The organism is Pseudomonas sp. AO-1 (genome assembly GCF_019775695.1).
Lineage (GTDB): Bacteria > Pseudomonadota > Gammaproteobacteria > Pseudomonadales > Pseudomonadaceae > Aquipseudomonas > Aquipseudomonas parakoreensis.
Genome location: NZ_CP079947.1, coordinates 968,079 through 1,024,717, shown reverse-complemented (window position 1 = coordinate 1,024,717; position 56,639 = coordinate 968,079). Strand labels below are relative to the sequence as shown.

General features: G+C 59.8%; 54 protein-coding genes and 1 pseudogene (2 of these 55 cut by a window edge). 28 read left to right on the top strand and 27 right to left on the bottom strand.

Going from position 1 to position 56,639, the window contains the following annotated elements; genetic code table 11:
• On the bottom strand, positions 1-309 hold the 5' portion of the coding sequence (locus KVQ82_RS04770; protein WP_003185742.1) for a DUF1820 family protein. The gene continues 21 nt to the left of window position 1, outside the view; the window shows 309 of its 330 coding nt (coding positions 1-309); its start codon is at positions 307-309; its stop codon lies off the left edge, out of view.
• Between the two features lie 133 nt (positions 310-442).
• Between KVQ82_RS04770 and miaB the strand changes: the two genes are divergently transcribed.
• The 5 genes from miaB to lnt all read left to right on the top strand — a co-directional run bounded on the left by miaB (position 443) and on the right by lnt (position 6,145).
• Positions 443-1,771 carry a tRNA (N6-isopentenyl adenosine(37)-C2)-methylthiotransferase MiaB gene (gene miaB / locus KVQ82_RS04765; protein ID WP_007960557.1) on the top strand — a complete coding sequence of 443 codons (1,329 nt, stop codon included), beginning with the start codon at positions 443-445 and terminating at the stop codon, positions 1,769-1,771.
• Between the two features lie 243 nt (positions 1,772-2,014).
• Positions 2,015-3,013: a PhoH family protein gene (locus tag KVQ82_RS04760; RefSeq protein WP_041065034.1), complete on the top strand. Its 999-nt coding sequence runs from the start codon at positions 2,015-2,017 to the stop codon at positions 3,011-3,013.
• Positions 3,006-3,500: an rRNA maturation RNase YbeY gene (ybeY, locus tag KVQ82_RS04755; RefSeq protein WP_041065031.1), complete on the top strand. Its 495-nt coding sequence runs from the start codon at positions 3,006-3,008 to the stop codon at positions 3,498-3,500. Before KVQ82_RS04760 ends, ybeY begins: the two co-directional genes overlap by 8 nt.
• Before the next feature lie 5 nt (positions 3,501-3,505).
• On the top strand, positions 3,506-4,345 hold the full coding sequence (locus KVQ82_RS04750; RefSeq protein ID WP_003228526.1) for an HlyC/CorC family transporter: 840 nt from the start codon (positions 3,506-3,508) through the stop codon (positions 4,343-4,345).
• 276 nt (positions 4,346-4,621) lie between these two features.
• Positions 4,622-6,145: an apolipoprotein N-acyltransferase gene (lnt, locus tag KVQ82_RS04745; RefSeq protein WP_222019358.1), complete on the top strand. Its 1,524-nt coding sequence runs from the start codon at positions 4,622-4,624 to the stop codon at positions 6,143-6,145.
• A 172-nt stretch (positions 6,146-6,317) separates the two neighbouring features.
• Here the strand turns inward: lnt and KVQ82_RS04740 are convergent, their stop codons facing one another.
• Together KVQ82_RS04740 and KVQ82_RS04735 are read right to left on the bottom strand one after the other, a co-directional pair.
• On the bottom strand, positions 6,318-7,079 hold the full coding sequence (locus KVQ82_RS04740; protein WP_086793050.1) for a YdcF family protein: 762 nt from the start codon (positions 7,077-7,079) through the stop codon (positions 6,318-6,320).
• Positions 7,080-7,184: 105 nt separating this feature from the next.
• The gene (locus KVQ82_RS04735; RefSeq protein WP_041065025.1) at positions 7,185-7,508 is read right to left on the bottom strand and encodes a hypothetical protein; all 324 of its coding nucleotides are present in this window, start codon (positions 7,506-7,508) and stop codon (positions 7,185-7,187) included.
• A 256-nt stretch (positions 7,509-7,764) separates the two neighbouring features.
• Between KVQ82_RS04735 and leuS the strand changes: the two genes are divergently transcribed.
• The 5 genes from leuS (at position 7,765) to KVQ82_RS04710 (ending at position 13,873) form a co-directional block, all read left to right on the top strand.
• On the top strand, positions 7,765-10,371 hold the full coding sequence (gene leuS, locus KVQ82_RS04730; RefSeq protein ID WP_041065022.1) for a leucine--tRNA ligase: 2,607 nt from the start codon (positions 7,765-7,767) through the stop codon (positions 10,369-10,371).
• Positions 10,372-10,459: 88 nt separating this feature from the next.
• On the top strand, positions 10,460-11,065 hold the full coding sequence (lptE, locus tag KVQ82_RS04725) for an LPS assembly lipoprotein LptE (protein ID WP_222018214.1): 606 nt from the start codon (positions 10,460-10,462) through the stop codon (positions 11,063-11,065).
• Between the two features lie 39 nt (positions 11,066-11,104).
• Positions 11,105-12,142, top strand: coding sequence for a DNA polymerase III subunit delta (gene holA, locus KVQ82_RS04720; RefSeq protein ID WP_222018212.1), 1,038 nt, complete (start codon positions 11,105-11,107; stop codon positions 12,140-12,142).
• A 182-nt stretch (positions 12,143-12,324) separates the two neighbouring features.
• Positions 12,325-12,489: an alternative ribosome rescue factor ArfA gene (gene arfA / locus KVQ82_RS04715; RefSeq protein ID WP_222018210.1), complete on the top strand. Its 165-nt coding sequence runs from the start codon at positions 12,325-12,327 to the stop codon at positions 12,487-12,489.
• Positions 12,490-12,550: 61 nt separating this feature from the next.
• On the top strand, positions 12,551-13,873 hold the full coding sequence (locus KVQ82_RS04710) for a lytic murein transglycosylase (protein ID WP_222018209.1): 1,323 nt from the start codon (positions 12,551-12,553) through the stop codon (positions 13,871-13,873).
• 102 nt (positions 13,874-13,975) lie between these two features.
• On the opposite strand, the gene KVQ82_RS04705 is transcribed toward KVQ82_RS04710, so the two are convergent.
• The 13 genes from KVQ82_RS04705 to KVQ82_RS04645 all read right to left on the bottom strand — a co-directional run bounded on the left by KVQ82_RS04705 (position 13,976) and on the right by KVQ82_RS04645 (position 26,637).
• Entirely contained in the window at positions 13,976-14,923 is a 948-nt protein-coding gene (locus KVQ82_RS04705; protein ID WP_222018207.1) for an LD-carboxypeptidase, read from the bottom strand.
• Between the two features lie 251 nt (positions 14,924-15,174).
• Positions 15,175-16,173, bottom strand: a complete 999-nt coding sequence (gene lipA, locus KVQ82_RS04700; protein ID WP_160768663.1) for a lipoyl synthase — start codon at positions 16,171-16,173, stop codon at positions 15,175-15,177.
• Positions 16,174-16,198: 25 nt separating this feature from the next.
• A complete protein-coding gene (lipB, locus tag KVQ82_RS04695) occupies positions 16,199-16,846 on the bottom strand; it encodes a lipoyl(octanoyl) transferase LipB (RefSeq protein ID WP_222018206.1) in 648 nt (215 codons plus the stop codon).
• A complete protein-coding gene (locus tag KVQ82_RS04690) occupies positions 16,846-17,121 on the bottom strand; it encodes a DUF493 domain-containing protein (protein WP_027612895.1) in 276 nt (91 codons plus the stop codon). Before KVQ82_RS04690 ends, lipB begins: the two co-directional genes overlap by 1 nt.
• Positions 17,122-17,206: 85 nt before the next feature.
• Positions 17,207-18,364 (bottom strand): D-alanyl-D-alanine carboxypeptidase family protein, encoded by a 1,158-nt coding sequence (locus KVQ82_RS04685; RefSeq protein ID WP_003228546.1) that lies wholly within the window; start codon positions 18,362-18,364, stop codon positions 17,207-17,209.
• Positions 18,365-18,551: 187 nt separating this feature from the next.
• Complete coding sequence (locus KVQ82_RS04680) at positions 18,552-19,562, bottom strand: septal ring lytic transglycosylase RlpA family protein (RefSeq protein WP_041065003.1); 1,011 nt, start codon at positions 19,560-19,562, stop codon at positions 18,552-18,554.
• A complete protein-coding gene (gene mltB, locus KVQ82_RS04675) occupies positions 19,562-20,572 on the bottom strand; it encodes a lytic murein transglycosylase B (protein ID WP_222018204.1) in 1,011 nt (336 codons plus the stop codon). Before mltB ends, KVQ82_RS04680 begins: the two co-directional genes overlap by 1 nt.
• A 17-nt stretch (positions 20,573-20,589) precedes the next feature.
• Positions 20,590-21,693 (bottom strand): rod shape-determining protein RodA, encoded by a 1,104-nt coding sequence (rodA, locus tag KVQ82_RS04670; protein WP_047296919.1) that lies wholly within the window; start codon positions 21,691-21,693, stop codon positions 20,590-20,592.
• Between the two features lie 31 nt (positions 21,694-21,724).
• Positions 21,725-23,620, bottom strand: a complete 1,896-nt coding sequence (gene mrdA, locus KVQ82_RS04665; RefSeq protein WP_041064994.1) for a penicillin-binding protein 2 — start codon at positions 23,618-23,620, stop codon at positions 21,725-21,727.
• Between the two features lie 10 nt (positions 23,621-23,630).
• Entirely contained in the window at positions 23,631-24,098 is a 468-nt protein-coding gene (gene rlmH, locus KVQ82_RS04660; protein ID WP_003185785.1) for a 23S rRNA (pseudouridine(1915)-N(3))-methyltransferase RlmH, read from the bottom strand.
• Positions 24,099-24,107: 9 nt separating this feature from the next.
• A complete protein-coding gene (gene rsfS / locus KVQ82_RS04655; RefSeq protein WP_007960601.1) occupies positions 24,108-24,602 on the bottom strand; it encodes a ribosome silencing factor in 495 nt (164 codons plus the stop codon).
• A 72-nt stretch (positions 24,603-24,674) separates the two neighbouring features.
• Positions 24,675-25,397, bottom strand: coding sequence for a nicotinate-nucleotide adenylyltransferase (gene nadD, locus KVQ82_RS04650; protein ID WP_260688033.1), 723 nt, complete (start codon positions 25,395-25,397; stop codon positions 24,675-24,677).
• On the bottom strand, positions 25,366-26,637 hold the full coding sequence (locus tag KVQ82_RS04645; protein WP_222018202.1) for a glutamate-5-semialdehyde dehydrogenase: 1,272 nt from the start codon (positions 26,635-26,637) through the stop codon (positions 25,366-25,368). The genes nadD and KVQ82_RS04645 overlap by 32 nt, the downstream gene beginning before the upstream one ends.
• A gap of 177 nt (positions 26,638-26,814) precedes the next feature.
• Here KVQ82_RS04645 and KVQ82_RS04640 point away from each other — a divergent pair, with 177 nt between their 5' ends.
• The gene (locus KVQ82_RS04640; protein WP_222018200.1) at positions 26,815-27,510 is read left to right on the top strand and encodes a DNA-3-methyladenine glycosylase; all 696 of its coding nucleotides are present in this window, start codon (positions 26,815-26,817) and stop codon (positions 27,508-27,510) included.
• Between the two features lie 114 nt (positions 27,511-27,624).
• Positions 27,625-28,941 (top strand): bifunctional DedA family/phosphatase PAP2 family protein, encoded by a 1,317-nt coding sequence (locus KVQ82_RS04635; RefSeq protein ID WP_222018199.1) that lies wholly within the window; start codon positions 27,625-27,627, stop codon positions 28,939-28,941.
• Positions 28,942-29,060: 119 nt separating this feature from the next.
• On the opposite strand, the gene KVQ82_RS04630 is transcribed toward KVQ82_RS04635, so the two are convergent.
• From KVQ82_RS04630 to KVQ82_RS04620, 3 genes are read right to left on the bottom strand one after another with little or no spacing between them, the layout of a single operon-like run.
• Positions 29,061-29,651, bottom strand: coding sequence for an LON peptidase substrate-binding domain-containing protein (locus KVQ82_RS04630; RefSeq protein WP_007960613.1), 591 nt, complete (start codon positions 29,649-29,651; stop codon positions 29,061-29,063).
• Between the two features lie 10 nt (positions 29,652-29,661).
• Positions 29,662-30,378, bottom strand: a complete 717-nt coding sequence (locus KVQ82_RS04625; RefSeq protein ID WP_007960614.1) for an LrgB family protein — start codon at positions 30,376-30,378, stop codon at positions 29,662-29,664.
• Complete coding sequence (locus KVQ82_RS04620; protein WP_007960615.1) at positions 30,378-30,740, bottom strand: CidA/LrgA family protein; 363 nt, start codon at positions 30,738-30,740, stop codon at positions 30,378-30,380. The genes KVQ82_RS04625 and KVQ82_RS04620 overlap by 1 nt, the downstream gene beginning before the upstream one ends.
• Positions 30,741-30,920: 180 nt before the next feature.
• Here KVQ82_RS04620 and KVQ82_RS04615 point away from each other — a divergent pair, with 180 nt between their 5' ends.
• The 3 genes from KVQ82_RS04615 to KVQ82_RS04605 all read left to right on the top strand — a co-directional run bounded on the left by KVQ82_RS04615 (position 30,921) and on the right by KVQ82_RS04605 (position 33,883).
• Positions 30,921-31,376 (top strand): MaoC family dehydratase, encoded by a 456-nt coding sequence (locus KVQ82_RS04615; protein WP_003228575.1) that lies wholly within the window; start codon positions 30,921-30,923, stop codon positions 31,374-31,376.
• 110 nt (positions 31,377-31,486) lie between these two features.
• The gene (locus KVQ82_RS04610) at positions 31,487-33,214 is read left to right on the top strand and encodes a C13 family peptidase (protein ID WP_222018197.1); all 1,728 of its coding nucleotides are present in this window, start codon (positions 31,487-31,489) and stop codon (positions 33,212-33,214) included.
• Positions 33,215-33,241: 27 nt separating this feature from the next.
• Complete coding sequence (locus KVQ82_RS04605) at positions 33,242-33,883, top strand: oxidoreductase (protein ID WP_095139170.1); 642 nt, start codon at positions 33,242-33,244, stop codon at positions 33,881-33,883.
• Between the two features lie 134 nt (positions 33,884-34,017).
• Here KVQ82_RS04605 and KVQ82_RS04600 read toward each other — a convergent pair whose 3' ends face one another.
• The 4 genes from KVQ82_RS04600 to KVQ82_RS04585 all read right to left on the bottom strand — a co-directional run bounded on the left by KVQ82_RS04600 (position 34,018) and on the right by KVQ82_RS04585 (position 38,379).
• The gene (locus KVQ82_RS04600; protein WP_007968135.1) at positions 34,018-34,302 is read right to left on the bottom strand and encodes a YceK/YidQ family lipoprotein; all 285 of its coding nucleotides are present in this window, start codon (positions 34,300-34,302) and stop codon (positions 34,018-34,020) included.
• The gene (gene ubiX, locus KVQ82_RS04595; protein ID WP_007968137.1) at positions 34,295-34,942 is read right to left on the bottom strand and encodes a flavin prenyltransferase UbiX; all 648 of its coding nucleotides are present in this window, start codon (positions 34,940-34,942) and stop codon (positions 34,295-34,297) included. The genes KVQ82_RS04600 and ubiX overlap by 8 nt, the downstream gene beginning before the upstream one ends.
• Complete coding sequence (gene mpl / locus KVQ82_RS04590) at positions 34,939-36,288, bottom strand: UDP-N-acetylmuramate:L-alanyl-gamma-D-glutamyl-meso-diaminopimelate ligase (protein ID WP_222018195.1); 1,350 nt, start codon at positions 36,286-36,288, stop codon at positions 34,939-34,941. Before mpl ends, ubiX begins: the two co-directional genes overlap by 4 nt.
• A gap of 177 nt (positions 36,289-36,465) precedes the next feature.
• On the bottom strand, positions 36,466-38,379 hold the full coding sequence (locus KVQ82_RS04585; RefSeq protein WP_222018193.1) for a sigma-54-dependent Fis family transcriptional regulator: 1,914 nt from the start codon (positions 38,377-38,379) through the stop codon (positions 36,466-36,468).
• 463 nt (positions 38,380-38,842) lie between these two features.
• Here KVQ82_RS04585 and KVQ82_RS04580 point away from each other — a divergent pair, with 463 nt between their 5' ends.
• The 11 genes from KVQ82_RS04580 to KVQ82_RS04530 all read left to right on the top strand — a co-directional run bounded on the left by KVQ82_RS04580 (position 38,843) and on the right by KVQ82_RS04530 (position 51,171).
• On the top strand, positions 38,843-40,363 hold the full coding sequence (locus KVQ82_RS04580; RefSeq protein WP_047296830.1) for an aldehyde dehydrogenase family protein: 1,521 nt from the start codon (positions 38,843-38,845) through the stop codon (positions 40,361-40,363).
• A 232-nt stretch (positions 40,364-40,595) separates the two neighbouring features.
• Positions 40,596-41,966, top strand: a complete 1,371-nt coding sequence (gene eat / locus KVQ82_RS04575) for an ethanolamine permease (protein ID WP_041064957.1) — start codon at positions 40,596-40,598, stop codon at positions 41,964-41,966.
• Between the two features lie 163 nt (positions 41,967-42,129).
• Positions 42,130-43,524, top strand: a complete 1,395-nt coding sequence (locus KVQ82_RS04570; protein WP_222018191.1) for an ethanolamine ammonia-lyase subunit EutB — start codon at positions 42,130-42,132, stop codon at positions 43,522-43,524.
• 5 nt (positions 43,525-43,529) lie between these two features.
• Positions 43,530-44,354, top strand: coding sequence for an ethanolamine ammonia-lyase subunit EutC (eutC, locus tag KVQ82_RS04565; RefSeq protein ID WP_222018189.1), 825 nt, complete (start codon positions 43,530-43,532; stop codon positions 44,352-44,354).
• A 114-nt stretch (positions 44,355-44,468) separates the two neighbouring features.
• Positions 44,469-44,930: an N-acetyltransferase gene (locus KVQ82_RS04560; RefSeq protein ID WP_007958617.1), complete on the top strand. Its 462-nt coding sequence runs from the start codon at positions 44,469-44,471 to the stop codon at positions 44,928-44,930.
• A gap of 275 nt (positions 44,931-45,205) precedes the next feature.
• Entirely contained in the window at positions 45,206-45,856 is a 651-nt protein-coding gene (locus KVQ82_RS04555; protein ID WP_041064947.1) for a DedA family protein, read from the top strand.
• A 4-nt stretch (positions 45,857-45,860) separates the two neighbouring features.
• Complete coding sequence (locus KVQ82_RS04550; protein ID WP_108183917.1) at positions 45,861-46,673, top strand: zinc-dependent peptidase; 813 nt, start codon at positions 45,861-45,863, stop codon at positions 46,671-46,673.
• 112 nt (positions 46,674-46,785) lie between these two features.
• Complete coding sequence (gene ppa / locus KVQ82_RS04545; RefSeq protein WP_008052339.1) at positions 46,786-47,313, top strand: inorganic diphosphatase; 528 nt, start codon at positions 46,786-46,788, stop codon at positions 47,311-47,313.
• Between the two features lie 223 nt (positions 47,314-47,536).
• Positions 47,537-48,283, top strand: coding sequence for a S24 family peptidase (locus tag KVQ82_RS04540; protein ID WP_108183918.1), 747 nt, complete (start codon positions 47,537-47,539; stop codon positions 48,281-48,283).
• A gap of 500 nt (positions 48,284-48,783) precedes the next feature.
• Positions 48,784-50,025 (top strand): integrase arm-type DNA-binding domain-containing protein, encoded by a 1,242-nt coding sequence (locus tag KVQ82_RS04535; RefSeq protein ID WP_222018187.1) that lies wholly within the window; start codon positions 48,784-48,786, stop codon positions 50,023-50,025.
• 192 nt (positions 50,026-50,217) lie between these two features.
• A complete protein-coding gene (locus KVQ82_RS04530) occupies positions 50,218-51,171 on the top strand; it encodes a hypothetical protein (RefSeq protein WP_222018185.1) in 954 nt (317 codons plus the stop codon).
• A gap of 190 nt (positions 51,172-51,361) precedes the next feature.
• On the opposite strand, the gene KVQ82_RS04525 is transcribed toward KVQ82_RS04530, so the two are convergent.
• The 4 genes and pseudogenes from KVQ82_RS04525 to KVQ82_RS04510 all read right to left on the bottom strand — a co-directional run bounded on the left by KVQ82_RS04525 (position 51,362) and on the right by KVQ82_RS04510 (position 54,602).
• Positions 51,362-52,840: a YfjI family protein gene (locus tag KVQ82_RS04525; RefSeq protein WP_222018184.1), complete on the bottom strand. Its 1,479-nt coding sequence runs from the start codon at positions 52,838-52,840 to the stop codon at positions 51,362-51,364.
• A 12-nt stretch (positions 52,841-52,852) separates the two neighbouring features.
• Positions 52,853-53,056 carry an AlpA family transcriptional regulator gene (locus KVQ82_RS04520; RefSeq protein WP_260688112.1) on the bottom strand — a complete coding sequence of 68 codons (204 nt, stop codon included), beginning with the start codon at positions 53,054-53,056 and terminating at the stop codon, positions 52,853-52,855.
• A 303-nt stretch (positions 53,057-53,359) separates the two neighbouring features.
• Positions 53,360-53,503, bottom strand: a pseudogene (locus KVQ82_RS04515) (helix-turn-helix domain-containing protein); the annotation flags it as partial.
• Positions 53,504-53,909: 406 nt separating this feature from the next.
• A complete protein-coding gene (locus tag KVQ82_RS04510) occupies positions 53,910-54,602 on the bottom strand; it encodes an inovirus-type Gp2 protein (protein WP_222018179.1) in 693 nt (230 codons plus the stop codon).
• A 698-nt stretch (positions 54,603-55,300) separates the two neighbouring features.
• Between KVQ82_RS04510 and KVQ82_RS04505 the strand changes: the two genes are divergently transcribed.
• Together KVQ82_RS04505 and KVQ82_RS04500 are read left to right on the top strand one after the other, a co-directional pair.
• The gene (locus KVQ82_RS04505; RefSeq protein WP_222018177.1) at positions 55,301-55,630 is read left to right on the top strand and encodes a hypothetical protein; all 330 of its coding nucleotides are present in this window, start codon (positions 55,301-55,303) and stop codon (positions 55,628-55,630) included.
• Positions 55,631-55,701: 71 nt separating this feature from the next.
• A protein-coding gene (locus tag KVQ82_RS04500; protein ID WP_222018176.1) for a DUF932 domain-containing protein crosses the window boundary here: on the top strand, positions 55,702-56,639 show its 5' portion. It continues 31 nt past the right edge of the window; 938 of the gene's 969 nt are visible here — the first part of the coding sequence; the start codon lies at positions 55,702-55,704; its stop codon lies beyond the right edge, outside the window.

Genomic DNA, 56,639 nt, shown 5'->3' with positions numbered 1-56,639 from the left:
CGGAAACGGCATCACATTGCCGACCGCACCGCGGGCTTCGCTGATTTTCGGGGTGCCCAGACGTTCCACCTCGTCGATGCGCACGATCGAATGCATCGGCACAAAGCTGCGCACCACGCCTTCGAACTGCGCCTTGAGCTTCTCTTCGCTCGGATCGACCACCACTTGCGTGCGCTCGCCAAAGACGAACTCTTCCACTTCCAGAAAACCCCACAAATCACTTTGATAGATCTGCTTGGCGTACATTTCGAACACCTGGCCCTGGTTGAGGAAAATCACCTTATAGATTGGAGCTTCGCGTTTGGTCATGGCGGGGGGATAACATCGGGGATAAAAATGAGGGCGCAAACTATAGCATAGCCACCGGACGCGCAGCGGTAGGAACCTGAGGGCTTGTTCCCTATAATGCCGGGTTCTTTGAATCACGTGACGACCCTACTCCATGGCCAAGAAGCTTTACATCGAAACCCACGGTTGCCAGATGAACGAGTACGACAGCTCGCGCATGGTCGATCTGCTGGGCGAACATCAGGCCCTGGAAGTCACCGCGCGCGCTGAAGATGCCGACGTGATTCTGCTCAATACCTGCTCGATCCGCGAGCGCGCCCAGGATCGGGTGTACTCGCAGCTCGGCCGCTGGCGCGAACTGAAACTGGCCAACCCGGACATGGTGATCGCCGTCGGCGGTTGCGTGGCCAGCCAGGAAGGCGCGGCGATCCGTGATCGCGCCCCGTACGTCGACGTGGTCTTTGGCCCGCAAACCCTGCACCGCCTACCGGAAATGATCGATGCCGCACGCAGCAGCAAGTTGCCGCAGGTCGACGTCTCGTTCCCGGAAATCGAAAAATTCGACCACCTGCCCGAGCCGCGCATCGACGGCCCGAGCGCCTACGTGTCAGTGATGGAAGGTTGCAGCAAGTACTGCACGTTCTGCGTGGTGCCCTACACCCGTGGCGAAGAAGTCAGCCGGCCGTTCGATGACGTGATCGCCGAGATCATTCACCTCGCGGAAAACGGCGTGCGTGAAGTGACCCTGCTCGGGCAGAACGTCAACGGCTATCGCGGCCTGACCCACGATGGTCGCCTGGCCGATCTGGCCGAGCTGATCCGCGTGGTCGCCGCTGTCGACGGCATCGACCGCATCCGCTACACCACTTCGCACCCGCTGGAGTTCTCCGACAGCCTGATCCAGGCCCACGCCGAAGTGCCGGAACTGGTCAAACACCTGCACTTGCCGGTGCAGTCGGGCTCGGATCGAATTCTGGCCGCAATGAAGCGCAACCACACCGCACTGGAGTACAAGTCCAAGCTGCGCAAATTGCGCGCTGCCGTGCCGGGCATCTGCATCAGTTCGGATTTCATCGTTGGTTTCCCGGGCGAGACCGAAAAAGACTTCGAACAAACCATGAAGCTGATTGCCGATGTCGGCTTCGACTTCTCCTATTCGTTCGTCTACAGCCAGCGTCCGGGCACGCCGGCGGCCGATCTGGCCGATGACACCCCGGAAGAGCTGAAGAAAGAACGCCTGAACGCCTTGCAGCATCGCTTGAATCAGCAAGGGTTCGAGATCAGCCGACAAATGGTCGGTTCGATCCAGCGCATTCTGGTTACTGACTATTCGAAGAAAGACCCGGGCGAGCTGCAAGGGCGCACCGAGAATAATCGTATCGTCAACTTCCGCTGCGATAATCCGACCCTGATCGGCCAGTTCGCCGACGTGCACATCGACGCGGCGCAACCGCACTCGCTGCGCGGCTCGTTGATCCAGTAATAGATATCAGAGGCACAGAGAAACCTGTGGGAGCTGGCTTGCCAGCGATGAGGCCATCAGCCACGACAAATATGTCGCCTGCTGCACCGCTATCGCTGGCAAGTCGGATCGTCGCACCGCAGCTCCCACAGTGGACAGCATTGTTCTTCAAAATGTACTCATCCATTTAAGAGCTTTCGCACCCACGCCACTGGCGTTATCCTTGATTTCATCTTAATTGCCCCAGGGCGGCTAAATACGACCTTGAACGCACCCATAGAACCACATCGTTTTATCCTCGAGCCCTTTGAGGCTCGCCGCTTCGCCAATCTGTGCGGGCAGTTCGACGAGCATCTGCGCTTGATCGAACAGCGCCTGGCCATCGAGATCCGCAACCGCGGAAACCAGTTCGAACTGATCGGCGAACCCAAGCACACCACGTCTGCGGAAAACCTGCTGCGCCGCCTGTACCGCGAAACCAAGGGTACCGAGCTGTCGCCGGACCTGGTGCACCTGTTCCTTCAGGAATCGGCCGTCGTCGAACTGGACAATCACGCTCCCGCTGAAGCCTCCGTCGCCCTGCGCACCAAGAAAGGCATGATTCGCCCCCGTGGCTTGAATCAGCTGCGCTACGTGAAGGAAATCCTCGGCAACGACATCAACTTCGGCATTGGTCCGGCCGGTACCGGCAAGACTTATCTGGCTGTGGCTTGCGCCGTTGATGCCTTGGAGCGCGAGCAGATCCGCCGCATTCTGCTGGTGCGTCCGGCGGTTGAAGCCGGTGAGAAGCTCGGCTTCCTGCCCGGTGACCTGGCGCAAAAGATCGACCCGTACCTGCGCCCGCTCTATGACGCGCTCTACGAGATGCTCGGCTTCGAATACGTGGCCAAGCTGATCGAACGTCAGGTGATCGAAGTCGCGCCACTGGCGTACATGCGCGGTCGTACGCTGAACAACAGCTTCATCATTCTCGACGAAAGCCAGAACACCACCGTCGAGCAGATGAAAATGTTCCTGACCCGGATCGGCTTCGGCTCCACCGCCGTGATCACCGGTGACATCACCCAGGTCGACCTGCCGCGCGGCACCAAGTCCGGCCTGCATCATGTGATCGAAGTACTCAAGGATGTTCCGGGCATCAGCTTCACCCACTTCCAGCCCAAAGACGTCGTGCGCCACCCGTTGGTGCAGCGGATCGTCGAGGCCTACGAGCGCTTCGAGACCCGTGCCGAAGCCGCCAGGGAAACCTCGCGCGATGCTTGAGCTGGATCTGCAAATCGCTACCGAAGCGAGCGCCCCGAGTGAAACCGAGTTCCGCCAATGGTGCGAACTGGCTCTGCGCCAGCGCAGCGCCGACTCGGAAATGACCATTCGCCTGGTCGACGAGGAAGAAGGCCGCGAACTCAATCACACCTGGCGCCACAAGGATTACGCGACCAACGTCCTGTCGTTCCCGGCGGAAGTCCCGGACGAATTCCTCGACATCCCGCTGCTCGGCGATCTGGTGATCTGCGTGGCGGTGGTCGAACGCGAAGCTGCCGAACAAGGCAAGGAACTCAAGGCCCATTGGGCACATCTAGTCATTCACGGCTGCTTGCATCTGCTCGGTTACGACCATATAGATGACGACGAAGCTGAAGAAATGGAAGCACTGGAACGCGAGTTGCTTGCCGAACTGGGCTACCCCGATCCGTACGCGGACGACGAAACCGAAACATCCCCTATCGTTACAACAAAGGATTCAGAGTAATCGCTATGAGCGAAGATCGATCGAGCAACGGGCAGAAGTCATGGCTGGGTAAACTGACCCAGGCTTTTGCCCACGAGCCGAAGAACCGTCAGGAGCTGCTTGAGCTGCTGCGTGATGCACATCAGAACAAACTGCTGGACAGCGAAGCGCTGGCCATCGTCGAAGGCGCCATTCAGGTGGCTGACCTGCAAGTACGCGACATCATGGTCCCGCGTTCGCAGATGATCAGCATCAAGGCGACCCAGACCCCTCGTGAATTCCTTCCGGCCGTGCTCGACTCGGCGCACTCTCGCTACCCGGTCATTGGCGAAAGCCACGACGACGTGATGGGCGTGTTGCTGGCCAAGGACCTGCTGCCGCTGATCCTCAAGGAGAACGGCGACAGCTTCAACATCAAGGACCTGCTGCGCCCGGCCACCTTCGTACCGGAGTCCAAGCGTCTGAACGTGTTGCTGCGTGAATTCCGCGCCAATCACAACCACATGGCTATCGTCATTGACGAATACGGCGGCGTGGCCGGTCTGGTGACGATCGAAGACGTGTTGGAACAGATCGTCGGCGACATCGAAGACGAGCACGACGTCGAAGAAGACAGCTACATCAAGCCGCTGCCCAGCGGTGATTTCCTGATCAAGGCCCTGACGCCGATCGAAAACTTCAACGAGTTCTTCGACAGCGAATTCTCCGACGACGAGTTCGACACCGTCGGCGGTCTGGTGATGAGCGCGTTCGGGCACTTGCCAAAACGCAATGAAATCACTGAAATCGGCGCCTATCGTTTCCGCATCCTGAACGCCGACAGCCGTCGGATTCATTTGCTGCGACTGACGCCAATCGCTCGTTAAATCTAAGGATTGGGGTATGTCATCAGCTATTTCCTGTATCGCGTTGCGCCTGAAAGCGGGCCAGGCAAGGCGCAGTCCGCAGGGAATGGCATTCCCTTTCCAAGGACTGCAACGCAGCATGGCCCGCTTTCAGGCGTAACCCGGAGGGCCGGGCCTGCTGTTACGCAGGGCTGCGTTGCTCGTCGTTCATTTGAAAAACCAAACTTCACTCCTCGCGCCTTGCCCTGCGTAACAGCAGACCCGGCGCGATACAGGAAATAGCTGATGACATACCCCCTGCGCTGGACAACCCGCCCCGGCTGGCCCGGTAACCTGCTGGCCGTGGCGGCCGGTGCAATCACTACCTTCGCCCTGGCCCCGTTCAACATCTGGCCGCTGGCTTTGCTCGCGGTCGGCCTGTTCTACGCCGGCCTGCGTGAGCTGAAACCGCGTCAGGCGCTGGGCCGTGGCTGGTGCTTCGGTTTCGGCCTGTTCGGTGCCGGCACCAGCTGGATCTACTACAGCATCCACCATTTCGGTGGCGCATCGGTGCTGCTGGCCGGGTTCCTGATGTTGCTGTTCACCGCAGCGATCGCCTTTTTCTTCGCCCTGCCCGCCTGGGTCTGGGCGCGCTGGTTGCGCCGCAATGAAGCACCACTGGCCGATGCGCTGGCGTTTGCCGCGCAGTGGGTCGGGCAGGAAGCGTTTCGTGGCTGGTTCCTCACTGGTTTTCCGTGGCTCTACTCCGGCTACAGCCAGCTCGACGGCCCTTTGGCCGGGCTCGCGCCGGTCGGCGGCATGTGGTTGGTGTCGTTCGTTCTGGCGCTGACTGCGGCGCTGATCTACAACGCGCCCCGCTTGTTGCAATCCGGTCGCAAGGGCTTTATCGCGGCCGGCCTGGTGTTGCTGGTCGGGCCATGGGTGGCGGGCATTGCGCTCAAGGGCCACGCCTGGACCAGTCCGTCCGGTCCGGCACTGAGCGTTGCCGCGATTCAGGGCAACGTCGAACAAAGCATGAAGTGGGACCCGGCGCAGCTCAATGCGCAACTGGCGCTGTACCGCGACCTGAGTTTCCGCTCCAAACCGGTGGACCTGCTGATCTGGCCGGAAACCGCGGTGCCGGTGCTCAAGGAGTCCGCCGAGGGCTACCTGAACATGATGGGTAACTTCGCCGCCGAGCGTAAATCGGCGTTGATCACCGGCGTACCGATCCGCGAGACGGTTCGTCACGAAAAACGCTTCTTCAACGGCATTACCGTGGTCGGCGAAGGCGATGGTACCTACCTCAAGCAGAAATTGGTGCCGTTCGGCGAATACGTGCCGTTGCAGGATCTGCTGCGCGGCTTGATCGCGTTCTTTGATTTGCCGATGTCGGACTTCGCTCGCGGTCCGGCGGATCAGCCGCTGCTGCAGGCCAAGGGTTATCAGATTGCGCCATTCATCTGCTACGAAGTGGTGTACCCGGAGTTCGCTGCAGGTCTGTCGGCACGCAGCGACTTGCTGCTGACGATCAGCAACGACACCTGGTTCGGCACCTCGATTGGCCCGTTGCAGCACCTGCAAATGGCGCAGATGCGCGCACTTGAAGCGGGCCGCTGGATGATCCGTGCTACGAACAATGGCGTGACCGGACTGATCAACCCGTTCGGGCAGATCACCGAGCAGATCCCGCAGTTCGAGCAGGGCATTTTGTATGGCGAAGTGGTGCCGATGCACAACCTGACGCCGTACCTGCAATGGCGCTCGTGGCCGCTGATCGTCGTCTGTGTGCTGCTGTTTGGCTGGGCGCTGATGGCAAGCCGGATGTCGAAAACCCTTTAAAAGCGATCCATAAACACTGTGGTGAGGGGATTTATCCCCGATCGATGACGCAGTCATCGCAAATCCATTGCACTCGATTTACCTGAAAGACCGAGATGCAGGTTTTGGGGCGGCTTCGCCACCCATCGGGGATAAATCCCCTCGCCACGGAAGCCCTCTCAAAACAGTGCTATTAGCGGTAAAACAACGAATACCCCACCTGCCCCACCGCCTCATTCAGCAACTGTCCGCTCTGCCAGATCGACTTGAACTCCGGCAGCCAGCCACCAAACGGTCGCGCATTATCGGTCCCGAGAAACCCTACGGGCGCCGGCACCACTTCAAATCCTGCCTGCTGGAAACACCACACGGCGCGCGGCATGTGCCAGGCCTGCGTGACCACCACGACGCGCTTGATGCCTTGTGGCAACAAGATGTCGGCGCTGAATTTGGCATTTTCCCAGGTTGTGCGACTCTCACCTTCCTGCCAGCGCGTGGTCACGCCGAAATCATCGCGCAGTGAATCGGCCATCAGCTTCGCCTCGGTCGGCGGCGTGCCGTAATGCAGGCCACCGCTGGTCAGAATCGGCAGCCCGGAGGCCTTGGCCAGTCGCGCCGCATAGCGCTGACGCTCCAGCCCCACGCCGGTCGGCTGATCCTCACCCCAGGCCAGATCACCGCGCTCGCGCCCGGAACCCAGCACAACAATGGCATCGGCCCGCTGCGCCAGGATTGACCAGGCATCACGGGGCAGCGGCGGCTCACGTTCCAGTGCCTTGGCGCCCCACTGCACGACCACCGGCAGGCTCATCAGCCAGAAACCACCCAGCCCAATGGCAAAACACAGGCCTGCCAGTCGCGGCCGGGAACGGCGCAGCCACCAGGCGATCAGCAACAGCAGCAAGAGAATGCCGGGCGGCAACAGAAGTTGTTTGATGAAGTAACGAAAAGGCATCGGGGCATCTCCAGAGATGCCCGAAGCCTAAGAGTGTTAATGATGCGTTACAACCGATAGGTAGGATCCTGTTGGAAAAGATCCGTTATTTGACCTGCCATGCGTTTACTTGGCCTGTACAGAACGAACCTTGACGGTGTCTCTGCCGGGCGCCTTGTCCTTGAGCCAGATGACCTTGGCTGAATGTGCTGCATCGAGCTGTTTCACTGCCTGCGACAGGTATCCATGCGCTTCACGCTCACTGCGATCCAGATAGGCCTTGACCAGTTTGAACTCGGCGGGGCTCAAGCCACGCAATTCCAGTTCCACGGGGCGCTCGTCGCGCAGCCGGCCAGCGGTTTTGGCAGCGTCGAGCGCCATGCCCAGACGATCCATCAACCGTTCGTACAACTCGGGTTTCGTCACGTTTTTTTGCCGTTGCTCCACCATCCCTCACCTCATTGAAGATAAGACTCACTCCCCAATAAGAGCTTAGCTTCGCTGCACAAACCGGCTGAACGCCGCGACCAACGGCCCTCGCCACGGTTTTCGGGGGCCAGACAGCTGTAATCAGGGTTTCCCTAGGCCAAGCGCGGTCATGTATGCTACGGCGCTTCCTGTCATTCCACTTCCAGCCTGTCCGGAGCATCCCCCGGAGGGCGCGTTGAAGAGGATTAGGCCACCCCTATCCAGTACAAAAGTAGCCATGCACGAACAATATCAGCCCCGTGAAATCGAAGCCGCCGCCCAGTCGTTCTGGGACGAGCAAAAGTCCTTTGAAGTCAGTGAACAGCCAGGCAAGGAAACCTACTACTGCCTGTCGATGTTCCCTTACCCCAGCGGCAAGCTACACATGGGGCACGTGCGCAACTACACCATCGGCGACGTGATCTCCCGCTACCAGCGCATGCAAGGCAAGAACGTTCTGCAACCGATGGGTTGGGACGCCTTCGGCATGCCGGCGGAAAACGCCGCGATGAAGAACAACGTGGCACCCGCCAAGTGGACCTACGAAAACATCGCCTACATGAAATCCCAGCTGCGCAGCCTGGGCCTGGCGGTGGACTGGTCCCGTGAAGTGACCACCTGCAAGCCGGACTACTACCGCTGGGAACAATGGCTGTTCACCCGCCTGTTCGAAAAAGGCGTGATCTACCGCAAGAACGGCACCGTGAACTGGGACCCGGTCGACCAGACCGTGCTGGCCAACGAACAGGTGATCGACGGTCGCGGCTGGCGCTCCGGCGCGCTGATCGAGAAGCGCGAAATCCCGATGTACTACTTCAAGATCACCGCCTACGCGGATGAGCTGCTGGAGAGCCTCGACGAACTGACGGGCTGGCCGGAACAGGTCAAGACCATGCAGCGCAACTGGATCGGCAAATCCCGCGGCATGGAAGTGCAGTTCCCGTACAACGTCGACTCGATCGGCGAAGCAGGCACCCTCAAGGTCTTCACCACCCGTCCGGACACCCTGATGGGCGCGACCTACGTTGCCGTGGCAGCCGAGCACCCGCTGGCCACCCAGGCCGCGCAGAACAATCCTGAGCTGCAAGCGTTCATCGCCGAATGCAAGGGCGGCAGCGTCGCTGAAGCCGACGTCGCCACTCAAGAGAAGAAAGGCCTGCCGACCGGCCTGTTCGTCGAGCACCCGCTGACCGGTGAAAAACTCCCGGTATGGGTCGCCAACTACGTGTTGATGCATTACGGCGACGGCGCCGTGATGGCGGTCCCGGCGCACGACGAGCGCGATTTCGAATTCGCCCACAAGTACAACCTGCCGGTGAAATCGGTGGTGCGCACCAGCTCCGGCGACACCAACCCCGCTCCGTGGCAAGACGCCTACGGCGAGCACGGCACGCTGATCAACTCCGGCGAGTTCGACGGCCTGGACTTCACCGGCGCCTTCGACGCCATGGAAGTCGCCCTGATCAAGAAAAACCTCGGCGCCTCGCGCACCCAGTTCCGCCTGCGCGACTGGGGCATCAGCCGTCAGCGCTACTGGGGCTGCCCGATCCCGATCATCCACTGCGCCACCTGCGGTGACGTGCCGGTGCCGGAAGACCAGTTGCCGGTGGTCCTGCCAGAAGACGTGGTGCCGGACGGCGCCGGTTCGCCACTGGCGCGCATGCCGGAATTCTACGAGTGCAGCTGCCCGAAATGCGGCCAGCCTGCCAAGCGTGAAACCGACACCATGGACACCTTCGTCGAGTCCTCGTGGTACTACGCCCGTTACGCCTCGCCGCACTTTGAAGGTGGCCTGGTGGAAAAATCCGCAGCCGACCACTGGTTGCCGGTGGATCAGTACATCGGCGGTATCGAACACGCCATTCTCCACCTGCTGTACGCACGCTTCTTCCACAAGCTGATGCGTGACGAAGGTCTGGTCAGCTCCAACGAGCCGTTCAAGAACCTGCTGACCCAGGGCATGGTAATCGCCGAGACTTACTATCGTCGCGAAGCCAACGGTGCCTACACCTGGTTCAACCCGGCGGACGTGGAACTGGAGCGCGACAGCAAAGCCAAGGTCATCAGCGCCAAACTGAAGTCCGACGGCTTGCCGGTGGAAATCGGTGGCACCGAGAAAATGGCCAAGTCGAAGAACAACGGCGTCGACCCCCAGTCGATGATCGACCAGTTCGGCGCCGACACCTGCCGCCTGTTCATGATGTTCGCCTCGCCGCCCGACATGAGCGCCGAATGGTCGGACTCCGGCGTTGAAGGCTCGCACCGTTTCCTCAAGCGCGTCTGGCGTCTGGCGCAGACCCACGTCACCCAGGGCCTGCCGGGGAAACTGGATGTCGCCGCTCTCAACGACGAACAGAAAGCCGTGCGCCGCGCCATCCACCTGGCCATCAAGCAGGCCAGTCACGACGTCGGCCAAAACCACAAATTCAACACCGCCATCGCTCAGGTGATGACGCTGATGAACGTGCTGGAAAAAGCCGCGCAAGGCACCGAACAGGACCGCGCGCTGATTCACGAAGGCCTGGAAGCCGTGACGCTGCTGCTGGCTCCGATCACGCCACACATCAGCCATGAGCTGTGGAAGCAACTGGGCCATGCTGACCCGGTGATCGATGCGGGCTGGCCTGCGGTCGATGAAAACGCACTGGTACAGGACAGCCTGCAACTGGTCATTCAAGTGAACGGCAAGCTGCGTGGTCAGATCGAAATGCCGGCCAGCGCCACCCGCGAAGAAGTCGAAGCGGCTGCCCGTGCCAACGAAAACGTGCTGCGTTTCGTCGACGGTCTGACCATTCGCAAAGTGATCGTTGTACCAGGGAAACTGGTCAACATCGTCGCCAGCTAAATTGGATTGGGCGCCAGGTTCGCCTGGCGCCCTGTAAAACCTTTCGGGCCGCAGGGTCGGCCCACATGGTTTCAAGGGGAGCAACACAATGATCAAACGCAATCTGCTGGTGATGGGCCTCGCCGTTCTGCTGAGCGCCTGCGGTTTCCAGCTGCGTGGTACCGGCACCAATGAACTGACGATCAAGGAGCTCGACCTGAGCGCCCGTAACGCTTATGGCGAGACCGTCACCCAACTGCGTCAGGTGCTCGAGTCCAGCGGCGTCAAGGTTTACAACGGTGCACCGTACAAGCTGTACCTGGCTGACGAGCAGGAAAGCCAGCGCATCCTCAGCTACGCCGGCGCCGGTCGTACGGGTGAGTACCAAGTGACCACCGTGCTGAACTACGACATCGTAGGCGAACACAATCTGAACCTGCTGAGCGACAAGCTTGAAGTGCAGAAAGTGTTCATCCACGACGGCAACAACCTCGTCGGCTCCGATCAGGAAGCCAACGACGCCCGTCGCGAAACCCGTCGCGAACTGGTTCAACGCATGATGCTGCGCCTGCAACAGCTGACGCCGGGCCAACTGCAGCAATTGCAGCAAGCGGCCAACGACCGTGCCCGGGCCGAAGCCGATGCGCTGAAGGCGGCACAGAAGGCTGAAGCGGAAACTCCGCGCCAGTCGCCGCTCGAATTGCCGCAGCAGTAAGACGTACGGGGCGCTCAGGCGCCCCGTTCGCCCTCTCTTATGAAGCTCGCTCCCGCTCAACTCGGCAAACACCTGCAAGGCGCGCTCGCGCCCGTCTATATCATCAGCGGCGATGACCCGCTGTTGTGCCAGGAAGCCGCCGATGCCATTCGCAGTGCTGCCCGCCAGCAAGGTTTCGACGAACGCCAGGTGTTCGCTGCCGACGCCAATTTCGATTGGGGGACCTTGTTGCAGGCCGGCGCCAGCATGTCGCTGTTCGCCGAAAAACGCCTGCTGGAACTGCGTCTGCCTTCGGGCAAGCCCGGTGACAAGGGCGCTGCCGCGCTGATCGAATACTGCTCGCGCCCCGCTGAAGACACCGTGCTGCTGATCAGCTTGCCCAAGCTCGACGGCAGTGCGCAGAAAACCAAGTGGGGCAAGGCGCTGGTTGAAGGTCAGCAGACCCAGTTCATTCAGATCTGGCCGGTGGATGCCAATCAGCTGCCGAGCTGGATTCGTCAGCGTCTGTCGCAAGCCGGTTTGTCGGCCAGTCAGGACGCGGTCGAACTGATTGCCGCACGCGTGGAGGGCAACCTGCTCGCCGCCGCGCAGGAAATCGAAAAGCTCAAGTTGATGGCCGAAGGTGGGCAGATCACCGTCGAAACCGTGCAGGCCGCGGTGGCCGACAGTGCGCGCTTCGACGTGTTCGGCCTGACCGATGCCGTACTCAACGGCGAACCGGCCCACGCCTTGCGCATGCTCGAAGGCCTGCGCGGTGAAGGCGTCGAGCCACCGGTGATTCTCTGGGCGCTGGCACGGGAGTTGCGCCTGCTGGCCAATATCTCGCTGCAGTACAGCCAGGGCACGCCGCTGGACAAGTGCTTCAGCCAGGCGAAACCGCCGGTCTGGGACAAACGCAAACCACTGATGAGCAAAGCCCTGCAACGCTACTCGGCGCCACGCTGGGCGCAATTGTTGCTCGAAGCGCAGCGCATCGATGCGCAAATCAAGGGTCAGGCCGCCGGTTCGCCATGGATGAGCCTGAGCCGATTGGTGTTGTTGATGTCGGGCCAACGCCTTTCACTGCCCGCCGAATAATCTGTCATACCGCATAACGCCCCTTCGCGAGCAGGCTCGCTCCCACATTGAAATGCAATCCAAATGTGGGAGCGAGCCTGCTCGCGAAAGCGTCAGAACATTCCTACCCATCAGGGACTGGACAGATGTCCAACATCGGCAGATTATTTCCCCCGCAAAACCACTCACTCGAGAGAACCCTCATGAGCAAAAAGCCATCGAAACATGGCCCGAACAAGGCCAAATCCATCATCGCCCAACCCCTGTTCCGCAGTCGCCAGGAACGACCGTCCAAGGGCAAAGGCAGCTACCGCCGCGAAGCCTTCCAGTCTGATAGCTGGGAGGCTTCTTACTTTCTGGCTGCCTGAAGCACAGCACCCCCTGGTCATGTTAAGGTCTGCACCTGATTCGTATCCCCTGGAACTGTGCATGCCCTTCAGTCTTTCCCGTCGTTGGCCCGTTCGCCAACTGATCGCTGCCTCCAGCTTCATTCTGCTTGTCGCCTGCGCGGAAAAACCTACCGCCGCCGATGCGCAACCTCTCCAAGCCGCCCCTGTCGCAACAGCCCCGGCAATCATTCCGCCGGTAGTGCCGTCCGCTGACCCTCTTGATCTTCAGCCCACCCAGACCTTTGCCGAATGGCAGGCCGGTTTCCGCAAGGATGCCTTGGCGGCCGGGATCCGCGCCGAGCTGTTCGATCGCGCATTTGCCAACGTCAGCTTCGATGCCAGCGTGATCAAGGCCGACCGCAGCCAGCCGGAGTTCTCACGTCCGGTGTGGGAATACCTCGACGGCGCCCTCTCGCCACTGCGAGTGCGCAAGGGCCAAGCGCTGATCAGTCAGTACGCCGACATCCTGCAAAGCATCGAACAGCGATATGGCGTCGATCGTCAGGCACTGGTGTCGGTGTGGGGCATGGAAAGCAATTTCGGCCAGTTCCAGGGCACCAAGTCAGTGATCAACTCGCTGGCGACCCTGGCCTACGAAGGTCGTCGTCCGGGCTTTGCCCATGCGCAACTGATTGCGGCGCTGCAGATCCTGCAACAGGGCGATATCACTCCAGAGAAGATGTTGGGCTCGTGGGCCGGTGCGATGGGCCAGACCCAGTTCATTCCGACCACCTACAATACCCACGCGGTGGATTTCGACGGTGACGGTCGCCGCGACATCTGGGGCAGCCCGGCCGATGCGCTGGCCTCCACCGCGCACTACCTGCAAAGCTCCGGCTGGCAGCGTGGTCAACCGTGGGGCTTCGAAGTGCAATTGCCGAACAGCTTCAACTACACCCTGGCCGATGGCGCGATTCGCAAAACTGTCGCTGAATGGCGTCAACTGGGCGTGAGCCTGCCCAATGGCATTCAGGCACCGGCCGGCTCGGAACAGTTGTCCGCCGCCCTGCTGCTACCCGCCGGTTATCGTGGCCCGGCGTTTCTGATCCTCGACAACTTCCGGGCGATCCTCAAGTACAACAACTCGTCATCCTATGCACTGGCGGTGAGCCTGTTGTCCGAGCGCTTCAATGGCGCTGGCCTGATCAACGGCACGTGGCCGAAAGATGACCTGCCACTGAGCCGCACCGAGCGTATCGAATTGCAGACCCTGCTGAGCGCGCGTAATTACGATGCAGGCACGGCTGACGGGATTATCGGCGCCAATACGCGCAAGGCGATCCGCAGTGCCCAGCAGGCGTTTGGCTGGCCGGCGGACGGGTATCCGACGCATAAGTTGCTTGAGAGCCTGCGTACTCAATAAAGCAAAATCAAAAGATCGCAGCCTTCGGCAGCTCCTACAGGGTAAACACTAATCCAATGTAGGAGCTGCCGAAGGCTGCGATCTTTTTGCGTCACCCGAGCATTATCGGGTGACCACATCCTGCTCCAGCATCAATTCCTTCTTCCCTGCATCCAAGCGAACCAGCGCACCCATCGGCAGCGTCAGGTTCGGATCACAATGCCCGCTGCGCCACCCCGACAGCACCGGAATCCGCAACGGCTCGAACGTCTGCTTGAGCAGGCGGTTCAACGCATCGATATCGACCCCGGCCACATCACCGACCAGCACCCCGCGCAATCGGGCCAGTTTGCCGGCCAGACGCATCTGCGTGAGCAAACGGTCGATGCGATACAGCGGCTCGTTGACGTCCTCGATCAGCAGAATCACCCCTTCCACGTCGATTTCATAAGGCGTGCCCAGCGTCGAGGCAATCATCGCCAGATTGCCGCCGAGCAAGCGCCCGTGAGCAATGCCCGGTTCGACCGTGGTCAAGGGATAAGCCACTGGATGGCTCAGCACACTGCCCGCCTTCAACTGACCGCGCAGCATGGCGAAGAATGAGGTGACAGTCGGTGGCTCCTTGTCACCCAACAGATCGGCGTTGAGCAGCGGGCCGTGGAAGGTCACGAACCCGGCGTAGCGACTGATCGCCAGATGCAGCGCGGTGATGTCGCTGTAGCCAACAAACGGCTTGGCGTGACGACTCAGCAGGTCGTAATCAATCCGGTCCAGCAGGCGCGGCGTACCGTAGCCGCCACGCAGGCAGATGATCGCGTCGACTTCGGAGTCGGCGAATGCCGCGTGCAGGTCATGGAGGCGTACGTCATCGCTGCCGGCCAGATAGCCATCCTTTTCGTAGACACCGGGAAACACTCGCAACCGGTAACCCCGGGCGCGCATCCACTGCACGGCTTTTTCGGTGTCCAGCGCACCGGGCCCGGCGGGGGCGATCACGCCAATCAGCCCTTCGGATGGCAGTGCCGGTACAGGTTTGTGGGCAACGAGGGTGTGAGTCGGTCGAACGGTCATCCATGGGTCTCCCTGCGAAAAGTCATGGGCACACAGTAGTCAGGAACAGAGATAAACAAAAGAGGCACTGTGGCCCCGTGACTTGTGGCGAGGGAGCTTGCTCCCGCTGGAGTGCGCAGCACTCCCAAAGATATTGGGGGTCGCTTCGCAACCCAGCGCGAGCAAGCTCCCTCGCCACAAGGTTCAGTGCTCAACAACCCAAACAAAAATACCCGCCGAAGCGGGTATTTTGTGAAGCCTTCAGCGCCGGATCAGGAACCGAGCAGCTCGGCCTTGACCAGTTTCGCCTGCTCGTCGGCGTGATACGAGGAACGTACCAGCGGGCCGGAAGCAACGTTCTTGAAGCCCATTTTGTAGCCTTCTTCGGCGAACCAGGCGAAGGTGTCCGGGTGCACGAAACGCTGCACCGGCAAGTGGCTGCGCGACGGTTGCAGGTACTGCCCGAGGGTCAGCATGTCGATGTCGTGTTCGCGCATGCGCTTCATGACTTCGATGACTTCTTCGTCGGTCTCGCCCAGACCCAGCATCAGGCCGGATTTGGTCGGAATGTGCGGCATCATCTGCTTGAAACGCTGCAGCAGGGTCAGCGACCACTGGTAGTCCGAACCCGGACGCGCAGCCTTGTACAGGCGCGGCACGGTTTCCAGGTTGTGGTTGAACACATCCGGCGGCTCGGCGGCAGTGATTTCCAGGGCGATGTCCATGCGGCCACGGTAGTCCGGGACCAGGGTTTCCAGCTGCACGTTCGGCGACAGCTTGCGGATTTCGCGGATGCAGTCGGCAAAGTGCTGGGCACCGCCGTCACGCAGGTCGTCGCGGTCAACCGAGGTGATCACCACGTACTTGAGCTTCAGGTCGGCGATGGCGATGGCCAGGCTTTCCGGCTCGTTGACGTCCAGTGGCTTCGGACGACCATGACCCACGTCGCAGAACGGGCAACGACGGGTGCAGATGTCACCCATGATCATGAAGGTCGCGGTGCCGCCGGAGAAGCACTCGCCCAGGTTCGGGCAGGACGCTTCTTCACAGACGCTGTGCAATTTGTGTTTGCGCAGCAGGCTCTTGATCCGGTCGACTTCCGGCGAAACCGGGATGCGTACGCGAATCCAGTCGGGCTTCTTCGGCAGTTCGGTGGTCGGAATGATCTTTACCGGGATGCGTGCAACCTTCTCGGCGCCGCGCAGCTTGACGCCGGCTTCAACCTTGGGACGCGGGGCCGGGCGCTCGGTCACGTCGAGCGTCGGGATCATGGTTTGCACTGCATCAGTAGTCATATCAGTCGATTCCGCCCGTCAGGGTCGTCTGCTCAGCATAGTCGAGGTGTTTGACGAGCTGCGCGCGCAGCCGGGCACTTACCTCGGCAAATTCAATCGATCCTGCGTGATCGCTCAGCTGGGTCATCGCCAGCCCGGCATAGCCGCAGGGATTAATCCGTCGAAACGGTTCCAGGTTCATATCCACGTTCAAGGCCAGGCCATGAAAGGAGCAACCGTGGCGAATCCGCAAACCCAGAGAAGCGATTTTCGCTCCGTCGACGTAGACGCCGGGAGCATCTGGCTTGGCGGCGGCGGTGACGCCGTAGCTGGCCAGCAGTTCGATCAGGCAGTGTTCCATGCGCGTGACCAGATCACGTACGCCGAAACCCAGCTTGCGCACATCCAGCAACAGGTAGGCGACCAACTGGCCCGGGCCATGATAAGTCACCTGCCCGCCGCGATCGACCTGTACTACCGGGATATCACCCGGCAGCAGCAGGTGTTCGGCCTTGCCGGCCTGGCCCTGGGTGAACACCGGGGGGTGCTCGACCAGCCAGATTTCGTCGGCGGCATTGCTGCCGCGTTCGTTGGTGAAGCGTTGCATGGCATGCCAGACCGGCTCGTAAGCCATCTGGCCAAGTTCGCGAAAGCCCAGCGTGCCCGGCATCACAACACCATGTGCACGAAACCGGAAGCCCGCAGCTCGCTGTTGATGTTGTACAGCTGATCCTGGTCTGTCGCGACAATGTGCAACTGGATGGTGGTGTACTTGCCGTTGCTGCTTTGACGCTCGTCGATGCGCTCATCATTGATGGTCGCGTGTTTCTTGACGATGTCGATGATCTTGTCTTTGTTGCCGACGCCCGTATCGCTGATCACCTTAATCGGATAATCAGTTTGCGGAAATTCGATCTTTGGCGCCTTTACTTCGGTATCGGTCATGGCGTAACGGCCTCTAGAGCGCAAGCCGTGGTAACGCACATGGCCCCGCACCGGATCGGGGCGGGGCCATGCAGGTCAACACAAATCAGTTGAACAAGCCGTAGAAGAATAGACGGATGCTATCCCACATGCGGCGGAAGATACCACCCTCCTCGACAGCGTCCAGAGCGATCAGGTCGGCGCTGTGCACCACCTTGTCGTCCAGTTTCACTTCGACTTTACCGATCACGTCGCCCTTGGCGATTGGCGCGGTCAGTTGCGGGTTCATGGTCATGCTGGCAGCGAGTTTTTTCAGCTGGCCCTTTGGCAGGGTCATGGTCAGGTCTTCAGCCAGGCCGGCCTTGACCTGGCTGGTGGTACCTTTCCACACCGGGGCCTGAGCCAGTTCGGTGCCCTTCTGATAGAAGGTCTGGGTTTCGAAGAAGCGGAAGCCGTAGGTCAGCAGCTTCTGGGTTTCAGCAGCACGGGCCACTTCGCTGTTAGTGCCGAACACCACAGCAATCAGACGCTGGCCGTCACGTACAGCCGAGGACACCATGCAGTAGCCGGCTTCGTCGGTGTGACCGGTTTTCAGACCGTCAACGGTCTTGTCGCGCCACAGCAGCAGGTTGCGGTTAGGCTGCTTGATGCCGTTCCAGAAGAACTCTTTCTGCGAGTAGATCGCGTAGTGAGCCGGGTCTTCGTGGATGATCGCGCGCGCCAGGATCGCCATGTCGTGAGCCGACGAGTAGTGCTCTGGGTTCGGCAGGCCGGTCGGGTTCATGAAGTGCGAGTTGGTCATGCCCAGATCGGCGACCGTCTTGTTCATCAGGTCGGCGAACGCGTCTTCGCTGCCGGCGATGTGCTCGGACAGCGCCACGCTGGCGTCGTTGCCGGACTGGATGATGATGCCGTGCAGCAGGTCGCTGACGGTCACTTGCGAGCCGACTTTGATGAACATCCGCGAGCCGCCGGTACGCCAGGCGTTTTCGCTGACGGTCACCGGATCGTTTTCACCGATCTGGCCACGACGGATTTCCAGCGTAGCGATGTACGCGGTCATCAGTTTGGTCAGGCTGGCTGGCGGCAGACGCTGGTCACCGTTGTTCTCCACCAGCACGTTGCCGCTGCTGGCGTCCATGAGCACGTAGGCTTTTGCAGCCAGTTGAGGTGGCGACGGCATCATCTCGGCCGCGAAAGCGGCTGGCGAGAGGAGCAGCGGGACTAGCAGACACAGGCGTTTGGCAAAGGTGGTGATGTTCATCCGTCTCTCGAAATCGCTAATGGAAACTTGCCCGAAGGCAAAACTATTCAGACAGCCTTCTAACGGGCCATCGCGTGTTCAGTTGCTCACTCCAGTCACCCTTGCCGGGCTTTTGTTCTTCGACGAGCCAACAACCTGGTCCACCCCCCAAAACCGCAAGTGAACCGTCAATCAAGTGCTACGTTTCTTACTCGGTGACCACGCTCGGCGAGCCGAGATTGGCCAGGCGCACACTGTTCTGCACCTGGGCGATCTCACCCGGCGAACCGATCGGCCCCAGGCGTACCCGGTGCAGGGTCTGCTGATTGCGCACGATCGAGCTGATGAACACCGGAGCGCTCACCATCCCGCTGAGCTTCGACCTCAGGAGTTCTGCAGCGTCCGGGTTGGCGAACGCGCCCACCTGCAGATACTGGCCAGACGCTGGTGCAGAAGCGTTTTTTTTTGCGCTGATCTGTACAGGGACAGTGTCAGAGGCATGTTGCTGCGGCGGCGGGGTCCACTGCTCGATGGTACCGGCCGACGCCGTGATTACCGGGGCGCTATTCTGCGCGACTTGCGGCTCGTTGAGCATCAGCGGCGCCGGACGGCCCTTCGCGGCCCACCATTGCTGCGGATCGATACCCTCGACCTTGACCCGCGCGGTGCCGATTTCGGCATAACCGAGCTTCTTCGCGGCTGCGTAGGACAAGTCGATGATCCGGTCCGAATAGAACGGCCCGCGATCGTTGACCCGCAGGATCACGCTCCGGTTGTTGTCCAGGTTGGTCACCCGCACGTAACTGGGCAGTGGCAGAGTCTTGTGGGCGGCACTCATGCCGTACAGGTCATACACTTCGCCGTTGGCGGTGTTCTGCCCGTGAAACTTGGTGCCGTACCAGGAAGCGGTACCCGAGGCGACGTAGGTCTTGGATTCCTGCAACGGGAAATAGGTCTTGCCCAGCACGGTGTACGGGTTGGCCTTGTACGGGCCGGTGTGCAGGGTCGGCGTGGCGTCGGGGATGCGCGAAACATCGACATCCCACCACGGCGCACCGTCTTTGTGCGCGCGGTTGATGTCCAGCCCCGGCTGCGCACGTACGGCGGTGGACGAGGTCTTCTGGGTTGGCGCGCGGCTGGTCGAACAGCTGGCGACCAGCACCGCCAACGCGGCGAATGCCACCAGCTTCAGGGGTTTATTGATAGGCAATGCCCGCATTACTTGACGCCCCGTGCTTTTACCAGCTCTTCAGACAGTTGATGTACGGCCATGGCGTACATCACGCTGCGGTTATAACGCGTGATCGCGTAGAAATTCTTCAGGCCCATCCAGTATTCAGGGCCGTTGTCGCCTTCGAGGCGAAATGCAGTAACCGGCATATCATCGCGCAGCGCATCATGACTTGACCAGCCCAGCGCCCGCAACTCTCCGACCGTTTTCGTCGGTTCGATGCCGGTGGTCAGACCTTCGTCGACCTGCTCGCCGCGCACGTCAGCGCGGCTCACCACCGGTTCCCAGGCGACCCAGCCGTGACGCTTGAAATAGCTGGCCACGCTGCCAATCGCATCGTCCGGATTGGTCCAGATATTGATGTGACCGTCACCGTCGAAATCCACCGCATAGGCGCGAAAGCTGCTCGGCATGAATTGCGGCAAGCCCATCGCTCCGGCGTACGAGCCCTTGAGGGTCAATGGATCGACCTGCTCTTCACGGGCCAGCAGCAGGAACTCACGCAATTCCTTGCGGAAAAATTCGGCACGGGGAGGATAGTCGAATCCGAGCGTGGACAACGCATCAATCACCCGGTAATTGCCGGTATTACGTCCGAAAAAGGTCTCGACGCCGATGATCGACACGATGACTTGTGCCGGTACGCCGTATTCCTGTTCGGCGCGGGCCAGTACTGCCTCGTGCTGGCGCCAGAAGTCCACACCACGGGCGATGCGCGCGTCGGTGATGAACATCGGGCGATATTCTTTCCACTGTTTGACCCGCTCGGCGGGTTTGGAGATGGCGTCGAGAATCGCCTGCTTGCGCTGGGCCTCGCGGAACACCGCCATCAGTTGCTCACCGGCAAAACCGTAGTCGCGGGTCATTTCGCCGACGAATTCGGCCACCTGTGGCGAGCCTTCGTAATCGCCGGCCAGCGCTTGCTGCACGCTGCCAAGGATGCCGACCAGGCCGACCCACGGCGCGTAACGAGTCGCCCAGCTGCGCATGACTTGCATTGAACTCTTCACCTTATTCAAACCTGTGCGATCCACTTGCGATGCGTATGAATCGACATCAAAACCCCAAACGCTGACAGCAGTGTCACCAGCGAAGTTCCTCCGTAGCTAATGAAGGGCAACGGCACCCCCACCACCGGCAACAGGCCACTGACCATACCGATGTTGACGAAAACATAAACAAAAAACGTCATGGTCAACGCACCGGCGAGCAATTTGCCGAACAGCGTCTGCGCCTGGGCGGTAATCACCAGACCGCGACCGATCAGCAACAGATAGATCAGCAGCAGCGCGCAGATGCCGACCAGACCAAACTCTTCGCCGAGTACGGCGATGATGAAGTCGGTGTGGCTTTCCGGCAAAAAGTCCAGGTGCGACTGGGTGCCCAGCAGCCAGCCCTTGCCGAACACGCCGCCGGAACCGATCGCGGCTTTCGACTGGATGATGTTCCAGCCGGTGCCGAGCGGATCGCTTTCCGGGTCGAGGAACGTGAGGATCCGCTGCTTCTGGTAGTCGTGCATGATGAAGAACCACATGGCGATCGCCACCGGCACGGCCGCAGCCAGTACGCTGAGGATCCAGCGCCAGCGCAGCCCGCCCATGAACAGCACGAACGCGCCGCCGGCCAGAATCAGCAGTGACGTACCGAGGTCAGGCTGGCGCACGATCAGAATGAACGGCACACCGATCAGCATCAGACTGATACCAACGTGCTTGAGCTGTGGCGGCAGCGTGCGCTTGGACAGATACCAGGCAATCGTCGCCGGCATCAGGATCTTCATGAACTCCGAGGGCTGGAAGCGGATCACCCCGGGGATGTTGATCCAGCGCGTCGCACCCATGGCGTTGTGGCCCATGATGTCCACCACCATCAGCAGCACCACGCCGACCACATAACCGAGCGGCACCCAACGCGCCATGAACCGCGGTTCGAACTGGGCGATGACGATCATCGACACCAGGCCGATACCGAACGAAGTGGCTTGTTTGCCCAGCAGATCCCAGCTCTTGCCGCTCGCCGAATACAGCACGAACAGACTGCCCGCGGCGAGAATCAGCAGCAGGATCAACAGCGGGCCATCGATATGCAGACGTTGCAGCAGCGTCGCACGACGACGCATCACATCCTCACTGGAGAGCATGCGATCAAAATTATTCATCACGGGCCGTAGCCTCCGCACTGATAGGACCGGCGTATTCGGCCTTCAATCGACCCTCCTGATCCAGAAGCCAGGCATCCATGACCTGACGCACGACGGGCGCGGCGACACCGGAGCCGGACTCACCGTTCTCGACCATCACCGAAACAACGATTTTCGGGTTGTCGGCCGGGGCGAAACCGACGAACAAGGCGTGGTCGCGGTGGCGTTCCTGAACCTTGGAACGGTCGTATTTTTCACCTTGCTTGATCGCGACCACCTGAGCGGTACCGGACTTGCCGGCGATGCGGTATTGCGCACCGATTGCCGCCTTGCGCGCGGTCCCTCTGGCGCCGTGCATCACTTGCTGCATGCCGTGGTTAACCTTGGTCCAGTCCGACGGATCGCGCAGAACGATATCCGGCATCGGGTTTTCATCTACCGGTTTGGCACCTTCGATGGTCTTGGCCAGGTGCGGCCGGTTCCAGATTCCTTTGTTGGCCACCAGCGCCGTGGCCTGCGCCAGTTGCAAGGGTGTGGACTGCATGTAGCCCTGGCCGATCCCCAGAATCAGGGTTTCGCCCGGGAACCACGCCTGTTTGCGCGTCGCACGCTTCCACTCGCGGGACGGCATCAGGCCGGGAGATTCTTCGAACATGTCCAGCGAGACCTTCTGGCCGATGCCGAACTTGTTCATGTAGGCCGACAAGCGATCAATGCCCAGCTTGTGCGCCAGGTCATAGAAGTAGGTGTCGTTGGAACGCATGATCGCCGTGTCGAGGTCGACGAAGCCGTCACCGGTGCGGTTCCAGTTGCGGTACTTGTGATCGTAGTTGGGCAGCATGTAGTAACCGGGGTCGAACACCCGGCTCGACGCCGTCACCACACCGGCATCGAGACCGGCAATCGCCACCGCCGGCTTGATCGTCGAACCCGGCGGGTACAGACCGCGCAGCACCCGGTTGAACAGCGGCCGGTCGATGGAGTCGCGCAGCTCGGCATAAGCCTTGAAGCTGATGCCGGTGACGAACAGGTTCGGGTCGAAACTCGGCTGACTGACCATTGCCAATACTTCGCCCGTGTTCGGATCGAGCGCCACCACCGCGCCGCGCCGCCCGCCCAGTGCAGCTTCCGCCGCTTCCTGCAGTTTGATGTCCAGACTCAGGACGATGTCCTTGCCGGGAATCGGATCAGTCCGCTTGAGCACGCGCAGCACGCGGCCGCGGGCGTTGGTCTCGACTTCCTCGTAACCCACCTGCCCGTGCAGTTCCGGCTCGTAGAAACGCTCGATGCCGGTCTTGCCGATGTGATGGGTGCCGCTGTAGTTGACCGGGTCGAGGGTCTTCAGCTCTTTCTCGTTGATCCGCCCCATGTAACCCACCGAGTGCGCAAAATGCGCGCCCTGCGGGTAATGACGCACCAACTGCGCGACCACTTCCACCCCGGGCAGGCGGAACTGGTTCACCGCGATCCGGGCAATCTGCTCTTCGGTCAGCTCGAACAGAATCGGCACCGGCTCGAACGGCCGGCGCCCCTGGCGCATGCGTTTTTCGAAGATCACCCGGTCCTCGGGCGTCAGCTGCAGCACTTCGACGATCACGTCGAGCACTTGCTGCCAGTCGCCGGAGCGCTCGCGGGTCATGCTCAGGCTGAAGCTCGGACGGTTGTCCGCCACCACCACGCCGTTGCGGTCGAAGATCAACCCACGAGTCGGCGGAATCGGCTGCACATGGACGCGGTTGTTTTCCGAGAGTGTCGAGTGGTACTCGTACTGGATCACCTGCAAGTAGTACAGCCGCGCAATCAATACGCCGATCAACAGCATGACCGCAACAGCCCCGAACACGACGCGGCTACGCACCAGGCGGGCGTCCTTTTCGTGGTCCTTGATGCGGATCGGCTGAGACATGAGGGCAGGACTACTTGTGGTAAGGGTGACCGGACAGCACGGTCCAGGCACGGTACAGCTGTTCGCCGATCAGGATCCGCACCAGCGGGTGCGGCAAGGTCAGCGGCGACAACGACCAGCGCTGGTCGGCGCGAGCGCAGACTTCCGGCGCCAGCCCTTCGGGGCCACCGACCATGAAATTGACCGTGCGCGAATCCAGCCGCCAACGGTCGAGTTCGACCGCCAGTTGCTCGGTGCTCCAGGGCTTGCCGTGCACTTCCAGCGTGACGATCCGCTCGTTCGGCCCGACCTTGGCCAGCATGGCTTCGCCTTCCTGGCGGATGAAACGGGCCACGTCGGCGTTCTTGCCACGGGTATTGAGCGGAATTTCCACCAGTTCCAGCGCCAGCTCGGACGGAAGACGCTTGGCATACTCATGCCAGCCTTCTTCCACCCACTTGGGCATGCGTGAACCGACGGCGATCAGTCGCAGTCGCACAGCAATCCCTTACAGCTGGTCTTTGTTGAGCTTGGTGAAATGCTCGTGGGTGTTTTCCGGGCTGTGGTGCTTGGCGTCTGCCGCACGGCTTTGCTCGGCACCGGCCCACAGGCGCTCCAGGTCGTAGAACTGACGTGCCGAGGCAGTCATCATGTGCACGATCACCAGGTCGAGGTCGAGCAGCACCCAGTCGCTGTCGCCCTTGCCTTCTTCGCCCAGCGGCTTGGCGCCTTGCTTTTTGACCTCTTCACGGACCTTGTCCAGCATCGCATTGATCTGGCGATTGGAGGTACCGGTGGCGATGATCATGTAGTCGGTGATGCTCTGCTTGTCGCGCACATCGATGATCTGGATGTCTTGTGCCTTGACGTCTTCCAGGGCGGCCACGGCAACCTTGACCAGCTCGTCGCCCTTGAGCGGCTCGTTGGTGTTGGCGACTTCCGGCAGCGGCGCGCTCTTGAACGTGCCTTTGCGTTTGACTTTGCTTACATCTTTGTCGGTCATATAAAACTCGTTTTGCTCATGTATTCGGCGGCTTGGCGATACGTGGATTCGTATCAGTGAAGCACGCCTTGTTCAGTTCGACGCACGGTACAGACCGTGCGCATCGATGTAGGCCAGGACCGCGTCGGGCACCAGGAAACGTACCGACTTACCGCTGGCCAGCAGTTGACGGATCTGGGTGGCGGAAACCGCGAGCGGTGTCTGCCAGACGAATGCAATCTGTCCGCTCGGCCCTTTCAGGGCCAGCGGGTCGCTCACCGAACGCGCTGCCAGCAGGTTGCGCAAGGCATCCGGCGGTTCGCTGTCGGCGTCCGGGCGCTGTAGCACCAGGATATGGCAATGCTGGAGCAACTCCTCCCAGCGGTGCCAAGTGGGCAGGCCGCAAAATGCGTCCCAGCCCAAAAGCAGAAAAACCTGGGTCTCGGCGGCCATTTCGGCACGCATCAACTCCAGGGTATCAATGGTGTAAGACGGCTTGTCCCGCTGCAATTCGCGGGCGTCCACCACCAGCGGCGGCACTCCGGCCACCGCACACTCAACCATGGCCAGCCGATCCTGCGCCGACACTTGCGGCGTATCGCGATGCGGCGGCCGGGCGCTGGGCATCATGCGCAACTCGTCAAGCGCCAGTGCTTCGGCGACTTCCAGCGCACCGCGCAAATGGCCGATGTGCACCGGGTCGAACGTGCCGCCCAGTACGCCAATGCGTTGCGGGCGAGACTCGCTGCCGGTTTGCGGCACTGTCAGGTCGAGGTCGGTCAAGTCAGACCGTCGCCTGGCCGCGCAACTGGCCATCACCAACCACGATGTACTTCTCGCAGGTCAGCCCTTCGAGACCCACCGGGCCGCGGGCGTGCAGCTTATCAGTAGAAATGCCGATCTCGGCACCCAATCCGTATTCGAATCCATCGGCGAAGCACGTCGGGGTGTTGATCATCACCGACGCCGAGTCGACTTCCGCGACGAAACGTCGGGTGTCGGCGAGGTTTTCGCTAACAATCGAGTCGGTGTGGTGCGAGCCGTAATGGTTGATGTGTTCAATGGCCTGGTCCAGTCCGTCGACCACGCGGATCGACAGGATCGGCGCCAGATACTCGGTACTCCAGTCGTCCTCGCTGGCCGCATTCGCGTCAATGATCGCCCGGGTGCGCTCGCAGCCACGCAGCTCGACGCCTTTTTCGCGGAACTGGGCTGCCATCGACGGCAGGAAATCCTTGGCAACACTTTGATCGACGAGCAGGGTCTCCATCGCGCCACAGATGCCATAACGGTAAGTCTTGGCATTGAAGGCGATGCGCTGGGCTTTGGCCAGATCGGCGTGCTCGCTGACAAATACGTGGCAGATACCGTCCAGGTGTTTGATCACCGGCACCCGGGCGTCACGGCTGATGCGCTCGATCAGGCCACGGCCACCGCGCGGCACGATCACGTCGACGTACTCGGGCATGGTGATCATCGCGCCGACGGCAGCGCGGTCGGTGGTTTCGACCACTTGCACCACGGCTGCCGGCAATTCGGCCTCGGCCAGACCGCGCTGGATGCACGCGGCAATCGCCCGGTTGGAATGAATCGCCTCGGAACCACCGCGCAGGATGGTTGCGTTACCGGACTTCAGGCACAGGCTGGCGGCATCGATGGTCACGTTGGGCCGGGATTCGTAGATGATCCCGATCACACCCAGCGGCACGCGCATCTTGCCGACTTGAATGCCGGACGGGCGGAAGCTCATGTCACGGATCGCACCGACCGGATCCGGCAGTGCTGCCACTTGGCGCAGGCCGACGATCATCCCGTCGATGCGCGCGGGAGTCAGTTCCAGACGTTCCAGCAAGGCTGGCTCCAGACCATTGGCGCGACCGGCGGCCAGATCCTGTTCATTGGCTGCGGCCAGCTCGGCGCGAGCAGCGTCCAGCGCATTGGCAGCAGCCTGCAAGGCGCGGTTTTTCTGCGCGGTGCTGGCACGGCCGATGACCCGGGAAGCTTCGCGGGCGGCGCGACCCAATCGGGTCATGTAGTCAAGAACGGACTCAGTCATGGTCTGTTGGGGTCTTGGCAAAGAGGAAAGCGGCAGATTATAGCTGTCGCGTCCCGGGACTAACAGCGGTGACAGGCGGATGGTCGAAATGGACTGCAATTTGCCGACGTTCAGCCGTAATTAAGCCGCGGATTGTTATCATCACGACCTCCTTCGCCTGGATAAACACCGTTTGCCATGTCCAACCTGACCGTTCGCGCCACCGCCGAGCGCCTGCCACTGGGCCTTCCGGACAATTTTTTCGACCGTGACGCGCAAGTACTGGCCCGCGATCTGCTCGGCAAAGTCATCCGCCACCGGGTCGGCGATCTATGGCTCAGCGCGCGGATCATCGAAACCGAAGCCTATTACTGCGCGGAAAAAGGCAGTCATGCCTCCCTCGGTTACACGGAAAAGCGTAAGGCTTTGTTTCTGGATGGCGGACACATTTATATGTATTACGCCCGTGGCGGCGATTCACTGAACTTCAGCGCTCAGGGGCCCGGCAATGCGGTGTTGATCAAATCCGCCTACCCGTGGGTCGATGAAATCAGCGGACCGGCGAGCCTGGCGCAAATGCTGCTGAACAATCCCGATGCCCAAGGCCGGCCGCGTCCTTCGCAAAAGCTTTGCGCCGGGCAGACACTGCTGTGCAAGGCGCTTGGGCTGAAAGTGCCGATGTGGGACGCCAAGCGTTTCGACCATGAACTGCTGCTGGTGGAAGACACCGGCCCGGCGCCGACGCAGATCATTCAGACCACACGCCTGGGCATCCCCCAGGGCCGCGACGAACACCTGATGTACCGCTTCGTCGACGCCACGTATGCCCAGTGGTGCACGCGGAACCCGTTGCGCCGGGGTCAGGTCGAAGGGCGCGATTATTTCCTGTTGTAAACACGTAACCCTGTAGGAGCTGCCGCAGGCTGCGATCTTTGCTGTTAAAAGATCAAAAGATCGCAGCCTGCGGCAGCTCCTACAGGGATCATCAATGGTTTGGAGTTTTTTGGTATGGGCCCATGGCTCGATAGCGTAACCGGATGGCTGGCGGCCAATCCGCAGTGGCTGGCCGCTGCAGTGTTTATCGTCGCATTCGTGGAGTGTCTGGCCATTGCCGGAATAATCGTGCCTGGCACCGTGCTGTTGTTTGCCGTGGCCGTACTGGCCGGCAGCGGTGCACTGTCGTTGAGTGAAACCCTGCTGCTGGGCTTCCTCGGCGGGATTCTGGGCGATGCGGTGTCGTATTACCTGGGCCGCCATTTCCACCAGAACATCCGCCGCCTGCCGGGTCTGCGCCACCATCCGGAATGGATGGCCGGGGCTGAAACCTACTTCCAGCGTTACGGCATCGCCAGTCTGCTGGTCGGGCGCTTCATCGGTCCGCTGCGGCCGATGCTACCGATGGTCGCCGGGATGTGCGACATGCCGTTTGCACGTTTTGCCGCCGTCAGCCTGCTGGCGGCGGCCGGCTGGAGCGTCGCCTACCTGCTGCCGGGCTGGGCCACCGGCGCGGCGATCCGCTTGCCGCTGCCGGAAGGTTTCTGGCTGCAGGCCGGCATCGTCGCCGCCAGTATCGCAGTGATGGTCGGCCTGAGCGTCAACAGCAGCTTGCGCCAGCATCGCCGGGCGACGATCTGGATCAGCAGCATGAGCCTGTTGATTCTGATCGGGCTGTTTATTGGCTATCCGTACCTGCACGCCCTCGATCAGGGCGTGATGACCCTGGTGCAGGAGCATCGCCAGCCAATGCTCGATGAAATCGCGGTGACGTTCACCCTGATCGGTGAATTCCGCAACATGCTGATGTTCAGCGCCCTGCTCACCGGTCTGTTGCTGCTGTGCCGGCAATGGCGCCAGGCAATCTTTGCCGGTGGCGTGCTGCTGTGCACCGCGCTCCTCAATACCGTCACCAAACAGTTTTTCGCCCGGGTCCGCCCGGAGGTGCTGACCGATCCACTGACCAGCTACAGCATGCCCAGCGGCCATGCCTCCGGTTCCTTTGCGCTGTTTCTGGTGCTGGCGGTTCTCGCCGGTCGCGGACAACCGCCGCGCATGCGTCTGACCTGGCTGCTGCTCGGCTGCATTCCGGCGCTGTCGATTGCTTTGTCGCGAGTCTATCTGGGCGCGCATTGGCCGACAGATATTCTGGCGGGTGCGATGCTGGCGGCATGCGTGTGTGCGGCGGGCTTGTGGCTGAGTCAGCGCAAGGCGCCGCTCAATGCCATGCCGTTCAAGGTCTGGTGGCTGATTCTGCCGGCACTGCTGGTGCTGTTCAGCCTGTTCGTTCTGCGGCATTTGCCGGACACGATGTTGCGTTACGCTTATTGAGAAGCAAAAGATCGCAGCCTGCGGCAGCTCCTACAGGGTTTTGATTTCACATGCGCACGATGGCGCGGGTATGAAATGAATCTCATGTAGGAGCTGCCGCAGGCTGCGATCTTTTTCGCTCAGGCGAACAGCTCACCCTGAAGCTCATCAAGCAGCGCCTGGATCGCATCCAGTCGCTGCTGCGGATCGTCGAGTTGCAGCAGGTCGATCTTGTCTTCTTCGGCGAACGGCAACAGATACGCCAGTTGATTGGCCAGCGACTGCTGCCCCAGCGCTTCGGTGCCCATGTTCAGCGCCTCGACCATCGGGTGCTCGGCCAAGGCCTTGAGCAGCGCCACCAGATCGGCGTCTTCGTCCTGCAGCGGTTGCTCCGGCTCATCGTCCAGCCATTCGACGTCGGCGAGGATCAACTGATCGCGCTGCACCTCTGTGCGCAACACCTGAAAACGCCGGCCGCCCTGCACGCGGATCCCGAGCAGGCCGTTGTCCTGTTGCTGAAAATCGGTGATCCGCGCCTCGCAGCCGACCAGGGCAAAGCCTTCGGGCGCGACGCCGACTTCGTGGCCGTCGAGGATGCACACTACGCCGAAACCGCCACCCTGTTTCATGCAGCGGCCGATCATGTCCAGGTAGCGCGCCTCGAAGATCTGCAAGTCAAGGTTGCAGCCGGGAAACAGCACTGTGTTCAGCGGGAAAAGCGGCAGACTCATAGACATTTCCTTAGACCACCATCGACACCGCCAACGGCAGGAACACCGCCGTGGCCACGCCCATCAGACTCATCGCCAGCGCCGCGAAGGCGCCGCACTCATCGCTTTCCTGCAGCGCCACCGAGGTGCCGACCGCGTGTGCGGTCATGCCCAGCGCCATGCCCCGCGCTTCAGGACTGTGCACGCCGAGCCGGGTCAGCAACGCCGGGCCGAAGATCGCGCCAATCACCCCGGTGATCAACACGAACACCGCCGCCAGCGCCGCCACACCACCGATCTGCTCGGCCACCAGCATCGCAATCGGCGAAGTCACCGACTTTGGCGCCATGGTCATCAAAATCATGTGCTCGGCGCCGAACCACCAGCCGAGCAACACGCCCATGCCCGTGGCGACTACCCCGCCTATCACCAGCGTAGTAAAAATCGGCCAGAACAATTGGCGGATGCGCTTGAGGTTCAGATACAACGGCACCGCCAACGCCACCGTCGCCGGGCCCAATAGAATGCTGAGGATTTCGGTGCTCTTGCGGTACTCGGCGTAGGTCAGGCCGCAGCCGACCAGCACGCCGATCACCAACAGCATGGAGACCAGCACCGGCTGCAGAAAGATCCAGCGGGTTTTCTCGAACGCCGCCAGCACCAGTTGATAGGCACCGAGGGTGATGCCGATGCCGAACAGCGGATGATGAATGACCGAAGCCCAGGCACCTTGCCAATCGAAGAGCATCAAGCGTCCTCCGAGTTCGGTGCGTGACGCTTGACCAGGCGTTGCATCAGCACCCCGGCGAAGGCCATCGACAGAATCAACGACAGCACCAGCGCGCCGACAATTGCCCAGAAGTCAGCGGCAATGTCGCTCGCATACACCATCACGCCCACCGCCGGTGGCACCAGCAGCAACGGCAGATAACGCAACAGGCTGCCGGCGGCGAGGTTCAGCGGCTCGCCGACTTCACCGCGAATGATCAGGAACACCAGCAACAGCAACAGACCGATGATCGGCCCCGGCAGCACCGGCAACAGCAAATGGTTGAGTGCCGTGCCGAGCAGTTGAAACAGCACCAGCATGGTCAGGCCACGTAACAACATCAGACATCTCCCCCCGCAAGTCGTCGGCATTATAAGCACGGCGGCGCTATGGATCGGCATTCGCCAAAAGCATGGTCGGTTGACCGGAGCAAAACGCCATGATGATCTACAGTGGTTCGCAGGGCGGTCAAATCCCCCACCTGAAAAACTATAAAACCGATGAACCCAAGGAGAGTCTCAATGCCCTATGTTCCCGTTGCAGAGCTCAAAGATTATGTCGGCAAGGAACTCGGACGTTCCGAATGGCTCACCATCGATCAGGAGCGCATCAACCTGTTCGCCGAAGCCACCGGGGATTATCAGTTCATCCATGTCGATCCGGTCAAAGCCGCGCAAACGCCTTTTGGCAGCACCATTGCTCACGGTTTCCTGTCGCTGTCGCTGATCCCGAAACTGATGGAAGACATCCTCGTGCTGCCGCAAGGCCTGAAGATGGTGGTCAATTACGGTCTGGACAGCGTGCGTTTCATCCAGCCGGTGAAGGTCAATTCAAAAGTGCGCCTGAAAGTCGACCTGGCCGAAGTGACCGAGAAAAAACCCGGTCAATGGCTGCTCAAGGCCACCGCGACGCTTGAGATAGAAGGCTCGGACAAACCCGCCTATATCGCCGAACCGCTGTCGCTCTGCTTCGTTTAAGTCACCGGATGCGAAACAGCGCACGCTGTTTCGCATCCGCGCTGTTTTCCCGGCTGTATAAGGTCACATGGCTGCGGCATACTCGGTCGCCTAATTGCCCGGATCCCGCTATGCGCCCACTCGCTTCTCTTGCACCCCTTGCCCTGACCCTGATGCTCACCGCGTGCGGCGACGGCGAATCGCTGCTGCCCCCGGATGCACGCCTGCCGGACGGCGGACGCTATCGCGGTGAACTGGTGAACGGCTTGCTGCAAGGCCAGGGCCGCGTCGACTATCCCAACGGCAGTTGGTACGCCGGGCAGTTCGACAAGGGCCAATGGCATGGCCAGGGCGAATGGCACGGCAGCAACGGCGAGGTTTATCGCGGCCAGTTCCAGCAGGGCCTGTTCGACGGCCAAGGCAGTCTGACCACCAACGCCAGCAGTTACACCGGCGGTTTCAAGCAGGGCCGACGCGATGGCGAAGGCACGCTGAAAGAAAACGGCATGACCTACCGTGGCGAGTTCAAGGCTGACCAGTATTCCGGGCTGGGGCGTCTGGAAATGGACGACGGCAGCGCCTATCAGGGCCAGTTCGCCCACGGCAAACCCAACGGCGAAGGCCAGCGCGGCGATGCCAGCGGCAACACCTTCAGCGGCCATTTCGTCAACGGCCAGCTCGAAGGCAATGGCACGTTCAACAGTGCCGATGGCGACATCTATGTCGGCGGGTTCAAGAACAGCCAACTGCACGGCAAGGGCCGCTATGAAAACGCCGACGGCGACGTGTGGCTCGGCCAGTTCAAGGAAGGCGCGCTGACCGGCAAGGGCGAATTGATCGGCGCCGACGGCAGCCACTACATCGGCTATTTCAATGACTGGCGCTTCAGCGGGCAGGGCCGCCTGAACCTGTCTGACGGCAGCTTCTACATCGGCGAGTTCGACAGCGACAGCTACGCCGGGCGCGGCACCCTGGTGCTGACCGACGGCACCGTACTCAGCGGCACCTGGATCAACGGCCAGCGCGTGCGTGACGCCGACGGCAAGCTGCTGCCCGACACCCTCGAACTCGGTCTGCTGGCCCAGGGCCGCCTGCTCGATAACGCGCTGGCCGCCGTGCCCGCCTCGACCCCGGCGGTGGAGCTGTACACCCTGACCCTCGGTGGCGACGGCAAGCAAAGCGTGTTCCTGCGCGAGTCCGACTACGTCGCCAACATGCTCACCACACGTTTCGGCGCTTACGGCCAGATTCGTCTGGTCAACCACCGTGACCACCTCACCGACCGGCCAATGGCCACCCGCGAAAACCTGCGCCGCGCCGCGCAGACCCTGGCCGAGCGCAGCGGCCCGGAAGACCTGGTGTTCATCTACCTGACCAGCCACGGCACCGCCGAACACGAGCTGGTGCTCGATCAGCCGCGCATGGAGCTGGCCGATCTACCCGCCGACGAACTCGCCGCCGTGCTCGCGCCACTGAAAAATCGCGACAAGGTGATCGTGATTTCATCGTGCTATTCCGGTGGTTTCATCCCCGCGCTGAAAGATGAGCGCACCCTGATCATGACCGCCTCGCGCGCCGACCGCGTGTCGTTCGGTTGCTCGGAAGAAGCCAACTTCACCTACTTCGGCGACGCCCTGTTCGCTCAGGCGCTGAACCAGACCGACGATCTGGAGCAAGCCTTCAAACTGGCCAAGGCCACCGTCGCCGAGCGCGAACTGGCGGACAACTTCGAAGCCTCGGAGCCGCAGATCTGGGCACCGAAAACCGTGCTGGCGCACTGGCAACTGCTGCGTAAGCAGCAGGCCAGAAAAGCGTTGCAGAGTGCTGCGTTGAACGACGGAGCCACAAACAGCAACTAAGCTGAACAGTATCAAGGGAGAAACACTATGTACTTGACGCCTCAGCACGTATTGCTTGCCGGAGCCACCGGACTGACCGGTGAGCACCTGCTCGACCGTTTGCTCAACGAGCCGACGATCACCCGCGTGCTCGCCCCGTCCCGCCGGCCACTGGCGGAACATCCGCACCTGGAAAACCCGGTGGGCGACCCGCAGGCGTTTCTGCCGCAACTCAGTGGGCGCGTCGATATCGCCTATTGCTGCCTCGGCACCACGATCAAACAGGCGGGTTCCGAAGCCGCTTTCCGCGCGGTGGATCTGGACATGGTGGTGGCCTTCGCCAAACGCGCACGAGAGATGGGCGCGCGGCACTTGATCGTGATCAGTGCGCTGGGCGCCGATCCGAAATCGTCGATTTTCTACAACCGTGTCAAAGGCGAGATGGAGCAGGCATTGCGCGCGCAGGACTGGCCGCAACTGACCATCTGCCGACCATCGCTGTTGCTGGGCGATCGCACCGAGCCGCGCCTGGGCGAACAACTGGCCGCGCCGTTTTCCAAACTGATCCCCGGTAAATACCGCGGCATCGAAGCCTGCCAACTGGCCCGCGCTATGTGGCGTCTGGCGCTGGAAGAACAGGATGGGGTGCGGGTGGTTGAGTCGGATGAGCTGCGCAAGCTCGGCAAATAGTTTTGTGGTGTCTGGGCTGGCCTCTTCGCGGGCAAGCCCGCTCCCACAGTAGTCTTCAGCGAACACAGATTTAGCGCACGACTCAATCCCTGTGGGAGCGTGGCTTGCCCGCGAATGGAGTGCGCAGCACTCCCCTACAATCCACCCGTCGCCTGAAACCCAACGCCGATCACGGTCAGCAACGACAGCGGCAACAGCAGCGTATCGAGCAACGCACTCGCCGGCAGGTCCACCCCCGGATAACTCGGCGCCTCAGCACCGAAGCGATCCATCGCACAGCACCCGCCATTCATCGCGTACAAATCCAGGCGTGTCCCGGAATACACCACCGGCGCCCCCGGCTTGGCGGCATCCAGCGTGCGCGCGGTGGCGCAGCCGGCCAGTTGCAGCGCCAGCGCAATCACCAACAGCTTATTCATCGCTGCTCAGATGATGCTCGCCCCAACGCGGCAGCATGTCCTGCGGAATGCCCAACAGATTGAGAATCCGCGCGACGACGAAATCGATCAGGTCGTCGATGGTCTGCGGCTGGTGATAGAAACCCGGCGAGGCCGGCAGGATGGTCACGCCCATGTTCGACAACTTGAGCATGTGCTCCAGATGAATACTCGAATACGGCGCCTCGCGCGGTACCAGAATCAACTGGCGCCGCTCCTTCAAGGTGACGTCCGCCGCGCGCTCGATCAGGTTGTTGCACGCGCCCGTGGCAATCGCCGACAAGGTACCCGTGGAACACGGCACCACCACCATCGCCGCTGGTGCGCCGGAGCCCGAGGCCACCGGCGACATCCAGTCTTCCTTGCCGTACACACGGATCTGCCCGGCGGCGGCCCCGGTGTACTCGGTGAGAAACGCCTGCATCATCTGCGGCTTGGGCGGCAGCGTGACATCGGTCTCGGTGGCCATCACCAGCTGCGCAGCCTTGGAGATCAGGAAGTGCACTTCACGATCTTCGCGCACCAGGCAATCGAGCAGGCGCAAACCATACTGCGCGCCGGACGCGCCGGTCATCGCCAGCGTGATGCGTTCCGGACCGCCGCTCTGGGCGAACGTGTTCATTGCAGTGCCTCGGCGAGCTTGCCGTGCAGGCCGCCGAAGCCGCCGTTGCTCATGATCACCACGTGGGTGCCGGGTTGCGCCTGACTCTTCACCCGCTCGATGATGCCTTCGAGCGAATCGCTGACAATCGACGGCACGCTGCACAGCGCCGCGGTGGCTGCCAGATCCCAACCGAGGTTGGCCGGGGCATACCAGATCACCTGATCGGCATCGACCACGCTGTCCGGCAGACCGTCACGGTGCGCGCCGAGCTTCATCGAGTTGGAGCGCGGTTCGATGATCGCGATCAGCGGTGCGTCGCCGATGCGCTTGCGCAAACCGTCGAGGGTGGTGGCGATGGCCGTCGGGTGGTGGGCGAAGTCGTCGTAGATGGTGATGCCGCGCACTTCGGCGACCTTCTCCATTCGGCGCTTGACGTTCTTGAACGCGCTCAGCCCGGCAATACCCATCGCAGGCACCACGCCGACATGCCGCGCCGCGGCCAGAGCAGCCAAGGCGTTGGCCACGTTGTGCTGGCCGGTCAATTCCCATTCAACAGTGCCTTGGGACTCACCTTCGAACATCACTTCGAACGCCGAGCCGTCGTCCTTGAGCAACTTGACCTGCCACTGACCGCCGGCACCGGTGGTTTGCACCGGAGTCCAGCAGCCCATTTCGATCACGCGCTGCAAGGCCGGCTCGGTGGTCGGATGGATCACCAGACCTTCACTCGGAATAGTCCGCACCAAGTGGTGGAACTGCCGCTCGATGGCCGGCAGATCGGGGAAGATGTCCGCGTGATCGAACTCAAGGTTGTTAAGGATCGCAGTGCGCGGACGGTAGTGGACAAACTTCGAACGCTTGTCGAAGAAGGCGCTGTCGTACTCGTCAGCCTCGATCACGAAAAACGGCGTACCGCCCAGACGGGCCGACACCGAAAAATTCTGCGGCACGCCGCCAATCAGGAACCCCGGGCTCATGCCGGCGTGTTCCAGCACCCAGGCGAGCATGCTGCTGGTGGTGGTCTTGCCGTGCGTACCGGCCACCGCCAGCACCCAGCGCCCTTGCAGCACGTGATCGGCCAGCCATTGCGGGCCGGAGACGTACGGCAGGCCTTTGTTCAGCACATATTCCACCGCCGGGTTGCCGCGCGACATGGCATTGCCGATCACCACCAGATCCGGTGCCGGATCGAGCTGGGCCGGGTCGTAGCCTTGGGTCAGCTGAATGCCCTGGGCCTCAAGCTGCGTGCTCATCGGCGGATAGACGTTGGCGTCGGAGCCGGTCACGTGATGGCCCAGCTCTTTGGCCAGAACCGCCATCGAGCCCATGAAAGTCCCGCAGATACCCAGAATATGAATGTGCATAGTCGACCTCGTAAAACATGGCCGCAGGTTAGCGCAGGGAGGGGGAAATCGCACTCTTTAGCTGATCACCATCACCCCACCCGTAGGTGCTGACGAGTACAACGAGGCTGCGATCTTTTGATCCTGTAAAGAACAAGATCAAAAGATCGCAGCCTTCGGCAGCTCCTGCGGGGGGATTTATGCGGTTCGGGCGATACCGTGTTTACGCAGCTTTCTGTAGAGGGTGTTGCGGCTGACCCCGAGCTGCTGCGCGGTCTGGGTCATGTGCCAGCGCGTTTGCTCCAGCGCATTGAGCAACGCCAGACGTTCGGCGTCCTCCAGCGGATGCTCGGACTCAGCCGCCCTCAGCTCCAACGGCGGCCGCGCCTGGCGAATCATCGCCGGCAAATCGTCCAGCCCGATCCGCCCTTCATCGCACAACGCCGCCAGCGTGCGCAGAACATTGCGCAACTGCCGCACGTTGCCCGGCCAGTTGAACGCCAGCAACGCCTGACGGGCCGCCTCGTCAATCACGATTGTCTCGCCGCCGGCCTCCTCGGCCAGCAGGAAATCCAGCAACTGCGATTTATCACTGCGTTCGCGCAGCGCCGGCAGCGCAACTTCGAGGCCATTGAGCCGGTAATACAGGTCTTCACGGAAGCTGCCGTCTTCGACCCGCTCCAGCAGATGGCGGTGCGTGGCGCTGATGATCCGCACGTTGACCGCCTCCGGTTCGCCGCCGATCGGCACCACCTGCCGGTCTTCCAGCACTCGTAACAACCGGGTCTGCAACGCCAGTGGCATGTCACCGATTTCATCGAGAAACAAGGTGCCGCCATCGGCCTGCTGCAACTTGCCGCGCATGCCATCCTTGCGCGCGCCAGTGAAACTGCCACCGCGATAACCGAACAGCTCGCTCTCGATCAGGCTCTCGGGGATCGCCGCACAGTTGAGGGCGACGAAGGCTTTGTTGGCGCGCTGGCTGGCGTGATGCACAGCTTTGGCGAAGGCTTCCTTGCCTGAGCCGGTTTCGCCATTGATCAGCAGCGGCACGTCGCGCTCGAATACCCGCAGCGCCTTGCGAAAATCCGCTTGCAGCGCGGCGTCACCGAGGCAGATGCCCGCCAGTGGCTGAGCTTTGGCCACGACCGGGGCCGGCATGATCTTCGCCGGTTTGCGCGACTCGCCACGCAGCAAGGCAAACAGATGCCGCCCATCGCGGGTGCGCAGCGGCCAACTGGCGCTGGCATTGGCGCTGGCGCGACCGAGCAGCTCATCCAGCGAACAATCGAAAAACGCCTCGACCGGTTTGCCGAGCAAACCACCGCGAATATGCCCGAGCAGGTTCAGCGCGCTCTGGTTGACCGCGCTGATCCGCCCTTCCCCGTCAAACGCCAGCAGCCCTTCGCTGAACAGTCCGACCGATTCGGCCTGCAAGTGAAAACGCAACAGCCATTGGTTATCGAAGCAGCGCAGGAAATAGCAGCTCTCGATCATCTTCGCCGACAGATTGACCAGCGCCATGGTGTGGAACTGGCTCTGGCGCGAAACGTCGTGGCGCGCCGAGGATACGTCGAGCACCGCCAGCAATTCGCCGTGCGGGTCGAACACCGGGCTCGCCGAGCAGGTCAGGCCGGTGTGGCGACCGCGAAAGTGTTCGTCCTGGTGGATGGTCAGCGCTTGGCGCTCGACCAGGCAAGTGCCGATGCCGTTGGTGCCTTCGCAGGCTTCGCTCCAGTCGGCGCCGAGCCAGAGCCCGGCACGTTCGAATATCTTGCGCTCGGCGGGTGCGGTGACGCAGTTGAGGATCACCCCGCGCGCGTCGGTCAGCAGCACCGCATGACCGGCGCCGGACAGTTGTTGATGCAGGCTGCTCATTTCATTGCCGGCGATTTGCAACACCTGTTGCAGACGCTCGCGGCTTTCAAGGACGCGCCCATGTTCGAGCACCGTAGGCGCCATGGTCAGGGCCGGATCGAGGTGGTAGTCCTCAAGACAGCGCAGCCACGAGCGGGCAATCGACGGATCGGCACCCGGCCCGTGCAGGTGCGGCTTGCCCTGACTGACGGTGAGAACCTGCTGGGCATGGCGACTCAAATGGTTGTCGTGCATTTCTTATTATTCTCCCCGAGATCAGTGCCGCCTCTTTATTGGCTGGCACATACCTTGTGGTGAGGGGATTTATCCCCGATCGGCTGCGCAGCAGTCGTAAATCCGGCATACGCGGTGAATCTGAGTCGCCACAATTTTTTATTGGGGCTGCTTCGCAACCCATCGGGGATAAATCCCCTCACCACAAGGGTGCATCTGGGCAATTGGCAGTCAGCATCCTCCAGCCATCGACGCATTGCAATGCTGGCTAGACCAGCCGGTCACAGGCTGTGCCAAAAGCGATACAAACTGTCACCCCCTCTGTACCGAAACCATCACAGGCTGCGTCCGCCCGTCCGACACAAACCACGCAAGGCCTTGATTTGCCTGCCTTGCACGGCAATGGCCCGACCTTTGCTCTACGCTTATAGCAAGCGCACTTGCGCGTTTCTCTAATAAGTACAAAGCCAAGGAGAACAACATCATGCGTTACGCTCACCCCGGTACTGAAGGCGCCAAAGTCTCGTTCAAGAGCAAGTACGGTAACTACATCGGCGGCGAGTTCGTCGCGCCTGTCAAAGGTCAGTACTTCACCAATACCTCGCCAGTGAATGGCCAGCCGATTGCCGAATTCCCCCGCTCCACTGCCGAAGACATCGACAAGGCACTGGACGCCGCCCACGCCGCTGCCGACGCGTGGGGCGCGACCTCAGTGCAGGCGCGCTCGCTGATCCTGCTGAAAATCGCCGACCGCATCGAGCAGAACCTCGAAACCCTGGCGATCACCGAAACCTGGGACAACGGCAAAGCCATCCGCGAAACCCTCAACGCCGACATCCCGCTGGCGGCCGACCACTTCCGCTACTTCGCCGGGTGCCTGCGCGCTCAGGAAGGCAGCGCGGCCGAAATCGACGGCAACACCGTGGCCTATCACATCCACGAACCGCTGGGCGTGGTTGGCCAGATCATCCCGTGGAACTTCCCGCTGCTGATGGCCGCATGGAAACTCGCCCCGGCACTGGCCGCCGGCAACTGCGTGGTGCTCAAACCCGCCGAGCAGACGCCGCTGGGCATCTGCGTGCTGATGGAGCTGATCGGAGATCTGCTGCCACCGGGCGTGCTCAACGTGGTGCAAGGCTTCGGCAAAGAAGCCGGCGAAGCACTGGCCACCAGCAAACGCATCGCCAAGATCGCCTTCACCGGCTCGACCCCGGTCGGCTCGCACATCATGAAATGCGCCGCCGAGAACATCATTCCTTCCACCGTGGAACTGGGCGGCAAGTCGCCGAACATCTTCTTCGAAGACATCATGCAGGCCGAGCCGAGCTTCATCGAGAAGGCTGCCGAAGGTCTGGTGCTGGCGTTCTTCAACCAGGGCGAAGTCTGCACCTGCCCGTCCCGTGCCCTGGTGCAGGAATCGATCTATGACGAATTCATGCAAGCGGTGATGAAGAAAGTCAGCCAGATCAAACGCGGCGACCCGCTGGACACCGACACCATGGTCGGCGCTCAGGCGTCCGAGCAGCAATTCGACAAGATCCTGTCGTATCTGGAAATCGCCAAGGGCGAAGGTGCCGAACTGCTGACCGGTGGCCAGGTGGAAAAACTCGAGGGCAATCTGGCGACCGGCTATTACATCCAGCCGACCCTGCTCAAGGGCACCAACAAAATGCGCGTGTTCCAGGAAGAAATCTTCGGCCCGGTGGTGAGCATCACCACCTTCAAGGACGAAGCCGAAGCCCTGGCGATCGCCAACGACACCGAGTTCGGCCTCGGTGCCGGCCTGTGGACCCGCGACATCAACCGCGCCTATCGCATGGGCCGCGCGATCAAGGCCGGTCGCGTGTGGACCAACTGCTATCACCTGTACCCGGCGCACGCCGCGTTCGGCGGGTACAAGAAGTCCGGCGTCGGTCGTGAAACCCACAAGATGATGCTCGATCACTATCAGCAGACAAAAAACCTGCTGGTGAGCTACGACATCAATCCGTTGGGCTTCTTCTAAAACCCGGGGCAACACAGATGTTTCTGTGTTGCCCTCCCAATAGCTATCGCTGGCTTGCCAGCGATGGCGTCCTAAATGACACGACACAAGGCCTGGCCGCTCTGGCACGGCACTTGCGTACCCGTCATTCAGGTTTTGCAAAAAAACTGCCGCTGCGTGAACAGCTTCCATCCACCTCAACCGCTGCACCCGAAAGTCCAACAGATCGAACAATAAAAAACAGAGAGGACTTATGACTTCCACCACACAGCTCAAACCCACACTCGGCACCCTGCACCTCTGGGGCATTGCCGTCGGCCTGGTGATTTCCGGCGAATACTTCGGCTGGAGTTACGGCTGGGGCACGGCCGGCACCCTCGGATTTCTGGTCACGGCGCTGATGGTCGCGACCATGTACACCTGCTTCATCTTCAGTTTTACCGAACTGACCACCGCGATTCCCCACGCGGGCGGGCCGTTTGCCTACAGCCGCCGAGCGTTCGGCGAAAAAGGCGGGTTGATCGCCGGCATCGCCACGCTGATCGAATTCGTCTTTGCCCCACCGGCGATTGCCATGGCCATCGGCGCCTACCTCAACGTGCAGTATCCGGGACTCGACCCGAAAATCGCGGCGGTCGGCGCGTATTTCGTATTCATGACCCTGAACATCCTCGGTGTCAGCATCGCCGCCACCTTTGAACTGGTGGTCACGGTGCTGGCGGTCGCTGAATTGCTGGTGTTCATGGGCGTGGTTGCGCCGGGCTTCAGCTTCAGTAACTTCGTACTCAACGGCTGGTCGGGCGCCAACGAGTTCACACTGGGTTCGATCCCCGGGATCTTCGCAGCGATCCCGTTCGCCATCTGGTTCTTCCTCGCCATCGAAGGCGCGGCCATGGCCGCCGAAGAAGCCAAGGATCCGAAACGCACGATTCCCAGGGCCTATGTCAGCGGCATTCTGACTCTGGTATTCCTCGCCATCGGCGTGATGGTGATGGCCGGCGGCGTCGGCGACTGGCGCCAGCTGTCGAACATCAACGATCCACTGCCGCAGGCGATGAAAGCGGTGGTCGGCAACAACTCCTCGTGGATGCACATGCTGGTGTGGATCGGCCTGTTTGGCCTGGTGGCGAGTTTCCACGGGATCATCCTCGGCTACTCGCGACAGTTCTTTGCCCTCGCCCGCGCCGGTTACCTGCCGAAAAGCCTGGCCAAGCTGTCGCGCTTCCAGACCCCGCACAGGGCGATTCTGGCCGGTGGTGTGGTTGGCATCGCGGCGATCTACAGCGACGGCCTGGTCAACCTGCAAGGCATGACCCTGACCGCCGCGATGATCACCATGTCGGTGTTCGGCGCAATCGTGATGTACATCATCAGCATGCTCAGCCTGTTCAAACTGCGCAAAACCGAACCGAACCTGGAACGCACCTTCCGCGCCCCGGGCTACCCGGTGGTGCCGGCGATTGCGTTGTTTCTGGCGGTGGTGTGCCTGGTGGCGATGGCGTGGTTCAACACGCTGATCGGCTGCGTGTTCCTCGGCTTCATGGCCGCTGGCTACCTGTACTTCCAGCTGACCGCCAAACAACGCGCCGACGCCCCGGCAGACGCTATGCTCGAAGGTATCTGACTGCCTTATAAAAGTGCACAGCGCCCATCCAGGCACTGTGCTGGAACCCTGTAGGAGCTGCGGAAGGCTGTGATCTTTTGATCTTGTTTTTAGACAATCAAAGTCAAAAGATCGCCGCCTGCGGCAGCTCCTACAGGGGGTTTATCGTTTACAGGAGGATATTGTGGCCGCATTTGCCCATTCCGTCGGCGCCCAGACCTATCGCTTCGACAGCCTCAAGGACGTCATGGCCAAAGCCAGCCCGGCGCGCTCGGGAGACTTCCTGGCTGGCGTTGCCGCGCTCAACGACGGTGAACGCGTGGCCGCGCAAATGGCGCTGGCCGACATCCCGCTCACGCATTTTCTGCAGGAAGCGCTGATTCCCTACGAGACCGATGAAGTCACCCGACTGATCATCGATACCCATGACAAACAGGCCTTTGCCGTGGTCAGCCACCTCACCGTCGGTGGTTTCCGTGACTGGCTGCTCAGCGATGTGGCGGACGAAACCAGCCTGCGCAAGCTCGCCCCCGGCCTGACCCCGGAAATGGTCGCCGCCGTGTCGAAAATCATGCGCGTGCAGGATCTGGTGCTGGTGGCGCAGAAGATTCGCGTGGTAACGAAGTTTCGCGGCACCCTGGGCTTACGCGGACGCCTGTCGACCCGCCTGCAACCGAACCATCCGACCGACGAGCCGTCCGGCATCGCCGCGAGCATTCTCGACGGCCTGCTTTATGGCAACGGCGACGCGATGATCGGCATCAACCCGGCCACCGACAGCATCGCCTCGATCTGCGCGATGCTGGAAATGCTCGACGCGATCATCCAGCGCTACGACATTCCGACTCAGGCCTGTGTGCTGACCCACGTCACCACCTCGATCGAAGCGATCAATCGTGGTGTGCCGCTGGATCTGGTGTTCCAGTCGATCGCCGGCACCGAAGCGGCGAACGCCAGTTTCGGCATCAACCTGAATGTATTGCAGGAAGGCTATGACGCGGGGCTGAGCCTGAAGCGCGGCACCCTCGGGCAGAACCTGATGTATTTCGAGACCGGTCAGGGCAGCGCGCTGTCGGCCAACGCCCACCACGGTATCGACCAGCAGACCTGCGAAACCCGGGCCTACGCCGTCGCGCGGCACTTCAAGCCGTTTCTGGTGAACACCGTGGTCGGCTTTATCGGCCCGGAATATCTGTACAACGGCAAGCAGATCATCCGCGCCGGCCTCGAAGATCATTTCTGCGGCAAGTTGCTCGGCGTGCCGATGGGTTGCGACATCTGCTACACCAACCACGCCGAAGCCGATCAGGATGATATGGACACCTTGCTGACGTTGCTCGGTGTCGCCGGGATCAACTTCATCATGGGCATTCCCGGTTCCGACGACATCATGCTCAACTACCAGACCACCTCGTTCCACGATGCGCTCTACGCCCGTCAGACTTTGGGCCTGAAACCGGCGCCGGAGTTCGAGCAATGGCTGGCGAACATGGGTATTTTCACCCAGGCGGACGGCAAGGTTCGCTTTGGCAACAACCTGCCGCCGGCCTTCCGCCAGGCGCTGGCGCAACTGGGATGAGTGTGATGGAAAAACCGCCTGTGGACCCGCAAAACCCGTGGCTGGAGCTGCGTCGCCTGACCCCGGCGCGCATCGCTCTGGGCCGCACCGGTACCAGCCTGCCAACCCGTGCCCAGCTGGATTTCCAGTTCGCCCACGCTCAGGCGCGGGATGCGGTGCATCTGCCGTTCGATCATGCCGGGCTCAGCGCGCAACTGCGCGAACGCGGGCGCGACAGTTTGTTGCTGCACAGCGCGGCGACCGATCGCAACAGCTACCTGCAACGTCCGGATCTGGGGCGCAAGCTCAGCGACACCTCGGCTCAGGCCCTGCGTGAGCACGCGCAGGCCAATCCCGGCGGGGTCGACGTGGCGATTGTGGTGGCGGACGGTTTGTCGGCGCTGGCGGTGCATCGCCATACCTTGCCGTTTCTGACCCGTCTGGAGGAGCAGATGAGTACCGACGGCTGGTCACTTGCCCCCGTGGTGCTGGTGGAACAGGGTCGAGTGGCCATCGGTGACGAGATCGGTCAGTTGCTGGGCGCAAAAATGGTCGTGATGCTGATCGGTGAGCGTCCGGGCCTCAGCTCGCCCGACAGCCTCGGTGTGTATTTCACCTACAATCCAAAAGTCGGGCTGACCGATGCTTATCGCAATTGCATCTCCAACGTGCGGCTTGAGGGCTTGAGCTATGGCATGGCGGCGCATCGCTTGTTGTATCTGATGCGCGAAGCCTGTCGGCGGCAGCTGTCGGGGGTCAATCTGAAGGACGAAGCGCAAGTGCAGACGCTGGAGTCGGATACCGGTGCGGACATGAAGGGAAACTTCCTGCTTGATCCACCCGCAACCTGAACCGTTTCCGCATTGCGTTTCTGCGCTGCTTTAAGGCAGGATCGAAGCACGGCCGCAGGGTTTCCCATCGCCGTCAGAGCAGTTGAAGACAGCCACTTGAAGACGAGACCTATCATGCGGATTATTCAAGCGACCCTCGAACACCTGGATTTGCTGACCCCGTTGTTCGTCAAATATCGCGAGTTCTACGGTTCCCTGCCTTACCCGGACTCCTCCCGCGCGTTTCTCGAAAAACGCCTGCGACGCAAGGAATCGGTGATTTATCTGGCCCTGGCCGATGATGACGACAAGAAGTTGATGGGTTTCTGCCAGCTGTATCCGAGCTTTTCCTCGCTGTCGCTCAAGCGCGTGTGGATTCTCAACGACATCTACGTCGCCGAAGATGCCCGCCGCCAACTGGTGGCCGACAACCTGATCCGCACCGCGAAGAAAATGGCCAAGGAAACCCAGGCCGTGCGTATGCGCGTATCCACCAGTGCCGACAACGAAGTGGCGCAGAAGACCTACGAATCCATTGGTTTCAAGGAAGACACCGAGTTCAAGAACTACGTGTTGCCGATCAGCGACGAGCTCTGAAATCAAAAGATCGCAGCCTTCGGCAGCTCCTACAGGGATAACGCATTCCAAAGGTAGGAGCTGCCGAAGGCTGCGATCTTTTTAGCCCCTCCCGTCATTCCTGACAATTCATCACACCCCGACATCCCTCGCTACAAAACCAACGCGCTTTTCACCTCTCAGACCGTATAATCCCGAGCTTTCCGGCTTGTAAGAAAAACTACACCCCGCTGTAGGCTTACACCCGAATCATCCGCACAGGCCTGCCGAGTCGGGCCGCTACCACAGGTGCCCCCATGGATTTCAACCCGCTCGACCTTATCCTGCATCTCGATGTGTACCTCGATTTGCTGGTCACCAACTACGGGCCGTGGATCTACGCGATTCTGTTCGCTGTCATCTTCTGTGAAACCGGTCTGGTGGTGATGCCGTTCCTGCCGGGTGATTCGCTGTTGTTCATCGCCGGAGCGGTGGCGGCGGGCGGTGGCATGGATCCAGTCCTGTTGGGCGGTCTGTTGATGCTCGCGGCGATCCTCGGCGACAGCACCAACTACGTGATCGGACGAACGGCGGGCGAAAAACTGTTCAGCAACCCGAATTCGAAAATCTTCCGTCGCGATTACCTGCAAAAAACTCACGATTTCTACGACAGGCACGGCGGCAAAACCGTGACCCTGGCGCGTTTCCTGCCGATCATCCGCACGTTTGCACCGTTCGTCGCCGGCGTAGGGAAAATGCCTTATCCGCGTTTCTTCGCGTTCAGCGTGTTCGGCACCGTGCTGTGGGTCGGCGGTCTGGTGACCCTGGGCTATTTCTTCGGCAACGTGCCGTTCATCAAAAAGAACCTGTCGCTGCTGGTGGTCGCCATCATCTTGCTGTCGCTGGTACCGATGATCATCGGTGTGGTGCGCAGCCGTTTCGGCGGCGCCAAAGTCGAAACCCACTGATCCGATGTGGTCACTGAGCGCCTGGCGTCGCCGGCGCATTCTGGCCAGGCACCCGATTGCCGACGACCTGTGGCAACGGGTGCGCCATCACCTGAGTTTTCTCGACGGCATCAGTGCCGCCGAAGACCAGTGGCTGCGTGAAGCCTGCGTCCTGTTCCTCGAAGAAAAACACCTGACCGCCCTGCCCGGTGTCGAACTGCATCAGGAACAACGCCTGCTGCTTGCCGCCCAGGCCCAGTTGCCGCTGCTCAATCTCGGCGACTTGAACTGGTATCAGGGCTTCCACGAAATCGTCCTTTATCCCGATGACTTTCTCAGCCCGCAACGCCATCGCGATGCCAGCGGTGTCGAGCACGAGTGGGACGGTGAACACAGCGGCGAAGCCTGGCAACAGGGCCCGATCATCCTCGCCTGGCCGGGGGTGATGGCCAGTGGTGGCTGGGAAGGCTACAACCTGGTGATCCACGAACTGGCGCACAAGCTCGACATGCTCAATGGCGACGCCAACGGTCTGCCACCGCTGCACGCCGACATGCGCGTCAGCGACTGGGCCGAGGTCATGCAACACGCCTACGATGACCTCAACCGCCAGCTCGACCGCAACCCCGACGCCGAAACCGCCATCGACCCGTACGCCGCCGAAAACCCGGCGGAGTTCTTCGCGGTCACCAGCGAATACTTTTTCAGCGCCCCGGATCTGCTGCACGCGGCTTATCCACAGGTCTACTTGCAACTGCAGCTTTTCTACAGGCAGGATCCGTTGGGCAGGCTGCGGCAACTTCAGGCCACAGACCCGGTCTATCAGGCGCACGCGTAAGCGCTGCACGACTTCTGGTACGTGGCGTCGGCGTAGGAATATGCCTATAATCGCCGCCACTTTTTGGTCAATCCGGCCAAGTGTTTTTGGTCAACTACGGGGGCAACGCCCAATGAGCTACAGCAAGATTCCGGCTGGCAAAGACCTGCCGAACGACATCTACGTCGCGATCGAGATCCCGGCCAACCACGCGCCGATCAAATACGAAATCGACAAAGACAGCGATTGCCTGTTCGTTGACCGTTTCATGGCCACCCCAATGTTCTACCCGGCCAACTACGGTTACATCCCGAACACCCTGGCTGACGACGGTGATCCCCTCGACGTACTGGTTGTGACTCCTTACCCGGTTGCTCCAGGCTCGGTGATCCGCGCGCGTCCAGTCGGCATCCTGAACATGACCGACGACGGCGGCGGCGATGCCAAAGTCATCGCAGTCCCACACGACAAGCTGTCCCAGCTGTACGTCGACGTGAAGGAATACACCGACCTGCCACCGCTGCTGATCCAGCAGATCGAGCACTTCTTCGCGAACTACAAAGATCTCGAAAAAGGCAAGTGGGTCAAGATCGAAGGCTGGGCTGGCGCTGACGCCGCTCGCGACGCGATCACCAAGTCGGTTGCTGCCTACAAAGGCTAAGCATCTGCTGACTGCAAGATGCCTGAAGAAAACCCCGGTTGATCCGGGGTTTTTTGTGCCTGAGCAATGGCGTTTTAAACAGTGTGTTTATCACGGACTACAGAAAAGTTTCGAAGTGAGTGATTTCCCACAAGCACGTCTTACATCCAGTCGCAAAATACAGCCTTTTTTTGAACACCCGGTTTATTCAAACCGCTCTGGCACGGCCGTAGACTCGGTGTTTATGAGAAAGAACACTAGCGGTCCAAGATTCAAGGCACTCCTGGAAGCAGCGAACATCACCACCACGGGATTCGCAAAGTTCTGGGGCACGGAAGCCCAAAACATTCATAACTGGTACACCCGGGGCGTCCCGGCGTATCGCATGGAGGAAGTCTCACGCCTGCTTTCGGTCAACAGCGAGTGGCTGAAGACCGGTGAAGGCAGCAAAGAGTCACCGCGCCTGCAAACGCCTGCCAGCAACGGCGACACCTTTGATGCCGAGGCCATCCGCGGCGTCTACACCGTCATCGACCCCAGGGACATCGAACTGCCGTTTTTCAAGGAAACGCCGATCACCAACGGTGCTGGCAAAACTCACGTCATCCTCGACCCCGAACAAACCATCCGCCTGCCCCGCGCCCACCTCGACCAACTGGAAATCCGCCACACCGACGCCATCTGCGCACACATGATCGGCAACAGCATGGCCGAGCGCATCGAAGATGGCTCCATCGTCGGCATCGACCGCGGCCTGACCCAGGTGGTCGACGGCGAAATCTACGCCATCGAACACGACGGCATGCTGCGCATCAAATACCTGCACCGCATGCCCGGCAACGCCCTGCGCCTGCGCAGCCACAACAGCGCCGAACACCCGGACGAAATCTTTCGCGCCGCGCAAATCGATGAGCAGCGAATCCATATCCTGGGCTGGGTATTCTGGTGGTCGACTTTGGGCAAACGCCGGCCGGTGGTGCCGTTTCTCTGATCGGATACGACCTTCAACCCTGCACCAAACCCTGTGGGAGCGAGCCTGCTCGCGAAGAGGCCCCGAAAATCAGTACAAATTACGAATTTTGCCCCCCGCAGTGGCTCTATTCCGCACTTGAGACTGGGAATCCCCGACAAAACTCAGTATCCTGCGCCCCACATTTGCGCATCGACCCGCTCCCGCGGCCCAGATGACGCCCGACGCGGCAGACCAACGTCTGACCAAGTCCCACAGCCGGACGCAGATCCGGGTGTACATTTTGAAGGCTGACGCGGTTTACCAAAAATAAACCAAGCCAGTCCCCGAGAAGCCGGCCACAAGCCGGCTTTTTAATTGTCCAAAATAATCCTACCCCATCCGAGATTCCACCTGATAGCCTAGCTATTCCGGGGTTTCAGGCATTCCCCTGTCCAATGGCGTACAATGCCATTTGACCTCATCCGACGATGAAGTGGGGGGACAGGTGGGGGGACAAAAGGGACGACAGGGGAAATCCAATGGGTAAGCTGAATCCGAAGCAAGTCGAAAACCTGACCGAACCTGGCACCTATGAAGATGGTGATGGCCTTCGCTTGGTCGTCAAACCTACCGGGCGTAAATCCTGGTTACTTCGCTTCCAACTGGCAGGCCGTCGCAGAGAAATGGGCTTGGGCTCATACCCTGAAGTAGGTCTCAAGAAAGCCAGACAAGAAGCTAGTGCTAAACGAAGCCTGTTAAGCGACGGTGTAGATCCTCTAGCCGCTCGCGACATCGAACGCGCTGCCCAACGCGAAGCTCAGCGAACCAGCGAAGCAAAACAGCTGAAGTTTGAGACACTCGCGAAAGAGTACTGCGAGGCACACGGAGGCACCTGGTCAGATAAGTGGCGCAAAGGCTGGCTGCGGAAGCTGGAGCTGTATGCGTTTGACCACATAGGCAAGCTGTCCGCCGAGGAGATCGGTACTCCTCAGGTGCTCAAGGTGCTGCAACCGATCTGGGCCACCAAAACCAGAACCGCCGACGAGGTACGTGGCCAGATTGAACAGGTTTTGGACGCCGCCAAGGCACGTGGCCTGCGAGAGGGTGAAAACCCTGCTCACTGGCGTGGACACCTGGACAACCTACTGAGCCGTGCAGAAAAGAAGAAGGCTCGGAAGCGTGAGCACTTTGAAGCTTTGCGGTGGCAGGATGTGCCGGCGCTGATGACCAAGCTCAGTATCAACACAACGCTTGCGGCTCTGGCAGCTCAGTTGCTTATCATGACTGGCGCTCGCGCCCACATGGTGAGGTTTGCACGTTGGGACGAGTTTGATCTGGACGCTGGGACGTGGTCGTTGCCAGATGAGCGTATGAAAATGCGTGTAGCGTTCGTAATCCCGCTTGCCGAGGAAGTCGTAAAGCTGGTGAAGAGCATTCCGCAAGATGGAGGAAGCCCTTTCCTTTTTCCTGGCCAGGGCAAGACCGGGGTCATGCATGCAAACGCGGTAAGGACGCTTCTGCATGGAATGGGATACAAACAAATAACGCGACACGGCTTTCGCTCATCATTTCGAGACTGGGCGGGAGAATGCACTCAGTACCCGCGCGAAGTTTGCGAGATGGCTCTCGCTCACGACGAACGCGACCAGACTGAGGGAGCCTACTCTCGCACTGATTTTCTCGACAAGCGACGCGCCCTAATGGGCAGATGGGCCAACTACTTAACTTCTAAGGAGCTGCTTCAAGAGTCCATTCATGAGCAGCACGCAGCCAAAGCGTAGGAACGGCGCTTACAGGTAACTACAACGCAGCAGGAGGTCCAATAGATACCAGCTCGCCAAGAGCAAATGCCCCGAGCAACGAGACTCACCTCGCCCCTCACACCGCTGCTACTCTGTCGCTCCAATCCGCAAAATCAGGACGTTAACGTGTCATTCAGAAATAGCGGGGAGCCAATGCCAGCGGCGCCTTGTATGGGTACCGTGGCCGTGCTATTCACCCAAGCAAAAAATGTCGTGCAGCAGGTGTTTGATCTGCTAGGAATCGCTCCACCTGCGCAAATGCAGCACTTGCAGACACTGTATGACAGGATGGAGATCCAGCCTCATCAGGAGAAGAAAGTCGACCTGATCATCCGCCAGGGCAAGGTCGCGATTGAAGAGCAGTTGACCGAGCATGCCGACTCTGCCCTACGGTATGCAGTTTATGTGCAGTTTGTCCACGATAATCACCTGCCGCCACAGAGTGTGCCAGGAGCAGCCGCCGCATATGATCTTCGCCTACAGGACATGATCACATCCTTGATATTCGCCAATCGCCACTTGGCAATGCTCGAGGCGCTCAAGAACCTAGAGGGCAAACACTATGGTGTACGCGCTGCCATGGGAGGGCATGCTAAAAACCAACAACCCTCCAACAAGATGACCTCGCAACTTGTTCACGCCATGATCAAAGGCATGCTTTATAGAAATTCTAATTTCAAGAAACGGGATAAAACCGATGCGGCCGACGAGATGGCAACACGCATCTTCAAAGCCAACAGCGAATACGAGATGTTAGATATTTCTAATCTTGATGACTTGAAGTATCAGGTGCGCAACATCCTGTTCGAACTTACCCGTAACGGTATGCGCGGCACCCGACGGCAAGCAGACCGCTTGCAGCTAGGATATTCTCTGCGCCACTCGTTTCCCAAGCGGGATTCGGAAGAAGCGCGCCAGATGGACCTAGACGCCGCACGCACCTTAGGACAAATTGAAGGCGTGAGAACAGTGTTAACTCTGCAACTTGAGCAGCGCTTTGGAGAGTTGCCGGGCTCAGCAATTGAAACGCTGGAAGCTGCGAACGATCTGGATCAACTGCAAAGCTATCTGGAGCGGTTACAGGAGGCCCGATCACTAGATGACGTTATCCCGAATGCCCAATGAGCGATATTTATCCAAATGAAAGCGTCACCTTGACAGGTGGCGCTCTCGATTCACACACAAACTGAAAATCCTTTCACTCCCCCATATCGAGAGAAAGTCGCAGGCTATTTTCTCATGGCCAACAGCAGCAACACCGAACAAAAAGACAGACATCCTGAGTGTCGCCCAACCTAATACTGGATTCGCGCCTCTAAATCAGAGGCTTGCAAGGGGATAAAATAGTTCTAGTAATAAAATTACTCATCGAGCACTCAGGGCGAATATCAAGATATGTAACATTCTTAAATCTCGACAGCAAGATTTTCCCTTGCGCCAACAGCACATCAATAGCCGGGTCTAGACGCTTTACTTTTCGCAACTGATAGGGACCCTTTTGCAGTATGGAGTTCTTTGCCACAACCCTTTCACCGGACTCACGCTTTACTTGTAGCCAGGCATCCAACTCATGGGCATCGACTTCCTCTTGAGGCAGCGATACAAACATTCGCAGAAACTCATCAGAGTACCAAAAACAAACATCAACAGCTGCTTCCAATGTTTCCAACCCTATATCATCACCACTTTTCTCGAAAAAATGAAACAAAGCTGCAACCCTTGCGATATTGTCTGCCAACTTTGACGCATGATCACCCATGCCAAAGTACCGCCCCCCTGGCTTAATCTCCGACTCAATCGCATTAAAAATATTTATCCATCTTTGAGCCGCCTCCTGAGAAAACCGAACCACCAACTTCTGACTAGCGGGCTCATTCATAAACTCAACATTTTTTATAAGTATTTCCCTGATGCGCTCAGAAAATCTTTCACAACAATGCCAAGGCGCCCCCCCTCCCACAATTAACCTAGTTCCCTGGGTAGACCTGGGGTTGCAAACCAGGAACCTAGCCCACAAGCCAGATCCACGTGATCTTTCGCCATGCTTATTCATATAGCTAAAGAAAGAATTTTCTTGAACCATTAGCGACACCGTCAGTCGCGCTCTTACCTCATAACTTTCAGACGACACACGATCAACGGTTATTACATCCCCACTCCATAGCGCATTCTGCTTTGACAGATCATTAAATGCCTTACCTGTCAACACGCCCCCACCCTCACTAGAGATGAGCCCAGCCGTTGGGATGTTCTGGTGCAATCCAAGAAACAAAGCCTCCGACGTAGCGTCTTCATACAGGAACTTAAACCGTCGAGGTTTGACCGGCACACTGGCCTGATGATCCATGAACTGTTTACATGCCTCATCTCCCTCTTTGTTATCTAAGAGAAGAGTTTTTTTCAAGATAGCCTTTCGACGAATCTCCCAAATCGACTGCCTCGCACTCCAGTCAGAAAGCTCTTTCTGATAAATCACATCCATCTCATCCTGAAAGCGTCGAACCCCTCTCAAAAATACATTCTCCGCCGTCGACTTTCTCTCCCCAGAATTTGCCACCGTAAGCAGCATTAGTGATGCCGGAACGATCTGGCCATTTGGCTTACAGACATCAATCAAACCTTGAGAAGCAGTCGCAATGGTCGTTAACGCGGATGAAAAAACAAGCGCTCGCGGGGCCTTTATATTGCCTTCAGCCTCATCTACCGCACTCACTATAGTCGGCAAAGGCATACGCCTAGGAAATTCCCCTCCCCGAGCAGGAAGCCAACTAGATACACCATTAAAGAAACTCATAAATTAAACACCTCAAGAATTCACGCTGCAAACATTCCGACCTTCTGCAATCCTGGAATCAATCCACCTGCAAATGTCTTCCTCAATCCAACCCACAGCTGACGCCCCCAGCTTAATCGGCTTTGGAAATTTGCTGTCGTATCTTGGCGACATCGGATTTAGGCGATCATAGATGGTCGATCTACTAAGACCCAGGCAGTCTCGTAACTGCCGCATGCGTAAAATTCTTAATATTGGCTTACCACTATTTTCTTTGCTCATTACCACACCCTCTTCGAATACGGACTCAATGACAAAGGACTCTAAAGCCCTTGCCACTCCTAGTCGTCGCGGGTGCTAAATGCTTTTTATTCCTCAAGCACATCTATAGATATCGCGAGCATTTTGTGCTAGGCAGACCCCCACTCCATCGGATCTGCTAGGGACCTGCGGCTGCTATTCCTGCTACTAGTAGCAGGAATAGCAGCCTTACGTTCCACTTACGCCCGCTCAACCCCCTTACCCCTTAGTCTGAATAATTCAATTGCTATATTGAATCTGCTGGTCGATCCACTGCAGCAGTAAGGCTCTGCCAGGTCCGCTTGGCTGTCGTCGCCCCTGTTCCCAGTCCTGCAGAGTTCGAGAGCTGATCCCCAGCTGCTTGGCGAGATCTTGCTGGGTTAGCTTCAGTCGTTGGCGTAGACAACATACTTGCCTGGTGATGTCCGAAGACATCGATTGGTCCTGCATGGAACCATGCCGCGTCTTTGGCCCTTGCTGCGGAAGCTGCTCCGAAGATCCGGAGTTGGCCGTAAGAAAACCAGATAAGGGAAATGCAAAATTCGATGCTGTAGGCAGTGCTGTATTTGCCGTGGTAGACCAGGGAAATGGAGCAGCCAGTGCAGATGGATTCGGCGCCACCGGTTCCTGCTGAAGCACCTGTGACTGCCTTTCATACTCAGGATGTCGTTCGAGAAATTCACGACGCCAATGCTCGCTGTAGCTCATGCGGAAGACTCCTTTCTGGTTAGGTATGGTGCGGCATTGCCGCGCCATACAATAAGTATATTGAACACGTATGTGGCCGTACTTAGATTCGGCTGGCGGTGAACACGGCAAAGCCCTGTCCTAGCTCCTGTGACTTGCTGTAGGCCTTACACAGGTAGCTCATGGCGTAGATTACCGGCCTGAGCGAGTCAGGAAAGCGTCGATCCAGGCAGTGATAAACCTGGCCACTGAGCTTGTCTTGGCAGGCATGCACCAACCCTGACATCTCGTGCTCCTTACAGCCAATTGCCCAGGCCCAAGCACGCACGATGCGATGAAACAAGTTGTCCTTGCTGTAGGTGCCGTCTTCGCTGGGCCCGTAGTTCCCTAAGCCCCCGATAGCGTTGTAGTTGAGCAGCAGCATGAGGTGATAATGCGGTGCCTGGCTGCTGTTGCGCTCCCGGCACCAGATGTAGCGGATATCAGTCGTGTACTTTGTACTCGCCCAGGTCAGCTCTTTATTTAGATGGTAGAAGAAGCGAGTCATCACCTCGTTGCTGATGAGCGCATCTGACGGCATCAGGCCGACGGGATAACGCAAGTCGACTCGACAGACCAAGGTGCGGGCCTGTTCCGAGAGGCAGTGCTGTAGGGTCTCAAGTCCACGCTCCAGATAGTTCTCAATCAACGGCCCATGTGCCAGCTGCTGCTGCACGGCGAAACCACGGTATTCGTTGCTGTAGTGCAGCTTGAGTTTAGTATTGCTGGGATGACGCTTCGGTTGATTATGGAACATTGTTGGTTTCCTGTCGGCCGTGTATGGAGGATCCACCGGCAGGCACACGGAGTCAGGTGCATTCAGGCACCTCGCTTCGGCTTATACGTTTATTACAATTTCCCAACGCTTTGACTTGCAGTCAACTCTGTACGCTACTGCTCTGTTTATGGCAGAGCTGTCTTGTAGGTTTCTATAAGCACGATAGCACTCTATTGGTGATCGCTATCGGTTACTCTTCAACCTATAACAATCGTGAAGATTATTCGTTATTATCAGAGTACCTTTTAGATACATACTACTTTAACCGTAACAACAGTAATGCCGTACCTGCAAAAACCTCCGAGAAATAGTTTCCGTGAAAAATGAATCCCCCAGAATTGCAGCAAGAAACCTACTTATTCAATTCTAAAAAGATTCCATTTTTATTTGAAATAAAAACGGATGAGCCGACAGTGCCTGTCAGCGACTTTTAGTCATATAGACATTTCATACCGCAGACCTGTAAAAACTTACAGCACTGCCGTACTCATGGCGTTGAGGTCTCAAAAGGGCTGGCTTTTCGCGGCTCTGCCGTAGGTAACGATCCGACACGAATTGAATCGAAAAAATCTCAAATCTATATCACTCCAGTGAACGCCCCACGGTATCGACTGCTGTCGGGGATTTGGCGTGCCAACTTTTGGCTCTGCATGCTCATCACTTGAGAGGATCTGCGTATGTATACCCCTTGCCCAAGTTGTAACTCTGGACGCGTCGTCACGAAAAATATCGGTAAGCAAACGGGTGGATTAATTGGTGCGGCAGGCGGTGCGGCCAGTGGTGCCGTCGGAGCCCTGTCGGGCGCAGAAGTTGGCGCGGTGCTGGGCGTGGTCGGAGGGCCAGTAGGGATCGCTATTGGCAGTATTGCTGGGGCTCTTCTCGGTGGACTATTTGGCGGAGTTGCGGGTGGCATTGCCGGGTCCACGCTGGGCTCACAAATGGATGACAAGGTGCTGAATAACTACCAGTGCCTGCATTGTGGTTACAGCTTCAGCGTCAACCGTTAAGCCGTTGTGAACAGGCGTCGCTTGTTGATGAAACGACGCTCTTTTCCATTCATTCGCAAGGAATCATTCCCATGGCTCACCTCGTTGAACAAATGGCTTACGTTGGCACAACGCCCTGGCACGGCCTGGGCAGTCGCCTCTCCCCCAAACAACCCTTAGAAATCTGGCAGCGGGAAGCCGGGATGGACTGGCAGATCCAGAACAGCCCGGTCCACTTCAAGGCGGATGCCATCGGGCACCTGGGAAGTATTCATACTTTCCCTGAACAGAAGGTACTCTACCGCTCCGACACCAAGGCTCCGTTGTCTGTGGTCTCCAACCGCTACCAAATCGTACAACCGCGTGAAGTCCTGGAGTTCTATCGCGACCTGACCGAAGTTTCCGGCTACGAGCTGGAAACCGCCGGGGTATTGAAAGGTGGTCGCAAGTTCTGGGCTCTGGCCCGCACTGGGCAAGGCACGGCGTTGAAGGGCAACGACCAGGTGAATGGCTACCTGCTGCTGGCCACATCCTGTGATGGCACCTTGGCCACCACCGCCACCCCCACCACCGTGCGGGTGGTCTGCAATAACACGCTGACCATCGCCCTGGATGGTACGGCCCGTGCGATCAAGGTGCCGCACAACACCCGCTTCGATTCGCAGGCCGTGAAAAAGCAGCTGGGCATCGCCGTCTCCCAGTGGGACGAGTTCATGTACCGAATGAAAAATCTGGCTGAACGCAAAGTGCAATGGCATGAAGCGATGGGCTTTTTCATGAACGTGCTGTGTGACGTACCCCCCCATAGCAAACTGCCCGTAGTCCTGCCGAATGAGCGCGCACTGCGCAAGGTGCAAAGCCTGTATGAAGGTCAGGGGCGCGGATCAACACTGGTGTCGGCTCAAGGAACTGCCTGGGGCTTGCTCAATGCTGTGACCGAGTACGTCGATCATGAGCGGCGCGCCCGAAGTACTGAATACCGCATGGACTCGGCCTGGTTTGGCCAAGGTGCTGTCATCAAACAACGCGC

Excerpts from the sequence above, each read along its gene's own strand:
- nadD (WP_260688033.1), bottom strand. The coding sequence starts at position 25,397 with ATGGCCAGTTGCGCGGCCAGGCGACGGTCTGACTTGACCGACCTCGAC.
- KVQ82_RS04505 (WP_222018177.1), top strand. The coding sequence starts at position 55,301 with ATGTATACCCCTTGCCCAAGTTGTAACTCTGGACGCGTCGTCACGAAA.
- KVQ82_RS04530 (WP_222018185.1), top strand. The coding sequence starts at position 50,218 with ATGGGTACCGTGGCCGTGCTATTCACCCAAGCAAAAAATGTCGTGCAG.
- KVQ82_RS04510 (WP_222018179.1), bottom strand. The coding sequence starts at position 54,602 with ATGTTCCATAATCAACCGAAGCGTCATCCCAGCAATACTAAACTCAAG.
- KVQ82_RS04540 (WP_108183918.1), top strand. The coding sequence starts at position 47,537 with ATGAGAAAGAACACTAGCGGTCCAAGATTCAAGGCACTCCTGGAAGCA.
- ybeY (WP_041065031.1), top strand. The coding sequence starts at position 3,006 with ATGCTTGAGCTGGATCTGCAAATCGCTACCGAAGCGAGCGCCCCGAGT.
- eutC (WP_222018189.1), top strand. The coding sequence starts at position 43,530 with ATGGAAAAACCGCCTGTGGACCCGCAAAACCCGTGGCTGGAGCTGCGT.
- KVQ82_RS04710 (WP_222018209.1), top strand. The coding sequence starts at position 12,551 with ATGCCCTTCAGTCTTTCCCGTCGTTGGCCCGTTCGCCAACTGATCGCT.
- KVQ82_RS04550 (WP_108183917.1), top strand. The coding sequence starts at position 45,861 with ATGTGGTCACTGAGCGCCTGGCGTCGCCGGCGCATTCTGGCCAGGCAC.
- KVQ82_RS04555 (WP_041064947.1), top strand. The coding sequence starts at position 45,206 with ATGGATTTCAACCCGCTCGACCTTATCCTGCATCTCGATGTGTACCTC.
- arfA (WP_222018210.1), top strand. The coding sequence starts at position 12,325 with ATGAGCAAAAAGCCATCGAAACATGGCCCGAACAAGGCCAAATCCATC.
- KVQ82_RS04535 (WP_222018187.1), top strand. The coding sequence starts at position 48,784 with ATGGGTAAGCTGAATCCGAAGCAAGTCGAAAACCTGACCGAACCTGGC.
- ubiX (WP_007968137.1), bottom strand. The coding sequence starts at position 34,942 with ATGAACACGTTCGCCCAGAGCGGCGGTCCGGAACGCATCACGCTGGCG.
- KVQ82_RS04520 (WP_260688112.1), bottom strand. The coding sequence starts at position 53,056 with ATGCGGCAGTTACGAGACTGCCTGGGTCTTAGTAGATCGACCATCTAT.
- KVQ82_RS04580 (WP_047296830.1), top strand. The coding sequence starts at position 38,843 with ATGCGTTACGCTCACCCCGGTACTGAAGGCGCCAAAGTCTCGTTCAAG.
- KVQ82_RS04625 (WP_007960614.1), bottom strand. The coding sequence starts at position 30,378 with ATGCTCTTCGATTGGCAAGGTGCCTGGGCTTCGGTCATTCATCATCCG.
- KVQ82_RS04600 (WP_007968135.1), bottom strand. The coding sequence starts at position 34,302 with ATGAATAAGCTGTTGGTGATTGCGCTGGCGCTGCAACTGGCCGGCTGC.
- ppa (WP_008052339.1), top strand. The coding sequence starts at position 46,786 with ATGAGCTACAGCAAGATTCCGGCTGGCAAAGACCTGCCGAACGACATC.
- KVQ82_RS04750 (WP_003228526.1), top strand. The coding sequence starts at position 3,506 with ATGAGCGAAGATCGATCGAGCAACGGGCAGAAGTCATGGCTGGGTAAA.
- eat (WP_041064957.1), top strand. The coding sequence starts at position 40,596 with ATGACTTCCACCACACAGCTCAAACCCACACTCGGCACCCTGCACCTC.
- mrdA (WP_041064994.1), bottom strand. The coding sequence starts at position 23,620 with ATGTCTCAGCCGATCCGCATCAAGGACCACGAAAAGGACGCCCGCCTG.
- leuS (WP_041065022.1), top strand. The coding sequence starts at position 7,765 with ATGCACGAACAATATCAGCCCCGTGAAATCGAAGCCGCCGCCCAGTCG.
- miaB (WP_007960557.1), top strand. The coding sequence starts at position 443 with ATGGCCAAGAAGCTTTACATCGAAACCCACGGTTGCCAGATGAACGAG.
- KVQ82_RS04640 (WP_222018200.1), top strand. The coding sequence starts at position 26,815 with ATGTCCAACCTGACCGTTCGCGCCACCGCCGAGCGCCTGCCACTGGGC.
- KVQ82_RS04605 (WP_095139170.1), top strand. The coding sequence starts at position 33,242 with ATGTACTTGACGCCTCAGCACGTATTGCTTGCCGGAGCCACCGGACTG.
- KVQ82_RS04630 (WP_007960613.1), bottom strand. The coding sequence starts at position 29,651 with ATGAGTCTGCCGCTTTTCCCGCTGAACACAGTGCTGTTTCCCGGCTGC.
- mltB (WP_222018204.1), bottom strand. The coding sequence starts at position 20,572 with ATGCAAGTCATGCGCAGCTGGGCGACTCGTTACGCGCCGTGGGTCGGC.
- KVQ82_RS04620 (WP_007960615.1), bottom strand. The coding sequence starts at position 30,740 with ATGTTGTTACGTGGCCTGACCATGCTGGTGCTGTTTCAACTGCTCGGC.
- KVQ82_RS04735 (WP_041065025.1), bottom strand. The coding sequence starts at position 7,508 with ATGGTGGAGCAACGGCAAAAAAACGTGACGAAACCCGAGTTGTACGAA.
- KVQ82_RS04690 (WP_027612895.1), bottom strand. The coding sequence starts at position 17,121 with ATGACCGATACCGAAGTAAAGGCGCCAAAGATCGAATTTCCGCAAACT.
- mpl (WP_222018195.1), bottom strand. The coding sequence starts at position 36,288 with ATGCACATTCATATTCTGGGTATCTGCGGGACTTTCATGGGCTCGATG.
- lipB (WP_222018206.1), bottom strand. The coding sequence starts at position 16,846 with ATGCCGGGCACGCTGGGCTTTCGCGAACTTGGCCAGATGGCTTACGAG.
- rodA (WP_047296919.1), bottom strand. The coding sequence starts at position 21,693 with ATGCGTCGTCGTGCGACGCTGCTGCAACGTCTGCATATCGATGGCCCG.
- KVQ82_RS04680 (WP_041065003.1), bottom strand. The coding sequence starts at position 19,562 with ATGCGGGCATTGCCTATCAATAAACCCCTGAAGCTGGTGGCATTCGCC.
- rsfS (WP_007960601.1), bottom strand. The coding sequence starts at position 24,602 with ATGACCGACAAAGATGTAAGCAAAGTCAAACGCAAAGGCACGTTCAAG.
- KVQ82_RS04685 (WP_003228546.1), bottom strand. The coding sequence starts at position 18,364 with ATGAACATCACCACCTTTGCCAAACGCCTGTGTCTGCTAGTCCCGCTG.
- KVQ82_RS04645 (WP_222018202.1), bottom strand. The coding sequence starts at position 26,637 with ATGACTGAGTCCGTTCTTGACTACATGACCCGATTGGGTCGCGCCGCC.
- lipA (WP_160768663.1), bottom strand. The coding sequence starts at position 16,173 with ATGATCCCGACGCTCGACGTGACCGAGCGCCCGGCCCCGCGTCCCAAG.
- KVQ82_RS04610 (WP_222018197.1), top strand. The coding sequence starts at position 31,487 with ATGCGCCCACTCGCTTCTCTTGCACCCCTTGCCCTGACCCTGATGCTC.
- lptE (WP_222018214.1), top strand. The coding sequence starts at position 10,460 with ATGATCAAACGCAATCTGCTGGTGATGGGCCTCGCCGTTCTGCTGAGC.
- KVQ82_RS04705 (WP_222018207.1), bottom strand. The coding sequence starts at position 14,923 with ATGACCGTTCGACCGACTCACACCCTCGTTGCCCACAAACCTGTACCG.
- KVQ82_RS04585 (WP_222018193.1), bottom strand. The coding sequence starts at position 38,379 with ATGCACGACAACCATTTGAGTCGCCATGCCCAGCAGGTTCTCACCGTC.
- KVQ82_RS04635 (WP_222018199.1), top strand. The coding sequence starts at position 27,625 with ATGGGCCCATGGCTCGATAGCGTAACCGGATGGCTGGCGGCCAATCCG.
- KVQ82_RS04615 (WP_003228575.1), top strand. The coding sequence starts at position 30,921 with ATGCCCTATGTTCCCGTTGCAGAGCTCAAAGATTATGTCGGCAAGGAA.
- KVQ82_RS04560 (WP_007958617.1), top strand. The coding sequence starts at position 44,469 with ATGCGGATTATTCAAGCGACCCTCGAACACCTGGATTTGCTGACCCCG.
- holA (WP_222018212.1), top strand. The coding sequence starts at position 11,105 with ATGAAGCTCGCTCCCGCTCAACTCGGCAAACACCTGCAAGGCGCGCTC.
- KVQ82_RS04525 (WP_222018184.1), bottom strand. The coding sequence starts at position 52,840 with ATGAGTTTCTTTAATGGTGTATCTAGTTGGCTTCCTGCTCGGGGAGGG.
- KVQ82_RS04740 (WP_086793050.1), bottom strand. The coding sequence starts at position 7,079 with ATGCCTTTTCGTTACTTCATCAAACAACTTCTGTTGCCGCCCGGCATT.